The organism is Massilia timonae CCUG 45783 (assembly GCF_000315425.1).
GTDB lineage: Bacteria > Pseudomonadota > Gammaproteobacteria > Burkholderiales > Burkholderiaceae_D > Telluria > Telluria timonae.
On record NZ_JH992922.1, the window covers coordinates 2,254,980 to 2,309,356 of the forward strand.

Annotated in this window: 55 protein-coding genes (2 of these 55 cut by a window edge); 16 read left to right on the plus strand and 39 right to left on the minus strand. The window is 66.1% G+C overall.

Going from position 1 to position 54,377, the window contains the following annotated elements; all coding sequences use genetic code 11:
- From HMPREF9710_RS09490 to flgA, 7 genes are all read right to left on the minus strand, one after another.
- On the minus strand, positions 1-275 hold the start of the coding sequence (locus tag HMPREF9710_RS09490) for a DUF4214 domain-containing protein (RefSeq protein WP_005665843.1). The gene continues 757 nt to the left of window position 1, outside the view; 275 of the gene's 1,032 nt are visible here — the first part of the coding sequence; its start codon is at positions 273-275; the stop codon falls past the left edge of the window.
- 482 nt (positions 276-757) lie between these two features.
- Entirely contained in the window at positions 758-2,131 is a 1,374-nt protein-coding gene (locus HMPREF9710_RS09495; RefSeq protein ID WP_005665844.1) for a chloride channel protein, read from the minus strand.
- Between the two features lie 148 nt (positions 2,132-2,279).
- The gene (locus tag HMPREF9710_RS09500; RefSeq protein WP_005665846.1) at positions 2,280-2,717 is read right to left on the minus strand and encodes a hypothetical protein; all 438 of its coding nucleotides are present in this window, start codon (positions 2,715-2,717) and stop codon (positions 2,280-2,282) included.
- A gap of 126 nt (positions 2,718-2,843) precedes the next feature.
- Positions 2,844-4,025 carry a GGDEF domain-containing protein gene (locus tag HMPREF9710_RS28815; protein ID WP_005665847.1) on the minus strand — a complete coding sequence of 394 codons (1,182 nt, stop codon included), beginning with the start codon at positions 4,023-4,025 and terminating at the stop codon, positions 2,844-2,846.
- Between the two features lie 251 nt (positions 4,026-4,276).
- Complete coding sequence (locus HMPREF9710_RS09510) at positions 4,277-4,747, minus strand: flagella synthesis protein FlgN (RefSeq protein ID WP_005665848.1); 471 nt, start codon at positions 4,745-4,747, stop codon at positions 4,277-4,279.
- Positions 4,748-4,750: 3 nt separating this feature from the next.
- Positions 4,751-5,065, minus strand: a complete 315-nt coding sequence (flgM, locus tag HMPREF9710_RS09515; RefSeq protein ID WP_005665849.1) for a flagellar biosynthesis anti-sigma factor FlgM — start codon at positions 5,063-5,065, stop codon at positions 4,751-4,753.
- 117 nt (positions 5,066-5,182) lie between these two features.
- Positions 5,183-5,884 carry a flagellar basal body P-ring formation chaperone FlgA gene (gene flgA, locus HMPREF9710_RS09520; protein ID WP_005665850.1) on the minus strand — a complete coding sequence of 234 codons (702 nt, stop codon included), beginning with the start codon at positions 5,882-5,884 and terminating at the stop codon, positions 5,183-5,185.
- Positions 5,885-6,052: 168 nt separating this feature from the next.
- Between flgA and flgB the strand changes: the two genes are divergently transcribed.
- From flgB to flgL, 11 genes are all read left to right on the plus strand, one after another.
- The gene (gene flgB, locus HMPREF9710_RS09525) at positions 6,053-6,469 is read left to right on the plus strand and encodes a flagellar basal body rod protein FlgB (protein ID WP_005665851.1); all 417 of its coding nucleotides are present in this window, start codon (positions 6,053-6,055) and stop codon (positions 6,467-6,469) included.
- Between the two features lie 9 nt (positions 6,470-6,478).
- Positions 6,479-6,880, plus strand: coding sequence for a flagellar basal body rod protein FlgC (flgC, locus tag HMPREF9710_RS09530; protein WP_005665852.1), 402 nt, complete (start codon positions 6,479-6,481; stop codon positions 6,878-6,880).
- A gap of 14 nt (positions 6,881-6,894) precedes the next feature.
- Positions 6,895-7,611, plus strand: coding sequence for a flagellar hook assembly protein FlgD (locus HMPREF9710_RS09535; RefSeq protein WP_005665853.1), 717 nt, complete (start codon positions 6,895-6,897; stop codon positions 7,609-7,611).
- 39 nt (positions 7,612-7,650) lie between these two features.
- Positions 7,651-9,201, plus strand: a complete 1,551-nt coding sequence (locus tag HMPREF9710_RS09540) for a flagellar hook protein FlgE (protein WP_005665854.1) — start codon at positions 7,651-7,653, stop codon at positions 9,199-9,201.
- 64 nt (positions 9,202-9,265) lie between these two features.
- A complete protein-coding gene (gene flgF, locus HMPREF9710_RS09545; RefSeq protein ID WP_005665855.1) occupies positions 9,266-10,006 on the plus strand; it encodes a flagellar basal-body rod protein FlgF in 741 nt (246 codons plus the stop codon).
- A 64-nt stretch (positions 10,007-10,070) separates the two neighbouring features.
- Positions 10,071-10,853: a flagellar basal-body rod protein FlgG gene (gene flgG / locus HMPREF9710_RS09550; protein WP_005665857.1), complete on the plus strand. Its 783-nt coding sequence runs from the start codon at positions 10,071-10,073 to the stop codon at positions 10,851-10,853.
- A 10-nt stretch (positions 10,854-10,863) separates the two neighbouring features.
- Positions 10,864-11,517, plus strand: a complete 654-nt coding sequence (locus HMPREF9710_RS09555) for a flagellar basal body L-ring protein FlgH (RefSeq protein ID WP_005665858.1) — start codon at positions 10,864-10,866, stop codon at positions 11,515-11,517.
- Positions 11,518-11,532: 15 nt separating this feature from the next.
- The gene (locus HMPREF9710_RS09560; RefSeq protein WP_005665859.1) at positions 11,533-12,645 is read left to right on the plus strand and encodes a flagellar basal body P-ring protein FlgI; all 1,113 of its coding nucleotides are present in this window, start codon (positions 11,533-11,535) and stop codon (positions 12,643-12,645) included.
- A 15-nt stretch (positions 12,646-12,660) separates the two neighbouring features.
- A complete protein-coding gene (gene flgJ / locus HMPREF9710_RS09565) occupies positions 12,661-13,614 on the plus strand; it encodes a flagellar assembly peptidoglycan hydrolase FlgJ (protein WP_005665860.1) in 954 nt (317 codons plus the stop codon).
- Positions 13,615-13,704: 90 nt separating this feature from the next.
- A complete protein-coding gene (flgK, locus tag HMPREF9710_RS09570; protein ID WP_005665861.1) occupies positions 13,705-15,672 on the plus strand; it encodes a flagellar hook-associated protein FlgK in 1,968 nt (655 codons plus the stop codon).
- Positions 15,673-15,697: 25 nt separating this feature from the next.
- On the plus strand, positions 15,698-16,921 hold the full coding sequence (gene flgL / locus HMPREF9710_RS09575; protein ID WP_005665862.1) for a flagellar hook-associated protein FlgL: 1,224 nt from the start codon (positions 15,698-15,700) through the stop codon (positions 16,919-16,921).
- Positions 16,922-16,935: 14 nt separating this feature from the next.
- On the opposite strand, the gene HMPREF9710_RS09580 is transcribed toward flgL, so the two are convergent.
- Positions 16,936-18,963 carry an AsmA family protein gene (locus HMPREF9710_RS09580; protein WP_157225466.1) on the minus strand — a complete coding sequence of 676 codons (2,028 nt, stop codon included), beginning with the start codon at positions 18,961-18,963 and terminating at the stop codon, positions 16,936-16,938.
- A gap of 208 nt (positions 18,964-19,171) precedes the next feature.
- Between HMPREF9710_RS09580 and HMPREF9710_RS09585 the strand changes: the two genes are divergently transcribed.
- Entirely contained in the window at positions 19,172-20,134 is a 963-nt protein-coding gene (locus HMPREF9710_RS09585; RefSeq protein ID WP_005665864.1) for a bifunctional helix-turn-helix transcriptional regulator/GNAT family N-acetyltransferase, read from the plus strand.
- On the opposite strand, the gene HMPREF9710_RS09590 is transcribed toward HMPREF9710_RS09585, so the two are convergent.
- From HMPREF9710_RS09590 to fliF, 14 genes are all read right to left on the minus strand, one after another.
- Positions 20,131-21,042, minus strand: a complete 912-nt coding sequence (locus tag HMPREF9710_RS09590; protein WP_005665865.1) for an alpha/beta hydrolase — start codon at positions 21,040-21,042, stop codon at positions 20,131-20,133. The two genes, HMPREF9710_RS09585 and HMPREF9710_RS09590, sit on opposite strands and share 4 nt — an antisense overlap.
- Positions 21,043-21,093: 51 nt before the next feature.
- The gene (gene fliR / locus HMPREF9710_RS09595) at positions 21,094-21,939 is read right to left on the minus strand and encodes a flagellar biosynthetic protein FliR (protein WP_005665866.1); all 846 of its coding nucleotides are present in this window, start codon (positions 21,937-21,939) and stop codon (positions 21,094-21,096) included.
- Between the two features lie 7 nt (positions 21,940-21,946).
- Entirely contained in the window at positions 21,947-22,216 is a 270-nt protein-coding gene (gene fliQ, locus HMPREF9710_RS09600; RefSeq protein WP_005665867.1) for a flagellar biosynthesis protein FliQ, read from the minus strand.
- A gap of 10 nt (positions 22,217-22,226) precedes the next feature.
- Entirely contained in the window at positions 22,227-22,964 is a 738-nt protein-coding gene (gene fliP, locus HMPREF9710_RS09605) for a flagellar type III secretion system pore protein FliP (RefSeq protein ID WP_005665868.1), read from the minus strand.
- The gene (fliO, locus tag HMPREF9710_RS26530) at positions 22,954-23,751 is read right to left on the minus strand and encodes a flagellar biosynthetic protein FliO (RefSeq protein WP_229409759.1); all 798 of its coding nucleotides are present in this window, start codon (positions 23,749-23,751) and stop codon (positions 22,954-22,956) included. The genes fliP and fliO overlap by 11 nt, the downstream gene beginning before the upstream one ends.
- Before the next feature lie 83 nt (positions 23,752-23,834).
- Positions 23,835-24,278: a flagellar motor switch protein FliN gene (fliN, locus tag HMPREF9710_RS09620; RefSeq protein WP_005665870.1), complete on the minus strand. Its 444-nt coding sequence runs from the start codon at positions 24,276-24,278 to the stop codon at positions 23,835-23,837.
- 61 nt (positions 24,279-24,339) lie between these two features.
- Positions 24,340-25,323, minus strand: coding sequence for a flagellar motor switch protein FliM (gene fliM / locus HMPREF9710_RS09625; RefSeq protein WP_005665871.1), 984 nt, complete (start codon positions 25,321-25,323; stop codon positions 24,340-24,342).
- 23 nt (positions 25,324-25,346) lie between these two features.
- Positions 25,347-25,871 (minus strand): flagellar basal body-associated protein FliL, encoded by a 525-nt coding sequence (gene fliL / locus HMPREF9710_RS09630; RefSeq protein WP_005665872.1) that lies wholly within the window; start codon positions 25,869-25,871, stop codon positions 25,347-25,349.
- A gap of 199 nt (positions 25,872-26,070) precedes the next feature.
- Positions 26,071-27,345: a flagellar hook-length control protein FliK gene (locus tag HMPREF9710_RS26535; protein ID WP_005665873.1), complete on the minus strand. Its 1,275-nt coding sequence runs from the start codon at positions 27,343-27,345 to the stop codon at positions 26,071-26,073.
- Positions 27,346-27,352: 7 nt separating this feature from the next.
- Positions 27,353-27,796: a flagellar export protein FliJ gene (gene fliJ, locus HMPREF9710_RS09640; protein WP_005665874.1), complete on the minus strand. Its 444-nt coding sequence runs from the start codon at positions 27,794-27,796 to the stop codon at positions 27,353-27,355.
- Positions 27,797-27,832: 36 nt separating this feature from the next.
- Complete coding sequence (gene fliI / locus HMPREF9710_RS09645) at positions 27,833-29,257, minus strand: flagellar protein export ATPase FliI (RefSeq protein ID WP_005665876.1); 1,425 nt, start codon at positions 29,255-29,257, stop codon at positions 27,833-27,835.
- The gene (locus HMPREF9710_RS09650) at positions 29,257-29,997 is read right to left on the minus strand and encodes a flagellar assembly protein FliH (protein ID WP_005665877.1); all 741 of its coding nucleotides are present in this window, start codon (positions 29,995-29,997) and stop codon (positions 29,257-29,259) included. The genes fliI and HMPREF9710_RS09650 overlap by 1 nt, the downstream gene beginning before the upstream one ends.
- Positions 29,997-31,001 carry a flagellar motor switch protein FliG gene (fliG, locus tag HMPREF9710_RS09655; RefSeq protein ID WP_005665878.1) on the minus strand — a complete coding sequence of 335 codons (1,005 nt, stop codon included), beginning with the start codon at positions 30,999-31,001 and terminating at the stop codon, positions 29,997-29,999. The genes HMPREF9710_RS09650 and fliG overlap by 1 nt, the downstream gene beginning before the upstream one ends.
- Positions 30,994-32,694, minus strand: coding sequence for a flagellar basal-body MS-ring/collar protein FliF (gene fliF, locus HMPREF9710_RS09660; RefSeq protein ID WP_005665879.1), 1,701 nt, complete (start codon positions 32,692-32,694; stop codon positions 30,994-30,996). The genes fliG and fliF overlap by 8 nt, the downstream gene beginning before the upstream one ends.
- A gap of 189 nt (positions 32,695-32,883) precedes the next feature.
- Between fliF and fliE the strand changes: the two genes are divergently transcribed.
- The gene (gene fliE / locus HMPREF9710_RS09665) at positions 32,884-33,261 is read left to right on the plus strand and encodes a flagellar hook-basal body complex protein FliE (RefSeq protein WP_005665880.1); all 378 of its coding nucleotides are present in this window, start codon (positions 32,884-32,886) and stop codon (positions 33,259-33,261) included.
- Positions 33,262-33,377: 116 nt separating this feature from the next.
- On the opposite strand, the gene HMPREF9710_RS09670 is transcribed toward fliE, so the two are convergent.
- Positions 33,378-33,605 (minus strand): hypothetical protein, encoded by a 228-nt coding sequence (locus HMPREF9710_RS09670; RefSeq protein WP_005665881.1) that lies wholly within the window; start codon positions 33,603-33,605, stop codon positions 33,378-33,380.
- 62 nt (positions 33,606-33,667) lie between these two features.
- Positions 33,668-35,029: a hypothetical protein gene (locus HMPREF9710_RS09675; RefSeq protein ID WP_005665882.1), complete on the minus strand. Its 1,362-nt coding sequence runs from the start codon at positions 35,027-35,029 to the stop codon at positions 33,668-33,670.
- A 308-nt stretch (positions 35,030-35,337) separates the two neighbouring features.
- Here HMPREF9710_RS09675 and HMPREF9710_RS09680 point away from each other — a divergent pair, with 308 nt between their 5' ends.
- The gene (locus tag HMPREF9710_RS09680) at positions 35,338-36,849 is read left to right on the plus strand and encodes a sigma 54-interacting transcriptional regulator (protein WP_005665883.1); all 1,512 of its coding nucleotides are present in this window, start codon (positions 35,338-35,340) and stop codon (positions 36,847-36,849) included.
- On the opposite strand, the gene HMPREF9710_RS09685 is transcribed toward HMPREF9710_RS09680, so the two are convergent.
- From HMPREF9710_RS09685 to sugE, 3 genes are all read right to left on the minus strand, one after another.
- Positions 36,823-37,233 carry a hypothetical protein gene (locus tag HMPREF9710_RS09685; RefSeq protein WP_005665884.1) on the minus strand — a complete coding sequence of 137 codons (411 nt, stop codon included), beginning with the start codon at positions 37,231-37,233 and terminating at the stop codon, positions 36,823-36,825. The genes HMPREF9710_RS09680 and HMPREF9710_RS09685 overlap by 27 nt on opposite strands.
- Before the next feature lie 49 nt (positions 37,234-37,282).
- Positions 37,283-39,448: a serine/threonine-protein kinase gene (locus HMPREF9710_RS26540; protein ID WP_005665885.1), complete on the minus strand. Its 2,166-nt coding sequence runs from the start codon at positions 39,446-39,448 to the stop codon at positions 37,283-37,285.
- A gap of 311 nt (positions 39,449-39,759) precedes the next feature.
- Complete coding sequence (gene sugE / locus HMPREF9710_RS09695; RefSeq protein WP_005665887.1) at positions 39,760-40,080, minus strand: quaternary ammonium compound efflux SMR transporter SugE; 321 nt, start codon at positions 40,078-40,080, stop codon at positions 39,760-39,762.
- 106 nt (positions 40,081-40,186) lie between these two features.
- Between sugE and HMPREF9710_RS09700 the strand changes: the two genes are divergently transcribed.
- A complete protein-coding gene (locus tag HMPREF9710_RS09700; RefSeq protein ID WP_005665889.1) occupies positions 40,187-41,089 on the plus strand; it encodes a LysR family transcriptional regulator in 903 nt (300 codons plus the stop codon).
- Positions 41,090-41,126: 37 nt separating this feature from the next.
- On the opposite strand, the gene HMPREF9710_RS09705 is transcribed toward HMPREF9710_RS09700, so the two are convergent.
- The gene (locus tag HMPREF9710_RS09705; RefSeq protein ID WP_005665891.1) at positions 41,127-41,576 is read right to left on the minus strand and encodes an RrF2 family transcriptional regulator; all 450 of its coding nucleotides are present in this window, start codon (positions 41,574-41,576) and stop codon (positions 41,127-41,129) included.
- 159 nt (positions 41,577-41,735) lie between these two features.
- Here HMPREF9710_RS09705 and HMPREF9710_RS09710 point away from each other — a divergent pair, with 159 nt between their 5' ends.
- Positions 41,736-42,362 (plus strand): response regulator transcription factor, encoded by a 627-nt coding sequence (locus tag HMPREF9710_RS09710; RefSeq protein WP_005665893.1) that lies wholly within the window; start codon positions 41,736-41,738, stop codon positions 42,360-42,362.
- 57 nt (positions 42,363-42,419) lie between these two features.
- Here the strand turns inward: HMPREF9710_RS09710 and HMPREF9710_RS09715 are convergent, their stop codons facing one another.
- The 11 genes from HMPREF9710_RS09715 to HMPREF9710_RS09765 all read right to left on the minus strand — a co-directional run.
- On the minus strand, positions 42,420-43,967 hold the full coding sequence (locus tag HMPREF9710_RS09715; protein ID WP_005665895.1) for an HD domain-containing phosphohydrolase: 1,548 nt from the start codon (positions 43,965-43,967) through the stop codon (positions 42,420-42,422).
- An 82-nt stretch (positions 43,968-44,049) separates the two neighbouring features.
- Entirely contained in the window at positions 44,050-44,799 is a 750-nt protein-coding gene (locus tag HMPREF9710_RS09720) for a flagellar brake protein (RefSeq protein WP_005665897.1), read from the minus strand.
- Positions 44,792-45,151, minus strand: coding sequence for an EscU/YscU/HrcU family type III secretion system export apparatus switch protein (locus tag HMPREF9710_RS09725; protein WP_005665898.1), 360 nt, complete (start codon positions 45,149-45,151; stop codon positions 44,792-44,794). Before HMPREF9710_RS09725 ends, HMPREF9710_RS09720 begins: the two co-directional genes overlap by 8 nt.
- A complete protein-coding gene (gene fliK, locus HMPREF9710_RS09730; RefSeq protein ID WP_005665899.1) occupies positions 45,144-46,274 on the minus strand; it encodes a flagellar hook-length control protein FliK in 1,131 nt (376 codons plus the stop codon). Before fliK ends, HMPREF9710_RS09725 begins: the two co-directional genes overlap by 8 nt.
- Before the next feature lie 15 nt (positions 46,275-46,289).
- Complete coding sequence (locus tag HMPREF9710_RS09735) at positions 46,290-46,628, minus strand: flagellar protein FliT (protein WP_229409760.1); 339 nt, start codon at positions 46,626-46,628, stop codon at positions 46,290-46,292.
- Between the two features lie 5 nt (positions 46,629-46,633).
- The gene (fliS, locus tag HMPREF9710_RS09740) at positions 46,634-47,086 is read right to left on the minus strand and encodes a flagellar export chaperone FliS (protein ID WP_005665903.1); all 453 of its coding nucleotides are present in this window, start codon (positions 47,084-47,086) and stop codon (positions 46,634-46,636) included.
- 22 nt (positions 47,087-47,108) lie between these two features.
- Positions 47,109-49,748, minus strand: a complete 2,640-nt coding sequence (gene fliD / locus HMPREF9710_RS09745; RefSeq protein WP_005665905.1) for a flagellar filament capping protein FliD — start codon at positions 49,746-49,748, stop codon at positions 47,109-47,111.
- Positions 49,749-49,927: 179 nt separating this feature from the next.
- Positions 49,928-50,275: a flagellar protein FlaG gene (locus HMPREF9710_RS09750; protein ID WP_005665907.1), complete on the minus strand. Its 348-nt coding sequence runs from the start codon at positions 50,273-50,275 to the stop codon at positions 49,928-49,930.
- An 85-nt stretch (positions 50,276-50,360) separates the two neighbouring features.
- Positions 50,361-51,812: a flagellin N-terminal helical domain-containing protein gene (locus tag HMPREF9710_RS09755; protein ID WP_005665909.1), complete on the minus strand. Its 1,452-nt coding sequence runs from the start codon at positions 51,810-51,812 to the stop codon at positions 50,361-50,363.
- A 321-nt stretch (positions 51,813-52,133) separates the two neighbouring features.
- Positions 52,134-53,366 carry a flagellin lysine-N-methylase gene (fliB, locus tag HMPREF9710_RS09760; protein WP_005665911.1) on the minus strand — a complete coding sequence of 411 codons (1,233 nt, stop codon included), beginning with the start codon at positions 53,364-53,366 and terminating at the stop codon, positions 52,134-52,136.
- A gap of 62 nt (positions 53,367-53,428) precedes the next feature.
- Positions 53,429-54,377: the 3' portion of a sensor domain-containing diguanylate cyclase gene (locus HMPREF9710_RS09765; RefSeq protein WP_005665913.1), read on the minus strand. It continues 662 nt past the right edge of the window; the window shows 949 of its 1,611 coding nt (coding positions 663-1,611); its start codon lies beyond the right edge, outside the window; the stop codon is at positions 53,429-53,431.

Consider the following 54,377-nt stretch of genomic DNA (forward strand, 5'->3'; position numbering starts at 1 on the left):
GCGTCAACGCCGCCATTGCCCTGGAAGAAGATCGCAGGGACGTCACCGGTCACGGTGAGGGTGGTCTGCTGGGTAGGCGAGGTCTCGATGAACACGACATCGACGCCTGCTGCCGCGGTGATCGTGGCATTGTTGGCGGCGGTGACATTGTCAGCAACAACGGTGCCGCTTGCTGGCAGCAGGTCCAGAATGCTTGCAATGGTTTCATCGCTGAAGAATTGCGCCGAGGTAGCTTTCAGCTGGTTGCTGATCGCGGTGGCGTTGGTATCGTACATGTACTACTCCTAAGTAGGATCAAAATTCCCGGTATGACCGGACGCTCCAGGCGCACAAGCACTGCCTGTGGACCTTGCTTGCGCACCCTAGATATCGTGGACCCGTCGTGACAGGGGCGGCTCCCGATGCAATGCTGCAAACGGGAAATCGATACAAATCGAAGAGTTCGGCACGAGCTTCGCCGGCATTGCCATGGGCTAAGTTGAGAGCGTTATCAATACAGGCCAACAACCTCGGCCCCACCGATTCACGGAGTTTCCATGATGCAGTGCGCAATCGTCGGGGATTCTACATGGATCGTTCTTCAACAAAACTCTCCGATTGTTTCATGGTCATAAAATGTATTCAATTGTGCATGATGTATTTACGCAAAAATGAAACAAGATTATGAACAGATACATGTACTATACCAATAGTATTCCTTTTATGAAACATTTTCGGGCGAAATTGGTGCCGTGCCGCATCGACATTTTTTAGATCACTATCGATCATGCCGGCCGGCATCGCTGGCGTCAGCCGCGTCGTTCGTATCACGCTGCGGCCGCGGCGGCAACTGGATTGCCGCCAGCGCCCCATACAGCGGTGGGCCGAGCACGCGCGACACCGTGCTCGCCACGACCGCGCAAGCCATCAGGCTCAGCACCATGCCATGCCCGTCGACCATCTCCATGACGATGATGAAGGCCGTCAGCGGCGCCTGGGTCGCCGCAGCGAGGAAGCCGACCATTCCCAGCGCGATCAGCGCCGGAGCGTGCGGATAGCCGGTCAGCACGGCGATGTCATGGCCCAGGGCGGCGCCGATCGACAGCGATGGCGCGAAAATCCCGGCCGGCACCCCCGACCACGCGGTCAGCCAGGTGGCCACGAACTTGAACAGGGCGAATGCGACCGGCACGCTGGCTTCGTTCTCCAGCAAGCCGCGGGTCGCCTCGTTGCCGCTGCCATAGGTGGCGCCCCCGCTGACGATGCCGATGATGGCGACCACGAGGCCGCAGCCGAGGGCGAAACGCACCGGGTAGCGGGCGCGCCAGCGGCTGGGCAGGTCGGGAGAGGTTCCGCGCAGGCTGGCCAGCAGCAGCCGCGCGAACAGGCCGCCGGCGAAGCCGCACACCATGGCCGCCAGCAAGCCCGGCCACAGCAGGGCCAGGCCGATCGGTCCGGGGTGGATCACGCCGAAGTGGGGGCCGTTGCCGTGAACCGAGACGGCGATCAGGCCGGCCAGCACGATGCCGGCGACGATCAGGCCGCTGTTGCGCTGCTCGGGCGTGCGCGACAGCTCTTCGATCGCGAACATGATGCCCGCCAGCGGGGTATTGAAGGCGGCGGCGATGCCGGCCGCGCCGCCCGCCACTAATAAAGAGTGCGCGCTGATGCCGCTGCGCCGCGGCAGCCAGCGCCGGGCCGACAGCATCACGCCGGCTGCGATCTGCACCGACGGGCCTTCGCGCCCCAGCGACAAGCCGCCCAGCAGGCCGGCCGAGGTCAGGCCGATCTTGGCCAGGCTCAGCTTGAGCGACACGAGGAGGGGACGGCGTCCGCCCGACAGCGCGGGATCGAGCGCCGCCATCACTTGCGGGATGCCGGAGCCGCCGGCGCCGCGCACATAACGGCGCGTCACCCAGACGATGGCGGCGCAGCACAGCGGCGTCCAGAGCAGCGGCGCCCACCATGCCATTTCATTGAGTTGCTGGAATTGTCCGAAGGCGGATTCGGCGAGCCAGGTGAAGGCCACCACGACCAGTCCGGCGATGGCGGCCATGCTGACCACGACGATCCGGGTGCGCCAGAGGTGGGGAGAAACGAATTCACGCCGGAAGGCGGAGCGCACATCGTGCGAAGAGGGTTCGGGCGCCATGATGGCCGGGAATTTATCGGAGCCATCATTATAAACATTTGGACGAATGTATTGCTGTTCGGCGTGCAATCAGGACGCCGAAATATGCCGTGGTATCCGCCCCGCCACATTGGCGGGGCGACACGCTGCTGGAACTGAGCTTTGTAAACTACCGCGGGCCATCCCCCGGCGTCCCCGAACTCTCGGCGCCCTCGGCCAGCCGCTCGCTGATCTTGTCATCGCTGGCACGTCCCACATAATCCTGCGTCGCCCGGTCGTAGTGGGTGCCGGGCGAGCCGCCGGTCGCTGCGCCGCCGATCGCCGACTGGCCGTTCTGCCTGTCTTCGGACTTGCCCAGCACGCCGCCGGGAATCGGCCCGGATGCATTGCCATGGCTGCTCTGCGCCGCGCCGGCCGGGCCGACGTTGCTTTCGGGCGAAGCCTTGGCGAAGTTGCTCTGGATGCCGGATTGCTGGTTGCCCGAGCCGATGCTCGAGGTGCCGTTCGTATCGTCGGTCACGAAGCCCGCATAGGAATCGGCGCGGCCCTGGCGCAGGTCCTGGTCCGGATTGTCCTGCCGGGTGTCCTTCGGTTTTTTATCTTCCATGATGCCCTCCTTGGCACAGCTGACAAAATGACCAGATGGGACCGCGGGTCGTCGTTCCCAATAGGAGGGGAGAGCGCCGGCACGTAGGACTTTCCGTGCAAGCTGGTCGGTCGTGCGGGGCGGGTCTTAGCCGGCCTGGCGCGGGCGCATCGGCTGCAACTGCGGCGCCAGCGCGATCACCTTGTCGCGGCCGGCCGACTTGGCCGCGTACAGCGCGGCGTCGGCGCGCGCCAGGGTCGCCTTGAACGGCTCGTCGGCCTGGGTCGCGGTCACGCCGATGCTCAGGGTCAGCGGGGCTTGTCCGGCATGGCGCTCCAGGGTGGCGGCCAGCTCGCGCAGCTCGGCCTGCAGCTTTTCGCCCACGGTGCAGGCCTGGGCCAGGGTGGTTTCGGGCAGCAGCACCGCGAACTCGTCGCCGCCCAGGCGCGCCATGCAGTCGGCCGCGCGCAGCGAGGCGCGGGCGCGTTCGGCCACCAGCTGCAGGGCGACGTCGCCGGCTTCGTGGCCGCCGCTGTCGTTGATTTCCTTGAAATGGTCGAGGTCGATCAGCATCAGGGCCAGCGGCTGGCCGTTGCGCCGGCTGCGCGCCAGCTCGCGCTCGGCGATGTCGAAGAAGGCCTTGCGCGACCAGGCGCCGGTCAGGTGGTCGTGGTTGGCGATGTACTCGGCCTGCTGCAGGATATAGCGGTGCATGGTCAACAGGCCGCCCAGCGTCAGCGCCGGCAGCGCCAGCGCGGCGGCGGTCAGGATCGCCAGGCTGGCGCTGCTCGGCTGCAGCAGCGAGCCGGGTGGTTCGGCCGCCAGCAGCAGCCAGGCCATGCGCACGGCGTGGCCCGCCACGACCAGGCCGCACATGAGCAGCACGAAGCGCTGCACCTTGTTCAGGGCGGCGGGCGCCAGCACGCTGCGCGCGATGTCGGCGCAGACGGCGGCCTGGAACAGCGAGGCGACGGCGCTGCGCGCGGCGAAGGAATCGAAGCGGTAGTGAAAGAGCGCGATCAGCAGGCCGACCGCGCCCACCAGCAGCGCCAGCGGCGCGAGGCGCGCCGGCAGGCCGGCCAGCTGGCGGTAGCCGGCCGCCAGCGCGGCGCCGGCGCCGGCATAGGCCATGTTCGCCACTTCATAGGCCAGCAGCGGCGGCAGTTCGCGCCCGAAGGCGTACAGCAGATTGCCCACCAGGCCCAGCACGGCCGAGGCCAGCATGGCGCGCATGCCCCGCACGTTCTCCGATCCCGCGGCCAGCAGGGCCAGGAAGACGAGAAAGCAGAGCAGGGCGGCGATCAGGAAGATCTGCTGGGTGGCGAGCATGTGACAGGCCTGTGCGCTCGGAGCGTTCAGATAGCAGGGAAATTTCGGTCGTTAGCGGCAAAACGCCGTCGTTCCCGCGGAGGCGGGAACCCAAGGTCTTAGCGCAGCCACGGTAGGTTGAAGACTGCGGCAGCTCATGCATACTTGGGTTCCCGCCTTCGCGGGAACGACGTTTTGGTGTTCGTTGCCGATGGCGTGAGGCGGTATTATGCCCTTGAAAATTTGCCGGCGGGAATGTTTATGTCGGCTTTTCAGCCAACGACATACCGCTTCGACGCCCCCAGCCCCACGGTCTGGCCGCTGGCGCCGTAGATCGCGCCGGTCGGCGCATTGGTGGGGGTGCGCAGGGCGTTGAGCACGCCCTGGTTGTGCGCCAGTTGCTTGCTGATCAGCATGCCGTTGACGCGGTTGAGTTCTTTTGCTTCGCGGGCCACGTCCAGCATGCGTTCCCATTGTTCCCGCGCGCCGCCATCGTCGCTGGCGGCCAGCCATGGTCCCATGCCCGCTTCCGATCCCTCGCATCCGGCTGCCCGCAGCGCCGCGTGGCGCTGTTGCGACAGGTTCGACAGGCTGGCCAGCAGGGCGTTCTTCTGCGTGGTCAGGCTGGACAGTTCGTCGGCGTCGAGCGCGACCAGGGATTGCTGTTCCTGTTTCATCAATGCCACGAGGGCGTCGAGGTGCTGGTGTTCGGCTGCAATGGTCTGGGTCGGGCTCGGAGTCATGGTTTAGCGTTGTCTTGAATGGAGCAAGTCGCGTACGGTTTCTAGCAAGCCGTCCGCCACTTTCTCGGAGTTGACTTGGAACTGGCCATCGGCGATGGCCATCTTGATGCGTTCGACCTTCTTCGCGTCGAACACCTGCGCGCCGCCGCCCACCGCATTGGCCATGGCCTGGCCCTGCGAGGACAGCCGCACGCTGTCGGTCTGCGCCTGGGTCGTCGGCGCCGTCGTTGCGGCCTTGTCGGCGCCACGCGCGGTATTCGTCTGCGTGGTCGCCGGCTGGAGGCCGGGGTTGCCCTTGAGCGTATCGTTGATTTTCACAGCATCATCCTTCTCGGTTCGAAGCTACAAGCTCCGGGATCTGCTTGATGTAACGGCTGCGCCTTTACAAACTTTAGCGATCGAGCACGATTTCGATGCCGCGAAAATCACATTTCTTTACAGAACTATTTCCACCATCCCGCCGTTGCGCGCCAGGCCGCTGACGACGGTGCCGGACTGGGTGCGCACCTGCACCACCTGGCCGTCGCTGGCGTTGTTGATCGCCTTCGCCTCGCTCGTGACCGAGAAGTTCGAACCGCGCGATACCAGTCGTACCGCCTGGCCCTGCTTGATCACCTGCTGCGCGCGCAAGGTATCCGTGCGCAGCGCGGTGCCGGCCGGCAGCGAGATGGTCGGGGTGCGGCCGATCGCCTGCGCCATGTCGGTGATGATGCCGTTCGGCATGGCGGCGATGTCGGCCTTCACCAGCACCAGCTGGGACGCGTCCAGCGGCTGGCCCTGGGCCAGCGGCACGGCGGCGGCGACGTAGTCGGCCACCACGCTCACCTGCGCCTGCAGGTACAGCGACCAGGCCGGGGCGGTGCAGCGCACGCCCACCGTGGTCTTGCCCCAGGGGCGGGCGCCGGGTTGCAGGAAGGCTTCCGGCGCCGGGCAGGCTGGCAGGCTCAGGCGTGGGTCGACGCCGCCGACCTTCACCGTCACCTGGCCCGGCAGGCCGGCGCTCTGGGTCTTCAGGAACTGTTCGGCGACCGCGCGCAGGCCTTCCGGCTTCTGGCGTCCGGCGCCGGATGTCTGTTGCGCCTGCGCGCCGCCGAACACGAGGGCGAGCAGCGAAAAGGCGACAAGTTGCTGTTTCATCGGGATTCCAGTCGATGGGAGAATCGGAATGCTGCCATCTTAGGCCCAATGATTCCGTAGCGAAACATTGAATAGCGGGGGATTTTTACCTCCTTATCCGTCGATTGGTGTTGCAGCCTGGTCCGTATCATCGCTTCTGTCCTAACCAGCCCAAGACCCGGAGGCAGCATGATCGGCAATCTCGACAACTACCTGCGTTTCAATGAAACCGCACTGTCCCTGCGCTCGCAGCGCCAGGAACTGCTGGCGTCGAACATCGCCAACGCCGACACGCCCAACTACAAGGCCCGCGACATCGACTTCGCCAGCGCCCTGCAGAATGCGATGGCGGGCGGCAAGAACGCCGGCGCGATGAACACCACCAATAACAGCCACATCCCGCGCGGCGCCGCCACCGGCGACACCCTGGCCAACGGCACCCCGGTGCTGTACCGCGGCGTGGTGCAGGGCAGCGTCGACGGCAATACCGTCGACATGGACGTCGAGCGCAACCAGTTCGCCGACAACGCGCTGCGCTACGAGGCCGGGATCATGATGATCAACAGCCAGCTGAAGGGCCTGATGACGGCGCTGCAGAGCCAATAAGGACTGACGATGTCGCTATTTAATATCTTCAATGTGTCGGGCTCGGCGATGAGCGCCCAGGCCCAGCGCCTGAACACCACCGCCAGCAACCTGGCCAACGCCGACAGCGCCACCTCGCCCACCGGCGAAGCCTACCGCGCCAAGGCGGTCGTGTTCGAGTCGGTGCCGACCGCCTCGGGCGCCACCGGCGTGCGCGTGCGCGAAGTGGTCGAAGACCCGTCGCCGCTCAAGCAGGTCTACGATCCCAAGCATCCGATGGCCGACGACAAGGGCTATGTAGCGATGCCTAATGTAAATGTGGTCGACGAGATGGTGAACATGCTGTCGGCCTCGCGCTCCTACCAGACCAACGTCGAAACCATGAACGCAGCCAAGACCATGCTGCTCAAGACCCTGACCATCGGCCAATAACCTTCCTATCTACCATGACCAGCCCGATCAGCTCCCAGAGCCCGACTTCGAATATCGCCGACCTGCAGGCGGCAATGAACGCCAAGGCCAAGACCGAGACCGACAGCGTCCAGGCCGACACCGACAAGTTCATGACCATGCTGGTCACCCAGCTCAAGAACCAGGATCCGCTCAGCCCGATGGACAACGCGCAGATGACCAGCCAGCTGGCCCAGCTGCAGACCGTGACCGGCGTGAACAAGCTCAACACGACCCTGGAGTCGCTCAAGGCCAGCTACCAGTCGACCGAGTCGCTGCAGGCCACCCAGCTGATCGGCAACGGCGTGCTGGTCGAGGGCGAAGACATCCTGCTGCACAAGAGCCAGGCGATCCTGGGCGTGGAGCTGGCAACCCCGGCCGACAAGGTGCAGGTCGTGGTCGTCGATTCCAAGACCGGCAAGGACGTGGCGTCGCTGGAACTGGGCGAGCAGGATGCCGGCATCGTGCCGATCGCCTGGGATGGCGTGCCGGACGCCACCAAGGTCGACGCCGACGGCAAGCCGATCGTGCTGCCCGACGGCGCCTACACCTTCCGCGTGATCGCCAGCCGCGGCGGTGAAGTCCTCAAGGATGCCAAGACCCTGTCCTTCGACAGCGTCGCCAGCGTCACCACCGGTGGCAAGGATGGCGTCAAGTTGAACCTGCCGGGCAAGGGCGCTGTCACCCTGGCCGATATCAAACAAGTCATGTAAGCCGAGCCGCTTACTCTACCCTTATTCAGGAGTACTACCATGTCTTTCCAACAAGGCTTGAGCGGCTTGAATGCTGCAGCTAAATCGCTCGACGTTATCGGCAACAATATCGCCAACGCCAGCACCGTCGGTTTCAAAGGGTCGACCACCCAGTTCGCCGACGTCTATGCGAGTGCGCTCAACGGCGCGGGCGGCACCCAGGCCGGTATCGGCGTCAAGGTCGCAGCCATTGCCCAGCAATTCACCCAAGGTAATATCGAAACCACGAACAATCCGCTCGACATCGCCATCAACGGTTCCGGTTTCTTCCGCGTCGAGCAGGCCGGCGTGGTGCAATATTCGCGCAACGGCCAGTTTTCGCTCGACAAGCAGGGCTATATCGTCAACCCCCAGGGCGCCAAGCTGACCGGTTACGGTCTCGGCGCCAACGGCCAGCTGGCCGCCGGCGCGCCGGTGCCGCTGCGCATCGACACCTCGGACCAGCCGCCGAAGGTCTCCACCAAGGGCCTGATCCAGCTGCAGCTCGACTCGCGCTCGACCGCGCCGGCCAACTCGCCGTTCGACCCGAGCGACCCGACCACCTACAACAAGCAGGTGCCGATGGCCGTGTATGACACGCTGGGCAATTCGCACACGCTGTCGACCTATTACGTGCGCGACAAGGACAATCCGGAGGTCTGGAATGTCTACGCGTCGAAGGACGGCACCGAACTGAACGCATTGGCAGCCGTCGGCGTGACCCAGACCGACGAAGCATCGGTCGAGGCAAACGCGACGTGGACCACCGCCAACAACGCGGTGCCGAAAGACGCGACCGCCGTTGCTGGCGCGGCGGCCGGGTATGCGCGCGCCGCCGCAGCAGCGATCGCGGCTAAGGCAGGTGAACTCGATGTGAAGTATGCGGCGTCGGGCAATGCCGCCGAGGTCAGCGCAGCCGCGCTCGCCGCAGCCGCGGTGCCGGGCGCGACCCCGGCCGACATCGATGCCGCGATCGCCAAGGAACTCAAGATGGAAGGGCAGAAAGTCGGCTCCCTGGTATTCAATACCAACGGCTCGCTGAACATGGCCGAAAGCGGCAACTCGGACGGCAAGAACGGCAAGTTCGACTTCGTCATCCCGGTGGTGCCGTCGACCGGCGCCGAGTCGGTGCTGAATGTGCAGATCGATTTCGCCGGCACCACCCAGTACGGCACCGCCACCAGCGAAAAACGCATCGAGCAGGATGGCTACAAGCCGGGCGCGCTGCAGCGTTTCACCACCGGCGCCGACGGCACCATCCTGGGCCAGTACAGCAACGGCCAGACCAAGGCGCTGGGCCAGGTCGTGCTGGCCAACTTCACCAACCCGAACGGGCTGGAACCGCTGGGCAATAATGCCTGGGCCGAATCGGCCAACTCGGGCGTGCCGCTGATCGGCATCGCCGGCACCGGGGGGATGGGCGTGCTGCAGTCGAACGCCACCGAAGCGTCGAGCGTCGACCTGACCGCCGAACTGGTCAACATGATCACCGCGCAGCGCGTGTACCAGGCCAACTCGCAGACCATCAAGACGCAGGATTCGGTGATGCAGACGCTGGTCAACCTGCGTTAACGACTGGATATGCCGGCGGTGGGTAAACCACCGTCGCACCACCGCAACAAACAAAGGACCGACCATGGACCGCCTGATCTACACCGCCGCCTCCGGCGCCAAGCACATCCTCGAACAGCAGGCCACGACCTCGAACAACCTGGCCAACGTCAGCACCACGGGCTTCCGTGCCCAGCTCGACGTGTTCCGTTCGGCGCCGGTGCAGGGTCCGGGCCTGCCGACGCGCGCCTTCGTGGTCGACTCGACCGCCGGCAACGACTTTTCGTCGGGCGCGTTGCAGGTCACGGGCCGCGACCTGGACGTGGCGGTGAAGGGGCAGGGCTGGCTGGCGGTGCAGATGCCGGACGGCACCGAGGCGTATACCCGCAACGGTTCGCTGCAGATGAGCCCGAACGGCGTGCTGACCACGGCGTCGGGCCAGACCATCGCCGGCGAGGGCGGTCCGATCACGATTCCGCCCGACGCCACCGTGACGGTCGGCGGCGACGGCACCGTCTCGACCATCTCCAACGTCGATTCGCCGGCCGCGCCGGCCGTGCTGGGCCGCCTGAAGCTGGTCAATCCGCTTGACGCCGACCTGGTGCGCGGCGACGACGGCCTGTTCCGCCTGAAGGATGGCGGCAACGCCCAGCTCGACCCCAATGTGCGGGTGGCGGGCGGCGCGCTCGAGGGCAGCAACGTCAATCCGGTCGATTGCATGGTCGACATGATCTCCCTGGCAAGGTCGTTCGACACGCAAATGAGCCTGTTGAAGAACGCCGAGAATAACGCCGCAAAAGCGACCCAGATCCTCGCTTTGAATTGATAGTTGCCCCGGCATAATTCTATTGTGCGTGGCGGTGTTCGCCTGCCACCAATAGGAGAATGCCATGATTCGTTCGCTGTACATCGCCAAGACCGGTCTGGAAGCCCAGCAGACCAACCTGGACGTCATTTCGAACAACCTCGCCAACGTCAGCACCAACGGCTTCAAGAAGTCGCGCGCCGTGTTCGAGGACCTGCTGTACCAGAACGTACGCCAGCCAGGCGCCCAGTCGTCGCAGCAGACCAACCTGCCATCGGGCCTGCAGATCGGCACCGGTGTGCGCACCGTCGCCACCGAGCGCATCCACACCCAGGGCAACCCCCAGCTGACCGGCAATGACAAGGACGTCATGGTCAACGGTCCCGGCTACTTCCCGGTCCTGATGCCGGACGGCACCCAGGCGTATACCCGCGACGGCTCCTTCCAGAAAGACCAGAACGGCCAGCTCGTCACCTCGAGCGGCTTCGTGGTCCAGCCCGCCATCACCGTGCCGGCCAATGCCGAATCGATCAGCGTCGGCCGCGACGGCACCGTGTCGGTCAAGATCGCCGGCGAAACCGCGATGACCCAGATCGGCGCCCTGCAACTGGCGACCTTCATCAATCCCGCCGGCCTCGAGTCGCGCGGCGAGAACCTGTACGTCGAAACCACCTCGTCGGGCGCACCGAACCTGAACGTGCCAGGCACCAATGGCGCAGGCAACCTGATGCAAGGGTATGTCGAAGCGTCGAACGTCAACGTGGTCGAAGAAATGGTCGCCATGATCCAGACCCAGCGCGCCTACGAGATCAACAGCAAGGCGATCACGACTTCCGACCAGATGCTCCAGAAACTGTCGCAGCTCTAATCCAGTCCTCATGAAAACCCTGTCTCTGTCCTTCCTCGCCGCGGTGGCGCTGCTTGCCGGTTGCAACACCGCGCCGACCACCATCGTGCAAGGCCCGACCAGCGCCCGTCCGATGCTGGTCGACACCACCCCAGCCACCGACGGCGCCATCTTCAACGTCAACAGCTACCGCCCGATGTTCGAAGACCGCCGCGCGCGCCACATCGGCGACCTGCTGACCGTGAACATCAGCGAGCGCACCAGCGCCACCAAGACCGGCGCCAGCTCGGGCAACAAGACCGGCAGCGCCAGCTTCACCGCGCCTGGCCTGCTGGCCGGCACCATCGGCGCCGGCGTCGACCTCGAGTCGGGCACCAAGTATGCCGACGGCGACAACCAGAGCGCCTCGAACAATTTCAGCGGCACCATCGGCGTGACCGTCACCGAAGTGCTGCCCAACGGTAACCTGATCGTGGCCGGCGAAAAGCAGGTCGCGATGAACAAGGGCACCGAGTTCATCCGTTTCTCGGGCATGGTCAGCCCGGACACGATCCAGGCCGGCAATACGGTCTCGTCGGCGGTGATCGCCGATGCGCGGGTCGAATACCGCACCAACAGCCGTCTCGACCGCGCCGAGGTGACCTCGATGCTGTCGCGCTTCTTCCTGTCGATGCTGCCGTTCTAATTTAAAGAGTCATTCATGCGTAAGATCACCGTCTTCATGCTGCTCGCCGCCGCGCTTGCGGGGACTGCTCCAGTGGCCCAGGCCGAGCGCCTGAAGGACCTGGCGACCATCGCCGGCGTGCGCCAGAACCAGTTGTCGGGCTACGGCATCGTCGTGGGCCTGGACGGCACCGGCGACCAGACCACGCAAACCCCGTTCACCGTGCAGTCGATCAAGGCGATGCTGCAGCAGAAGGGCATCAACCTGCCGGCCGGCGTCCAGCTGCAACTGAAGAACGTGGCGGCGGTGATGGTCACCACCTCGCTGCCGGCCTTCGCCCAGCCGGGCCAGACGCTGGACATCACCGTGTCGTCGATCGGCAACGCGAAAAGCCTGCGCGGCGGCACCTTGCTGATGGCGCCGCTGCACGGCGCCGACGGCCAGGTGTACGCGATGGCCCAGGGCAGCCTGGTGGTCGGCGGCGTCGGCGCGCAAGCCCCGGGCGGCGGCGCCCAGGTGCAGGTCAACCACCTGTCGGTGGGCCGCATCTCGGGCGGCGCGACCGTCGAGCGCGCGGTGGCGTCGAACCTCGGCGCGGACAACCAGATCCGCCTGGAACTGAAAGAGACCGACTTCGCCACCGCGGCGCGCGTGGTCGAAGCCGTCAACGACCAGTTCGGTCCCGGCGTGGCGACCGCCCTCGACGGCCGCGTGGTGCGCGTGCGCACCCCGTCGTCGAGCGACCAGCGCGTGGCCTTCCTGGGCCAGCTGGAACAGATCGACGTCAAGCAGCCGCTGGCCTCGGCCAAGGTGATCATGAATGCGCGCACCGGTTCGGTGGTGATGAACCAGGCCGTGATGCTGGAAAACTGCGCGATCTCGCACGGCAACCTGTCGGTGACGATCGGCGCCGACACGCAGGTGAGCCAGCCGAATCCGGGCACCCTGGGCGCCACCGTCGTGACCCAGAATCCGAGCGTCGAGATCAGGAAGGAACCGGGCCAGGTGCTCAACGTCAAGGGCGGCGCTTCGCTGGCCGAAGTGGTGAAGGCGATGAATTCGATCGGCGCCACCCCGCAAGACCTGCTGGCCATCCTGCAGGCGCTGAAGGCGTCCGGTTCGCTGCGCGCCGAACTTGAAATCATCTAATTCATTGAGCCACGCATGATCGCCTCGCGCCTCTCCAACGACCAGACCGCCAAGCTCGCGCTCGACACCAACAGCCTCAACGGCTTGCGGCAGAGCGCGAAGGATGGCTCGCCGGCCGCCCTCAAGGAAGCGGCGACCCAGTTCGAGGCGATGTTCATCAATATGATGATGAAGAGCATGCGCGACGCCACGCCGCAGGAAGGTCTGATGGACAACCAGCAGACCAAGACCTTCACCACCATGCTCGACCAGCAGATGAGCCAGAACCTGGCCAAGCGCGGCGTCGGCCTGGCCGACGTGCTGGTGCGCCAGCTGAGCTCGCAGCAGATGGGCCAGCAGGCGCTGGCGATCGGCGCCGACGGCGTGAGCGCCGGCGCAAGCACCGGCATGGGCACGCGCGGCCTGCCGGGCGCGATGAATGGCGCCGCCATGTACCAGAACAGCGCCGGCACGGAAGGCGCCGGCAAGGCGCCGGCGCTGCCGGCCACGCTCGAGAATGGCCGCACCCAGGCGCCGCACGTGCGCGCCTTCCAGGAAAAGCTGCACGAGCACGCCCACGCGGCCGAGCAGAGCACCGGCATCCCGGCCAAGTTCATGCTGGGCCAGGCCGCGCTCGAGACGGGCTGGGGCAAGCGCATGATCAAGAATGCCGACGGCACCAGCAGCAACAACCTGTTCGGCATCAAGGCCGGTCCGAGCTGGAAGGGCAAGGTCGCCACCGCCGTGACGACCGAGTACGTGAACGGCAAGCCGCAGACGAAAGTGGAGAAATTCCGCGCCTACGATTCGCCCGCCGATTCGTTCCGCGACTACGCCAGGCTGATCGCCAACAATCCGCGTTACGAAAAAGTCATCGCCAGCGGCGGCGACGCCGAAGCCTTCGCCAAGGGCCTGCAGCGCGCCGGCTATGCGACCGACCCGAATTACGCGGCCAAGCTGACCCGGTTGATCAAGAACTCGCTGGCCTGAAGCGCTGGCCCAGAAAAATGTCGTTACAAATGACCGTCAAGTTTTTCCAAAAGCTGCCGTAGACGGACTTGTTAAAGAGAGAAAAAAGTCATGAGTAGCCTTCTCGCCATCGGTAAGACCGGCCTGTACGCAGCCCAGGCGGCCCTGTCCACCACCGGCCACAACATCACCAACGCCAACGTGGCCGGCTACAGCCGCCAGGTGGTGGTGCAGGCCACCTCGGCCGCCCTGAACACCGGCGTCGGCTTCATGGGCACCGGCACCCAGATCGCGCAGATCAAGCGCTACAGCGACGACTTTTTGAACACGCAGGTGCGCAACGCCCAGGCCAGCAGCAGCGGCCTGGAATCGTATTATTCGCAGATCAAGCAGATCGACAACCTGCTGGCCGACACCACGTCGGGCCTGACCCCGGCGATGCAGGGATTCTTCAAGGGCGTGCAGGACATGGCCGCAAACCGCGCCTCGGTGCCGTCGCGCCAGGCCATGCTGTCGAACGCCGAATCGCTGGCCACGCGCCTGAACGGCCTGGATGCGCGCCTGGGCGAGATCCGCGAGGGCGTCAATTCCGAGATCGAGTCGAGCGTCACCGCGATCAACACCTACGCCCAGCAGATCGCCAAGCTCAACGAGCAGATCGGCAACTATGCCTCGTCGCCCCAGCGTCCGCCGAACGACTTGCTGGACCAGCGCGACCAGCTGGTGCTCGAACTGAACAAATACGTCAAGGCCTCCGTGCTGCCGGGCGATAACAACAGCCTGACGGTTTCGATCGGCAATGGCCAGCCGCTGGTGGTGGGCCAGGATTCCTTCCAGCTGGCGACGATGCAGTCGCCGACCGACCTGACGCGCCTGGAAGTGGGCTACCAGGTCGGCAACAAGGTGTCGGTGCTGCCCGACGGCGCGCTACCGGGCGGCAAGCTGGGCGGCGTGCTCGATTTCCGCAGCAACACGCTGGACAAGGCCCAGAGCCAGCTCGGCAAGATCGCGATCGGCCTGGCCTTCGAGTTCAACCGCCAGCACGAGCTGGGCCTGGACCAGAACGGCGAGCCGGGCAAGGCCTTCTTCAACGAAGCGCCGGCCTACGTCGGCAAGAGCGTCAACAGCTCGCGGCTGAGCACGTCGGAACTGACGGCCAAGGTCGTCGATCCGTCCAAGCTGACCGACAACGACTACGAGGTCAAGTTCTCCGAAGGCCGCTACCACGTGGTCAGCCTGCCGGACCGCACCTCGGTCGGGTCGGTCGAGCCCGATGCCGACGGCAACGCCACCTTCGAGGTCGGCGGCGTGGAGATGAGCTTCTCGAAGAGCGCGCGCGAGGGCGACACCTTCCTGGTGCGCCCGACCATCAACGGCGCGGCCGACTTCAAGGTGCTGGCCACCGACGTGTCGCAGATCGCGGCCGCGGCGCCGGTCCTGAGCAAGGAACCCTTGACCAACACCGGCAGCGGCAAGATCAGCGAAGTCAAGGTCGAAAAAGAATTCCTGGACACGCCGCCCACGCTGCCGATCACGCTCACGTTCAATGCTGGCGCCGGCGACGAGCCCGGCACGCTGACGGGTTTTCCCGATGGCGAGCCTGTCTACAGGGTGGACGACAAGGGCGAGAAGACGCTGATCGAGGGCGACGTCCAGTTCGAAAATGGCGCCACCTACAGCTTCGGCGGCATCACCGTGACCATGACCGGCGCCCCGGGCGGCGGGGACAAGTTCGAGATTGCCGACAACAGCAGCGGCGTCGGCGACACCCGCAACATCGCGGCGCTGGGCGAGCTGCAGACCAAGAACATCTTCAACGGCGGCACCGCGACCATCCAGTCGTCGTACGCCCAGATGGTGAGCGAAGTCGGCAACAAGACGCGCGAAGTCCAGATCAATGCCTCGGCCAGCAATGCCCTGCTGGCGCAGGCGCAGGGCGCCCAGGCCGACGTCGCCGGCGTCAACCTGGACGAGGAAGCCACCAACCTGATCAAGTACCAGCAGGCCTACCAGGCGGCCAGCAAGGTGATGCAGATCGCCGGCACGATCTTCGATTCGCTGCTGTCGATCGGCCGCTAACGCCTGACCCCGAGCAAAGACCATCATGCGCATCAGTACCCTGAACCTGTACAACACTTCGACCAACCAGCTCAACAACCTGCAGTCGGCGCTGGCGCGCACGCAGATGCAGCTGTCGACCGACCGCCGCCTGTTGACCCCGGCCGACGATCCAGTGGCGTCGGCGCGCGCGCTGGAGGTGACTCAATCGCAGAACGTCAACGCCCAGTTCGCCACCAACCGCAGCAGCGCCAAATCGTCGATGGGCTTCGTGGAATCGGCGCTGCAGAACGCCGGCGACCTGCTGCAGGAAATGCAGCGGCTGACGGTGGATGGCGGCAATGGCGCCATGCTGCAGAGCGACCGCGAGAAGCTGGCCACCGAACTCGAGGGCCGCCTGGCCGACCTGCTGGGCGTGGCCAATACCGCCGACGGCGCCGGCGGCTACCTGTTCTCGGGCTTCAAGACCACCACCCAGCCGTTCACGGCGACGCCGACCGGCGCCGCCTACCAGGGCGACTCGGGCGTGCGCCAGCTGCAGGTGAGCGAGTCGCGCAAGGTCCCGCTGTCGGCTTCGGGCAGCGCCGTGTTCGAGTCGATCCCGACCGGCAACGGCACGTTCCAGACCAAGGCCGATACCGACAATACCGGCGCCGCCATCATCTCGTCGGGTTCGGTGGTCGACCGCAAGGGACTGGACGGCAGCAAGTACGAGATCGTGTTCGACGTGAGCGCGGACACGCCGCCGGTGACCACCTACTCGGTGTACCGGACCGATCCGAGCAGCGACGAGCCCCTCCAGGAAGGCGTTCCCTACAAGGAAGGCCAGCAGATCGCCTTCGGCGGCATGGCGATGGACATCAAGGGCGTGCCGGCAGCCGGCGACAAGTTCAGCGTCGAGCCGAGCCAGAAGCAGTCGGTGTTCACCACCGTGACCGACCTGATCAAGACGCTGCGCATGCCGGGCGACGGCGCGGCAGGCAAGGCGGCGCTGACCAACCAGCTCAACTCGGCGCTCGACAACCTCAAGAACGCCCACGACAACGTGCTGACCGTGCAGGCCTCGGTCGGCGCCCACATGAACGAACTCGACTACCTGGACAGCGCCGGTTCCGACCTCGACATCCAGTATGCGACCACGCTGGACGACCTGCAGGGCCTGGACACGGTCAAGGCGATTTCGGACTTCTCCCAGCAACAGCTGACGCTGCAGGCGGCGCAGATGTCGTTCAAGACGATGTCGGGGCTGTCGCTGTTCAACGTCCTTTGATTAACGCCCGGTGATCAGCGCGCCGCCACCGGCTTCGGCGGCGTCTTCGCATTCACTTTCGGCGGCTTGGTCGCCTCCCTGATCTCGGCGCCGCAGTTGGTGTCCGGCGCCTTGTCGACGTTAATCAGCGGCAGCAGGGCGGCCAGCGGATTCACGGTGGCCAGCGCCACGGCGGCCCCGGCCTTCAGCGCCAGCGGACCCGCCTGCGGTCCGACCTTCGGCTCGGTGAAGGTGCCGCGCGCATACAGCGGCGTGCGCAGCGACAGCACGCGCGCGCCCTTGGTTTTCGGCCGCACGTCCAGGTCCAGGCGTTCGCTGGCCAGGTCGACGTAACCCGACATGTTCACCACCGCATCCTCGCTGTCGAGCACGAAGCGGTCGATGTTGGCGCGGCCATTGCGCACCGTGGTCTGGGCCGCCACGCAATTGAGCATCATCTGCTTGTCGCCGAAGATCTTGACGAAGATGGCGTTGGCCACGTTCAGGCCGGCCAGTTCGAGCATGAACTGGCTGACCGTGCCCTCGGTGACGACGGCATTGATTTCGCCGTGCGAGGTGCCCAGCATGGCCGCCACCGTATTGCCCTTGCCGGCCAGCACGCCGTCGCCATTGACCTCGCCGAAGCTGGCCTGCATCGACTGCAGCTTGGGGAACAATTCGCGGATCTTGAGGCCGCGCGCCGCCAGGCGGGCCCCGGCGTCCAGCGTCTTGCCGCTACCGTCGAGGCGGATGTTGGAGGTGATGCGCCCGCCCGCCATGCCGAAGCTGAGCGGGGTGAGGGTGAGCACCTTGTTCTTCATGCGGATGGTGGTCTCGAGGTCTTCCAGCGGAATGTCATGGGTGCGCACGATGCGCTTGCCGGAGAATTTGACGTCGGCATCCAGCGCTCCCCACTTCTCGGTATTGAACCCTTCCACCGGCAAGGCCTTGCCGGGCGGCGGCGCCTTGATGCGGCCCGCTTCCTTGGTGCCGGCGCCGGTGTCGGCGCCGACGGTCGGCCCCAGGTCGGCCAGGCGCAGTTGCTTGGAGGTCAGGGCGCCGCTCAGGAACGGGCGCGGCTTGCGCTGGGCATAGGTCAGGGTGCCGGCGAGGTCGCTGGCGCCGACCTTGCCGGTGAAGTCTTTATACGTGAAGCTCCAGAAGTCGCCGTCCTTCTTGCCCAGCAGTTCGCCGCGGGTCGAGTAGGGCGGGGTTTCCGGCAGCAGCACGCCGGTCAGGCCGTACAGGTCGGCCATGCTGGCGCCGGCCAGCTCCATCTTGAGGGCGAAGCCGGACGGCGAGCGCGGATCGCGCACCACGCCGCGCAGGCCGAGCTTGTTCTGGCCGGCGCTGGCCTCGGCCTCGATCGGGAAGGTAATGTCTTCGCCGGTCAGCGACAGCACCGCGCCGGCCTTGCCGCCGCCCGTGATCTTCGCCTTGTTGTAGGTGCCCGACAGGGTGAAGGCCAGGCCGTACGGCGGCACGCCCGCGGCCGGCGCAGGCTGCTGGCCGTCGATCGTGCGCGCGTCCGCGCGCAGGTCGATGCGGAGCGGCTCGTCCGCATAGCGCAGCTTGCCGCTGTTGAAGGACAGGCGCTGGATGTCGACATTCCACTGTGACGGGCCGTTGTCCTTGAAGGTCCAGGAGTTGCGGCCATCCTCGAGCCGCTGCACGGCGATGTCGGGGGCCGCCAGGCGCAGGTCGGTGATGACGACGTCCTTGCGCAGCAGCGGCAGCACGTGCAGGCCCACCTCGACGCGCTGCGCCCCGGCCATTTGCGGGCCGACCGTGCTCCAGGTCGGGTTGCTCATGGTGACGTCGTTGGCGCTGATGTACGGGCGCGGCACGTAGCGTCGCCAGCCGCGTTCGCTGTCCAGTCCGCGCTGGAACTTGACGTCCAGGTCGCCCCGGATCGCGAATTCACGGCCCGTGGTTTCCGATACCTTGCGGTTGATATACGGCCGCAGCATATTCCAGTCGAACAGCAGGAAGAAGAGGATCACGATGACCGTGATTCCAAGCAGGATCCAACCGACGATCTTGAGAGGTCTAGATGTTTTCATGTCGATAGCGGCCACATGCATGGCTTGGTGGAGGCGCTACGCCCTAGGATGTTCAGGCTACCCCTGCCGTGCGCTTTTGTTTGTTGGCTAAGTAGCATTACGGGCCAAAAGGTGGCGTTTCAGGCATGCGGCATCGAAGGGGGAGAAGCGTTGACGATCTGGTTGGCATGAATATACACTGTTATATATCGCGTTATGGAGATTGCCGATGTCGGATTTATTGAAAGAGCTGGGCCCGACCTTCCTGGGCAGCCGCCTGAAGCGCCTGGGCGAACGGATGCAGGCGGGGGCCGCCAGGGTCGCATCGGATGCGGGCTTGCCGGTGCAGCCGGCCCACATGCCGCTGCTGGCCGCGCTCGACGGCCAGGCGCTGACCATCGGGCAACTGGTCCAGGTGGTCGGCGTCAGCCAGCCCGGCATCACGCGCGGCATCGGCCAGTTGGCCGACCTGGGCCTGGTCGAGTCGCAACAGGACAGGGACGGCGATGGGCGCCAGCGCACCATTTCGCTGACTTCCGAGGGCAATGCCGTGCTGGCGCGCGCCAAGCTGTATGTGTGGCCGCAGATCGGCGAGGCGGTCAAGACCTTGTTCGGCGGCCGGCCTGAAGAGTTCATGGAGCAGATCGCCGCCATCGAGGCGGCGCTGGCGGAGCATTCCATCGATGCGCTGGCCGCGCGCTCGACGCCGCAACTTCTCACGATCCACGAGTTCAGCGACGAGCTGGCAAGTCACTTCCACGACATCAACGCCGAATGGATCAACGCCATGTTCAAGCTCGAGGCGACCGACCGCGAGGTGCTGGAAAATCCGCGCGCGAAGATCGTCGACCCGGGCGGCGCGATCCTGTTCGTGGAAGCGCGCGGACTGGGCATCGTCGGCACCTGCGCGCTGCAAAAGACCGGCGCGCGCAGTTTCGAGCTGACCAAGATGGGCGTGCGCGAAAGCGCGCGCGGCCTGAAGGCCGGCGAATTCCTGCTCGAGGCGATGATCGCCCGCGCCATGGGGCTCGGGGCCGAACCGCTCTACCTGCTCAGCAACGCCCGGTGCGCCGCCGCCATCCACCTGTACGAGAAGCTGGGTTTTGAACACGACGCCGGCATCATGGCGGACTACGGCGCGCGTTATGCGCGCTGCGACGTGGCGATGCGCTACCGCGCGCCGGCGCGCTAAGCGAGGAAAAACTCCAGCCCGCGCGCCATGGCCGGGAACATCGCCGAGCCATGGTTTTCATGCGCCAGCAGGTGGAACCGGACCCGTGCCAGCGTCCGGTCTGCCTGCAGCCGGTCGGCGAGCTCGCGCGCCTCGTCGACCATGCGCCGCCTGGCCGCGACCGCCTGGCGGCCTTCCAGCGCGGCGCCGTTCGCCGCCGGCTGTTCCAGCTCGCCCACGGCCAGCATCAGGGAGGGTTTCGACGGCAGGGACGCAAGGCGTTTGGCGAATCCCTCCATGCCCGCCAGCACCGCGCGTTCGCCATACCAGATCGACGGGCTGGCCGCGAGATAGGTCTGGAACATGGCGGGGCGGGTGAACAGCGCGTGCAGCGTGCACAGGCCGCCGTACGAATGCCCGTACAGCGCCTGGCGCGCCGGGTCGAGCGGCGCCAGCGTCGCCACCAGCGGTTTCAGTTCTTTTCCGATAAAGTCGAGGAACAGGTCGGCGCCGCCTTCGGTCGCCGGTCCCGCCTTGCCGGTCGGCGGCGTGTAATCGCGGCCGCGCGCGCTGCTGTAGGGCTGGTCGCCGGCATAGCCGATGCCGACGATTACCGGTGGCGTCTGGCCGGTGACGCGGCTGCGCACGCCGGCGCTGCGCGCCATGAGCGTCAGGGTCGGGAAGGTGGCGTTGCCGTCCAGCGCATACAGCACCGGATGCCCCGCGGCGGGCGCCGCGCCGGGCGGCACGGCGACGAAGATGCGGTAGTGCTGGCCGGTGATGGCGGATGTCAGGTCATGTTGCCGGGCCAGCGGCAGGGTGGCGGTCTGCCACCCTTCGGCGGCGCGCGCCAGCGGCGCGGCGAGGCCGGCCAGGGTGGTAACGGCGGCGGCGCCGAGCAGGCGGCGGCGAAGCAGGGAATCGGGCATATGCAACAAGATGAATGAGAATTATTCTCATTCTAACCTTGTTTCCTGTGATCAGCCAGGCGCCGGCACCACCGGCGCCGGTTGCGCCGGCGCCGCTCCCGCCGCTCCCGGCTGTGGATTGCCGGCGCGCGGCAGCGACCGGGTGGTTTCGATGCCCTGGTTGAACAGGTTGACGATCGGCGCGCTGAGGTAGGGCAGGGCCAGGCTCAGGGTCAGGAAGCCCACGCCCAGCGTGATCGGGAAACCGATGCCGAAGATGTTCAGCTGTGGCGCGGCGCGCGTCAGGATGCCGAGGGCGACCTGCGTGATCAGGAGGGCGGCGATGATCGGCATCGCGATCTGCAGGCCGGCCGAGAAGATGCGTCCGCCCCAGCGCGCCAGTTCCAGCGCCGCGTTGGACGAAAACGGCGTCTCGGTGATCGGCATGGTGACGAAGCTTTCGGCCAGCGCCTCGAGCAGCACCAGGTGGCCGTTCACGGCCAGGAAGGCCATGGTCGCGACCAGGGCCATGAACTGGCTGATGGCCGACGAACGTCCGCGCGTGCTGGGATCGAAGAACATGGCGAAGCCCAGGCCCATCGTCTGGCTGGCCACCTCGCCAGCGTACTCGACGGCGGCGAACACGAGGCGCATGGCGAAGCCCATCGCCAGCCCGATGATCATTTCCTTGACCAGGATGAGCAGGCCCGCCCATGACGTGGGATCGGCTGCCGGCACCGCCGGCACCAGCGGCGCGATCACCAGCGCCAGGAACACGCCGAGCAGGACCTTGACGCGCAGCGGTACGCCGGCGTTGCCGAACAGCGGCGCGGCGGCGATCAGCCCCAGGATGCGCGACAGCGGCCACAGCAGGGCGGCGATCCAGGCGTTGATCTCGACCGAGGTCAGCGTCAGCACGCGGGCCTTACCCGATCAAGCCCGGAATCCCGGTGAACACCTGGCGCATGTAGTCGAGCATCACCGACAGCATCCACGGCCCGGCCACCACCAGGGCGACGAACACGCCGACCAGCTTCGGGATGAAGGACAGGGTCGCTTCGTTGATCTGGGTCGCGGCCTGGAAGATGCTGATGATCAGGCCGATGATCAGCGCCACCAGCAGCAGCGGGGCCGAGATCATCAGCGTCACTTCCATGGCCGTGCGGCCCATCGTCATCACGCTTTCGGGTGTCATGGCCGCCTCCTCAGTAGAAACTCTGGGACAGCGAGCCCAGCAGTAACTGCCAGCCGTCGACCAGCACGAACAGCATCAGCTTGAACGGCAGGGCGATGACGGCGGGCGACATCATCATCATGCCCATCGCCATCAGCACCGACGCCACCACCATGTCGATGATCAGGAAGGGGATGAAGATCGCGAAGCCGATCTGGAACGCCGTCTTCAGTTCGCTGGTGACGAAGGCCGGAATCAGGACCCGCAGCGGAATGTCTTCGGGCCCCTGCAGCGCTTCGGAACGCGAGATCTTGACGAACAGCGCCAGGTCGGACTGGCGCGTCTGCTTGACCATGAACTCCTTGAGCGGCACCGCACCGCGGTTCATGGCATCGGTCATCTGGATCTCGTTGCGCTGCAGCGGCAGATAGGCCTCGCTGTAGATGCGGTCGAACGTCGGTCCCATCACGAAGAAGGTCAGGAACAGCGCCAGCCCCACCATCACCTGGTTCGGCGGCGCGGTCTGGGTGCCCAGCGCCTGGCGCAGCAGCGACAGCACGATGATGATGCGGGTGAACGCCGTCATCATCAGCAGCGCGGCCGGCAGGAAGGTGAGTGAGGTCAGCAGCAGCAGGGTCTGGACCGGCAGCGAGTACGACGTGCCGCCGCCCGGCGCCGGGCTGCTCTGGAATGCCGGGATGCCGGGCTGGGCCGCCGCGATCAGCGGCAGGGCCAGTGCGCCGGCCAACAAAAGGTGTTTAGCTCGCATTGCGTTTGTCGATCGTCTTCTTGAGCCAGTCCGAGAAGTGATTGGCCGGGAGTGCGCCGTGGGCGGCGGTCGGGGCCAGTTCGCCTTCCTGGCGCGGCATGGTGTGCAGGGCGTTGACGCGGCCCGGCGCGGCGCCGACCACGATCCACTGGTCGCCGACTTCGACCACCATGATGCGTTCGCGACCGCCCAGGTTCAGGGCGCCGACCACGCGCAGGTTGGCGCTGCCGCCGCCCATCTTGGGACCGAAGCGTTTCATCATCCAGGCCAGGCCGGCCAGCAGGCCGAGCACCAGCGTCAAGGCCATGATGGTCTTGAGCAGGCCGCCCGCGCCGGGGCTGGCGGTGGACGAGGTGGGCATCGGGGCGGGCATCGACACACGCGGGGCTTCGCTCAGCGGCGCGGGGGACGTGGGCGACACGGGCGCAGTGGCGACCGGCGGGGTGGTATCGGTGGTCGCGGCGGCATCGCCCGGCAGCGGGGCGGTCGGCGGGGCTGTCGCGGTGGGCGTGGTCGCCGGGGCCGGCACGGCCGGCGCAGGTGGACGGCCGGTGGTAGTTTCGCCGGGACGGCGCGGGGTTTCGGCGTCCTCGTGGGCGGCCGGGGCCGGCGCGGTCGAGGTGCCGGCCATGCTGGCCGGCGTCGCCGGCTTCGAGGTGGTGTCGGTGGTTTGCTGGGCGAAGGCCAGGCAGGGGGCGAGCAATAACGAGGCGGTGAAGGCTCGTAGGGTGGGCGGCTTCGCCGCCCACGCGTCCAGCCAGCGCACGCACAGCCCCTTGTGTGGCAAGAAGACGTTCGTTGAACGCGTGGACGGCAAAGCCGTCCACCCCACGGCAGGGAAGTGATCAGAGGCAGGGGCGCGCGGCAGGGTCATTTATTCAGTTTGCGAATCCGTTCAGATGGCGTGATGATATCAGTGAGTCGGATCCCGAACTTGTCATTCACGACCACCACCTCGCCCTGGGCGATCAGGCAGCCGTTGACCAGCACGTCCATCGGCTCGCCGGCCAGGCCGTCCAGCTCGACCACCGAGCCCTGCGCCAGTTGCAGCAGGTTCTTGATGGCGATCTTGGTGCGGCCCAGTTCCACCGTCAATTGCACCGGGATGTCGAGAATGAAGTCGATGTCGTTCGGCGTCTCGTTGCGCGCGCCCTTGTTCGAGAAATCCTTGAACACGGCGGCAGCCGCGGCCGGGGCGGTCGCCTGCTGCTGTTGCTGGCGCTCGAGCGCCGCGGCTTCGGCCGCGGCCTGCTCGGCGATCGCCGCGCCCCAATCGTCGTCGATGTGGTCCTGGTCTTCCTGGTTGTCCGACATGGTGTTCTCCTGTATTGCTTCTTGCTTCGGCCGGCGCCCTGCGCCTGGCCAATCATATCGATTACTTGCTGAAGGTGTCGCTATTGGCGAGCAGCTTCTCGACCTTCAGCGCATATTGCCCGTTGTGCACGCCGTAACTGCAATCCATCACCGGCACGCCGTCGACCGTGGCCTGCAGCATGTCGGGCACCACGATCGGGATCACGTCGCCGATCTTCATGTTCAGGATCTCGTCGAAGTTCGCCTTGCCGTTGCCCAGCACCGCGACCAGCTCGACCTCGGCGACCTGGATCTGTTGCGTCAGCAGGCGCACCCAGCGCTTGTCGACTTCCAGCGCCTCGCCCTGGATGCTCGAGGTCAGCGCGTCGCGGATCGGCTCGATCATCGAGTAGGGCATGCAGAAGTGGATCTGGCCCGACACCGAGCCCAGCTCGACCGTGAAGGTGCAGGACACCACGACTTCGTTCGGGGTCGCGATGTTGGCGAACTGCGTGTTCATCTCGGAACGGATGTACTCGAACTCGATCGGATACACCGGCTCCCACGACTTGCCGTAGGCCTCGAACACGATGTCGAGGATGCGCATGATGATGCGCTGCTCGGTCTGGGTAAAGTCGCGGCCCTCGACGCGGGTGTGGAAGCGCCCGTCGCCGCCGAACAGGTTGTCCACCAACAGGAACACCAGGCCCGGATCGAACACCATCAGGGCGGTGCCGCGCAGCGGCTTCATGTGGATCAGGTTCAGGTTGGTCGGGACCACCAGGTTGCGGATGAACTCGCTGTACTTGGAGACCCGCACCGAGCCGACCGAGACCTCGGCACTGCGGCGCAGGAAGTTGAACAGGCCGACCCGCAGATACCTGGCGAAACGCTCGTTGATGATCTCGAGCGTCGGCATGCGGCCGCGCACGATGCGCTCCTGCGTTGCCAGGTTATAGGTGCGTACCCCCGAGGTGTCTTCAGGCGTCGCAATGTCGTCCTGATCGCCGTTGACCCCTTTTAAGAGGGCATCGACTTCTTCCTGTGAGAGGAAATTATCGGCCATGTTTCTTCGTGTTTACTGAATGCTTACTGGATGATAAACGAAGTGAATAATACGTCGGACACTTCCTGTTCGTCGCCATGTTTCTCGAACGGCTCGGTGATCGCCGCCTGGATGTCGGACGCCAGTTGCTGCTTGCCCTCTACCGTATTGATTTCGGACGCTTTTTTGCTCGACAACAGGAGCAGCACGCGGTTGCGCACGATCGCCATATTGTCTTTTACCATGGTCGCCTGTTCGGCGCCGTCGACCTGCAGGGTGAACTGTACCTGCAAATACTGCTCGCCGTTCTCGGGCTGCAGATTGACGGTGAAGGCCTCGATCGGCACGTATTCCGGCTTGGATTCCGGATCTTTCTTTTTCTTCTTCCTGGTTTCCTTGGCCGGGGCTTCTTCTTCGCCATGGGCGGCCGAGGACTGGCTGAAATACCAGCCGCCGCCGGCGCCCGCGCCAAGCACGAGGATCGCGGCGAGGATCATGATGATGAGCTTTTTCTTCGAGCCGGCCGGCGCCGCTGCTGCAGCCGCGTCCGCTTTCGGATCAGCCTTCATTTTCGGATTCGCTTTCAAAATAGGTCTTCAGTGCTGGTTAATGGGTACAACATTATGGCATTGTCGCGGAAAGATGCACCCGGGCAAGCCTAGAAAAGAGGGAGGAAGAGGCAGTAAATCCGGAATTGTTGCAGGCGCGCGATGACGGAATGGAAAAGGGCGGCCGTCGGGCCGCCCCTTGCGCGCCGTCCCGGCCGGATTACGCGAACAGGTCGACCATTCCGCGCTCGCCCAGGCCCACGGTGCGGGTGCGTGGCGCGACTTCGTTCACTGCGGGCTCGCCCTCGTTGCCGGCGCCAGCGCCGGCCAGGTTGCCATTGGCGCCCGTGCCGCCGGACGCACGGCGTTGGTCATCCTGCTGCTGCTGGCGTGCGCCGGCGTCGACCGTCGCGTTATTCAGGGCGATGCCGCTCTCGCTCATCATCTCGCGCAGGCGCGGGAGGGCGTTTTCCAGGGCCTGGCGCACTTCCAGCTGCTCGGCCGAGAAGGCCACGCTGGCCTGGTCGTTGCTCACGTTGAGCACGATCTGGACCGGGCCCAGGTCGGGCGGGTTCAGGGTCAGGGTGGCGGCCTGCTCCTTGCCGACCATGTAGACGATGCGCTGGCTGACCTGGTTGTCCCAGGCCTGGCTGCCCACCCGGGCCGGGATGCGGTCGCCCGGCACGGCGGCCGGGTTGCCGACCGCGTCCGCCATCTTGGCGGCCTGGGCCTGCAGCTGGGCCAGCGGGGCCGGGGCTTCCTCGACCGCCGTTGCCAGTTGCTGCTGGCTTTCGCGCAGCTGGGTCTGGAACTGGGCGGCATCCTGCTGACCTTCCGGCAGGGCGCCGGCCTGGACCTGGGGCGCGTTCGGGTCGACCGGGGCACGCTGCACGCCGGCGGCCAGCGAGACGCCTTTGCCGAGCTCGTCGGTGACGGCGGCGCCGGCCGCGGCGTCACCGGCCGCGCTGCCGGCCGCGCCGGTCATGTGCTCCAGCGCGCTTTCCAGCGCCTTCGATTGCAGGTCGCCGGCAGCGGCCGCGTCGAGCGGCACGGCAGCGGCGTCGGCGCTTGCGGGCCTGGTCAGGCTGGCCATGAAGGCCAGCATGTCGGTGACCGGCGTCGTGGCCGCGGCGGCGGCTTCGGCCGCGCCGGATTCTTCCGCGCCCTCGGCGGACGCGGTCTTCGCTTCGCCTTCGTGGCTGGCCGGCTTGACGCCGGACTTGGTCTGTTCGCGCACCGGCTCGCGGTTGGTGGGCTTGTCGGCGGCATTCGGTTTCGATTGCTGCTGCGCGGCCGGCTTCGGCTGCTGGGCAGCCGGGGTCGGCGCCTGCGGCTGCGGCGCCTGCTGGCGCGCCGCCAGTTCGCGCGACAGGGTGGCGCCGAAGGCGCCATTGTTGCGTGCGCTGTCGGCCAGCCGGTCCTGACTCGCACTGCGTGGCGCGCTGGCATTGGCGCCCGTGGTCTGGAACAGGAGATTCGTGGTCTGCGTCGTCATGATTCGCTCAGCGTTGTTTGTAGCGGGCGCCACGCGCCGCGTGGTCGTCCATCAGTTTCTGGTCGCGCTTGTTCTGCACCTTGAGCGCTTCGCTCGCGGCGCGTTCGTTCAGCGTGCGATACGACAAGCGCTTGCGTTCGCTTTCCTGCAAAGTCTTGCGCTCGGATTCCGCCTTGAATTGGGCATGCTTCAACACGTCGCGCTGGCCATTCAAGGCATTGTCCAACTTGCCAATAAAGGCAACGAAGTTGTGGTACGCGAAAGGCGTGATGCCGGCCACCTGGGCGGCATCGAGCTTGCGCGCATATTCGTCGCGGTAGCCGACCAGCATTTCCAGCTTCTGTTCGGCTTCCTCGACCAGTTTGTTGGCCGCGCCCAGGCGCTTGGCGGCAGCATCGGAATCCTTCTGCGCCAGGTCGATCAGTGTTTCAAGTGCGGATAATTGGGCCATGGTGCAGCGATTTTAACGCTGGACAATTCTCGCCGATCAGTTGAATAGCGAGGAAAGTTGCCCCAAGCTCTGGGGAAGCGTGGCGTTGTCGTGGATTTCCTGGCACAGGAATTCTTCGATGGCCCCATGCTTCGCGATGGCCTGGTCGAGCACCGGATCGCTGCCGGCGGCATAGGCGCCGACATTGATCAGGTCGCGCGAGCGTTGATAGCGCGAATACAATTGTTTGAGCTTGCGCGCCGCCAGCTGGTGTTCGTGCGTCGTGATCGAGTGCATCGCGCGCGAAATCGACTGCTCGATGTCGATCGCCGGATAATGCCCGGCCTCGGCCAGGTGGCGGTTGAGCACGATGTGGCCGTCGAGAATACCGCGCGCCGCATCGGCGATCGGATCCTGCTGGTCATCGCCCTCGGACAGCACGGTATAGAAAGCCGTGATCGAGCCGCCGCCTTCCAGGCCGTTTCCGGCCCGTTCCACCAGCACCGGCAGCTTGGCGAACACCGATGGGGGATAACCCTTGGTGGCCGGCGGCTCGCCGATCGCCAGCGCGATCTCGCGCTGCGCCATCGCGTAGCGGGTCAGCGAATCCATGATCAGCATCACGTTCTTGCCCTGGTCGCGGAAATGTTCGGCGATCGCCGTGGCGTAGGCCGCCCCCTGCAGGCGCAGCAGCGGCGGCGAGTCGGCCGGGGCCGCCACGACGGCCGAGCGGGCGCGGCCTTCGGGGCCGAGGATCTGGTCGATGAATTCCTTGACCTCGCGGCCACGTTCGCCGATGAGTCCGACCACGATGACGTCGGCTTCGGTATAGCGCGCGATCATCCCCAGCAGCACCGATTTGCCGACGCCGGTGCCCGCGAACAGGCCCAGGCGCTGGCCACGGCCCACGGTCAGCATCGCATTGATGGCGCGCACGCCGACGTCGAGCGTGTCCTTGATCGGCGCGCGGTCGAGCGGATTGACCGGCCGCGCATTGAGCGGGCCCACCTCGCTCGTGCCGAGCGGGCCGAGGCCGTCGAGCGGACGGCCGGCGCCATCGACCACGCGGCCCAGCAGCTGCATGCCGACCGGCAGGTGGCGCGCGCGGTCTTGCGGACGCCGGCGCCCGTGCGGCACGGTGCCCGGCGGCGGCAGCACGCTCTCGACCGGGAAGACGCGCGAACCGGGCACCACGCCTTCGGTATCGCTTTGCGGCATCAGGAACAGGCGTTCGCCCTCGAAGCCGACCACTTCGGCCTCGATGAAGCCGCTGGCGGTGGGGATCGTGGCGGCGGCGCCGACCGCGAGGCGCAGGCCGACGCATTCCATCACCAGCCCGGCCACGCGCGTGACGCGGCCCGACACTTGCAGCGGATCGGCGAAGCTGACCAGGGTATCGCAGTCGCGCAGATAGGATTTCCAGCGTCCGGTGTGCGGGTCGCCGCTGCCCGTGCCTTCCTGGTGGTGCTGGTGGTCGTCCATCAGTCGCCCAGCCATTCGACGTTGGCGCCCAGCGCGTGGGTCAGGCGGTTCCAGCGGGCCGCGGCTTGGGCGTCGATCTGGTTAGTAGCGGTCTCGACCTTGCAGCCGCCGCGCGCGATGGAACCGTTCTCGACGATGCGCCAGCCGCCCTTGCTCAATTCCTCGGCCATGCCATGGCGCACCAGTTCGGCATCCAGCGGGTTCAGGGTGAGCACGGCCGGCTGTTGCAGCACGGGCAACTGGTCGATGGCGTCGCGCACCACCGACAGGATCAGTTCGGGACGCACGTCGAAACCGGTGCGCACCATACCGCGCGCCAGGCGCAGGGCCAGTTCCAATACGTCGCGCGCGATGGTCTCGTCGGCCTGGGCGATGGCGTCGCCGAAGCTGGCGGCCACCTGGCGCAACTGCGCCAGCTCGGCCGCGGCTTCGCGCTGGCCGGCCTCAGCGCCTTCGGCGTAACCTTGTGCGCGGCCCTCGTGATGGCCCTGGGCGCGGCCTTCTTCCAGCCCTTGCGCGAAGCCTTCCTGGCGCGCCGCTTCGCGCATCGCTTCCAGTTCTTCGACGCTGGGCAGGGAAAATCCCGGCGGCAGGGCGGGCGTGGCGTCAGCAGAAGGGGAGGCGCTGGACGCGGCCGCGGCCTCGGCCGCGCGGCGTGCGAGCGTGCTGGGACGATCGTCGCCGAACGACGCCATTTCCCAGCGCTGGTAGGCGCTCTGCTGTTCTTTCGGTATTGCCATCAGACGAACGAATCCTCACCTTTTCCGCCCAGCACGATCTGGCCTTCGTCCGCCAGGCGGCGCACGATCTGCAGGATCTGCTTCTGCTGCGATTCTACTTCGGACAGGCGCACCGGACCCTTCGATTCCAGGTCTTCGCGCATCATTTCGCTGGCACGCTGCGACATATTCTTGAAGATCTTCTCGCGCAAGTCCTGCGAGGCGCCCTTGAGCGCGATGATCAGCATCTCGGACTGCACTTCACGCAACAGCAACTGGATGCCGCGGTCGTCGATGTCGATGATGTTGTCGAACACGAACATCTCGTCCATGATCTTCTGCGCCATGTCGTTGTCGTAGTTCTTGATATTGTCCATCACGGCTTGCTCTTGCTCGCCGCTCATGAAGTTCAGGATCTCGGCCGCGGTACGCACGCCGCCCAGCGAGGACTTCTTGATGTGTTCATTACCCGACAACAGCTTGGTCAGCACGTCGTTCAGCTCGCGCAGGGCGGCCGGCTGCACGCCGTCCAGCGTGGCGATGCGCAGCACGACGTCGTTGCGCAGTCGTTCGGTAAAGTTTGCCAGAATTTCGCAGGCCTGGTCGCGTTCGAGGTGGACCAGGATGGTGGCGATGATCTGCGGGTGCTCGTTGCGGATCAGCTCGGCCACCGAGACCGAGTCCATCCACTTCAGGCTCTCGATGCCCGAGGCGTCCTTGCCGCCGAGAATGCGGTTCAGCAAGACTGCCGCCTTGTCGTCGCCCAGCGCCTTGGTCAGCACCTGGCGGATGTACTCGTCCGAATCGAGGCCGACGGTCGAGTGCAGATTGGTCTCTTCGACGAACTCTTCGAGCACCGTGACCACCTGGCCATGCTGCACCGCCTTCATCTGCGCCATCGCCGCGCCCAGCTTGAGCACTTCGCGCGGGCCGAGGAACTTCATCACCTCGGCCGCTTCGGCTTCACCCAGGGCCAGCATCAGGATTGCCGCCTTGTTCGTGCCGTCCTTGTCTTTATCACTCATTTGAACCCAACCATGCCTTGATGACGTTTGCGACGATGCGCGGATCTTCGTTTGCCAGGTCTTTCGCCAACTTCAGGTTGGCGCGGTAACCCATGTCCCGGCGAATCTTCTCTTCTTCCTCGAGGTCTTCCTCGTCTTCCTCGGCTTCCTCTTCGCCTTCCCCGCCTTTGGCCTTCTCGTCTTCCTTCGGCTCTTCCGGGATGGCGGTGGCTTCGTCGAACTTCTTGATCGCCGGACGCAGCAGCGGTCGCAGGAAGCGGTAGTACAGGAAGGCGATCACGGCGAACACGAAAGCGTAGCGGGCCAGGTCCTTGAACAGCGGCATATTCGCCGGGTCACGCCACCAGTCCGGTTCTACCACCGGATCGGCCGGCTTGTCCACACCGTCGAACGGTGCGTTGGTCACGTTCAGGGTGTCGCCGCGGGCCTGGCTGTAACCCATCGCCTGCTTGACCAGCTCGTTGATCTGGGCCACTTCGTTGGCCGCGAGCGGACGCACGGTGACCTTGCCGGTGGCCGGGTCGACGATGCGGCGGTAGTTCACCACCACGCCGACCGTCAGGCGCTTGATGCCGCCCATCGGACGCTGTTCGTAGCGGATGGTCTTGTCCAGCTCGTAATTCATGGTGGCGTTCTTGGTGCTCGGACCCGTCGCGGCAGGCGCTTCGGCCGGCGGCTCGCCGTCGATCGGCGCGGTGTTCACGCCCGGCGGCTGGTTCGACAGCGCGCCCGGGATGCCCGACGGGCCGGCGCCGGCGCCTTGCGTTTCCGAGGTCTGCTGGCTGCGGATGGCCTGCGGCTCGGGCGGCGAGTTCGGCTTGTACATCTCGGCCGCGGTATCGACCTGGGCGAAGTCCACCTCGGCGGTCGCTTCGGCGCGCACATTGCCCTCGCCGACCAGCGGCTTGATGATCGATTCGACCTGCTTGATGATGTTCTGCTGGACCTGGTCGACGTATTTCAGCTGGGTCGGGTCCAGGGTCTTGCCGCCCGCGCCCTTGTTGGCCTGCTCGGACAGCAGGGTGCCGTTCTGGTCGACCACGGTCACGTTGCCGATGGTCAGTTCAGGCACGCTGGACGCGACCAGGTGCGAGATGGCGCTGACCTGGCCCTGGTCCAGGGCGCGGCCCGGCTGGAGGTTGAGCAGCACCGAGGCGGTCGGCTTTTGCTGGTCGCGCACGAACACGGACGGCTTCGGCAGCGCCAGGTGGACGCGCGCGGCGCTCACCGAGCCCAGCGACTGGATCGAACGCGCCAGCTCGCCTTCGAGCGAGCGCTGGTAATTGACCTGTTCCAGGAACTGGGACACGCCCAGCTTCTGGTTTTCCATCAGCTCGAAGCCGACATTGCCGCCCTTCGGCAGGCCTTGCGCGGCCAGCTTCAGGCGCAGGTCGTGGATCTGCTCGCTAGGGACCAGGATCGCGCTGCCGCCTTCGGAAAACTTGTACTGCACCCCCATCTGGTCGAGCGATGCGGTGATGGCGCCACCGTCGCGGTCGCTGTAATTGGAGAACAGCACGCGATACTCGGGCGCCTGGCTCCACATCCAGACAGCGATCATCAGCGCCAGAATCAGCGCGATGCCGCCGCCGATGGCGACGCGCTTGCCCATGGTCGTCTGGAAAAACGACGGGGGCGCAGCCGGGGGCTGGCCCTGGGTGGTGTCGAGAAGGTCTTCCGCAGTTGCTGCCATGTTCGATGGATTCAGGTGAATGGGTGGGGACAGGCAGCATTATGGAGCCCTGGGGCAACATTCAAACCCCGAAATAGGGGGCGTTTACCGCTTTAACTCATACGTGAAATGGGCGCCCGCACTGCTATTCTGCTTTCCTGAGTGCATTTGTAGATGATTCTACAAGGCAATAACATGCAGGAGGGTAACATGAGTATTGGCGGTATCGGCGGCATCGACAGCAGCCGCATCCAGGCCATGATGGAGCAGCTCAAGGCGGCGGCCACCAAGCCGGAATCGGCGGGGCCGGTTGCCCCTGGTGGGCTCGGCAATGCCAGCGCGGTGGGCGGCAAGTCCGCGGTCAAGCTCGACTTCGCGGAAGCCTTGCACAATTCCCTGCAGGGCGTGAGCAACCGCTCGGCCGAGGCGCAGGCGCTGAGCCGGCGCTTCACCATGGGCGACGACACGGTCAGCCTGTCGGACACCATGGTCGCGATGCAGAAATCGAGCATCGCCTTCCAGGCGACGGTGCAGGTGCGTAACAAGCTGGTGTCGGCCTATCACGACATCATGAACATGCAGGTGTGATGCCGGCGGCGGGAGGTCGAGCCAGGCCAGGCATGGCCGACCGTCCCGTGGTGCCGGAGGCGCCGGGAGACTTCTGCGAGCAGAAATCCCCGGGCGTCCTCCGGCAGCGCTGCTTTCTAGATCTGCTCGACGTTCCCGCCGGTGGGAACGCCCTGGCCGGACTTGTAGGCCCCCAGTTCCACGTCCCCGACGGGCACCCGGTTGGTGGTCGCATAAGCCACCTGGGCCGCCTGGGTGAAGGCGCCGCTCTCGACGTGCGACACGTGCGGCTGGGTCTGGCGCCGGTAGTAGGTGATTGCCGGCAGCCTGCCGGAACTGGTTTTCTGGGTCATGTAAAGAGGCATGTCATCTCCATAATGCCTGAAGAGCGAAGGGGTTGAGGGAAGCGCCGTGGCCGATGGCGTGCTCAGGCGCTTTTACCCATGGTGATCGGCACCACGGCGATGACCTTGGGCGAGTTGGTGTTGTCGGTGATGGTGATCGAGGTCTTGTCGGCGGACATCGTCACATCCTGGCTGAAGCTGCTGGCGCCTTGCGACATATTGGCCTGGGCGCTCCAGCAGAAGCCGCCGATGGAAATGCTGCTCGCGCTGTTCTGCGACATCTTCGAGAACAGCGCCTGGATGCTCTGGGTGTCCGACGTCAGGGTCACCGAGGGCTTGAGCACCACCAGCAGCTTGCCGGCGCGCAGGTTCAGGATGCCATCGGGGCCGAACAGCTGCTTGTTGGCCAGGGCCGAGGTCGGCGAAACCTGGTCGTAGAAGTCGGCCACGATGCTCGAATCGAACCAGGCCCCGGGGACGATCGAAAACAGCTGGGCAGCCTGCGCGGTATAGGTCATGGTCATGCCCTGGACCAGGCTCGTGTAATCCTGGGCGTCGCTCGATTGCGAATACGAGGTCGAGGCCGAACCGCCCCAGAAGAATGCGTCGTAGGTGCCGGACGCCGAGACGTCCAGGAAGCTGCTGACCACCAGGTTGCTGCTGTTGGAATCGTCGAGCTTGATGGTCATCGAGATCTGCGGCGGCGCGCTGCTGGCCAGCGTCTGGAGTGCGCTCACGTACCAGTCGTTGAGGCCGGGTGTGATGACGTATGCCGGCTGCAGATTGCCGGATGGATCGGCGATGCCGTTGCCCGCTGCGGGGCTCAGCACCACCTTGGCCTGGGCGCCGGAAATGGTCTGGTAGTCCGGGCCGCCGACCTGCTCCAGGGCCTGGTTGTACAGGGTAACCTGGGCGGAGACCGCGTTCTGGGCGCTGGTGATCACCTGGTTCCAGCCGTTCTGCTGATACCACTGGGTATAGGTGGACTGGGCCGACGGCGGCAGGCTGGACTGGGCCGTGTTGAAGGCGACCCAGGCGGTCATGCAATTGGTGGTCGTCGTCGACAGCGCCTTCTGGGCAGCGATGACCTTGGCCCCATAGCCGTCGGCGATCTGCTGCAGCGCCGGATTCCCGCCCTTGAGGGCGATGGCGAACAGGAAGGCCTTGTACTGGTCGTAGAAATTCATCGACGACGCCGTGTACGACGGCGACCATGCCGGCATGACGTTGGCCCAGTTCTCCAGCCCGTTTACCACGGTGCTGCCCGGCACCGGCGGGGTGCCGGCGGCAGCCGGCAGGCCGGTCACGTCCATGTACTGCCAGTCGGCGTTGGTGAGCCCGCCGGTAGGCATCAAGGTTTTCGGGTCGAGGCCGGCCCCGGCGCTCGACGAGTTCAGTCCCTGGACGAATTTTTGCCACATGATGCTTGCTTGATTGACAGCCATGATCGTTCTCCAGAAAGTTGCGAGGACTTCGTGTGTTCCCCAGTGGTTGGAATGGACCGGCGTCAAGCTGCCGGCCGGTGCGGCCGCCAGCGCGGTCCGCAGGCCATCTATCGCAAGGGGTGTGCCAGCGCCGCACGCAAGGCTGTCGCGCGCATGAAGAGGCGATTTCATGCGCGGCGCATGCGAACAGGGCGTTATGTGGCTGGTTTACCGCTTTCGGCATTGTCAAGGGAGTGTAAAATCGACTTCCTGTTTCCACGACATATACATCGCCAGGGACCCGGACATGGCCGCTGTGAGGACCGCGCATGCATGACCTCAATGACGCCCGTACGCTGACCGCGCCGTTGATGCACGCGGACGGCGCCGCCAGCCGTTTGCTGACCCTGACCATCCTCTGGCATCCGGACGCCGCCCGCATCGGCGAGCAGTGCATCGCCAGCGCGCCCGGCGGCGTGCTGGAACTGAGCCGCTACGCGCCGCTGTTCAGCCGTCCCGGCGCCGCAGGCCTGCCGCTCGGGCATGGCGCCATCTCGCGCGAGCCGCTGCGCATCGTGCGCGTCGACGACGGCGTCTCGCTGCAGGCGCCGCTGAGCCGCATGACCACCGAATTGAATGGCCGCGAGATCGGCGCCGGCGTGGCGCTGGACCACGCCGACCTCGAACGCGGCCAGGTGATCGCGCTGGGACGGACCGTGCTGCTGTGCCTGCACTGGAGTACGGTGCTGCCGAAAGCGAACGAGGTGCGCGGCCTGCACGGCGTCGGCAGCGCCGCCGTCATGCTGCGCGACCAGATCCGCATGGTGGCCCGCAGCGATCTGCCGGTGCTGTTGCTGGGGGAAACCGGGACCGGCAAGGAAGTGGTGGCGCGCGCCATTCATGCGCTCGGCGCACGCGCCGACGCCAGGCTGGTGACGGTCAATATGGCGGCCCTGAACGAGTCGCTGGCCGCGGCTGAACTGTTCGGCGCGGTCAAGGGCGCCTACACCGGCGCCCAGGGCGAGCGCAAGGGGCTGTTCGGCGAGGCCAACGGGGCGACCCTGTTCCTCGATGAAGTCGGCAACGCCCCCGCCTGCGTCCAGCCGATGCTGCTGCGGGTGCTGGAGGGCGGCGACTATCGGCCGCTGGGATCGGCGCAAGAGCTGCGCTCGACCGCGCGCATCCTGGCGGCGACCGACCAGCGCCTGGACGGCTCGCACTTCAACCAGGCCTTGTTGCGCCGCCTGGAAGGCGTGATCATCCAGTTGGCGCCGCTGCGCAGCCGGCGCGAGGACATCGGCGTGCTGATCCGGCAGCTGTATCCGGCCGACGATGGGCGCGTGGACCTGCCGTGTTCACTGGTGGCCGAACTGGCGTGCTACGACTGGCCGGGCAATGTGCGCCAGCTGGCGCGCGTCCTGCAGCGCGCCGCGCTGATGGTCAGGAGCGGCGTCACGCCGCGCTTCGACCAGCTGGTGCAAGAGCCGCCCGCGGCCGATGCCGGCAAGCTCGCGGGGGCGCGCGCGGCGCGCCGCAAGCCCTCCGCGCTGAGCGACGATGAACTGGTCGCGGCGCTGTCGCGCCACGGCTGGATCCTGCGCAGCACCGCCGAGTCGCTCGGCATCTCCCGCCCCAGCCTGTACAAGCTGCTCGACCGGCACCCGTTGATCCGGCGCGCCGAAGGCATCGAGGCCGGGGAGATCGGCCGTGCCTGGGCAGGGGCGCAGGGCGACGTCGAGCGCTGCGCCGCGGCCCTCAAGACACTGGCCGCGCCGCTGCGCCGCCAGCTCAACAAACTGGGGCTGCTGGAGCGTTCAGGCGCGAATCGAACCGACCTGTAGCTCCGGATCGGGCACGAAATAGAACGAGGTGGTGCTGTCCGCGTGGGCCACGGTAAACGCGATGCTGAATCCCCACAGCCCGGTCGACGTGCCGACCTTGAGCTTCATCGTCTGGCTCAGGTCGATCAACGCGCCTTCCTCGAACGGCGCGCCCTTGGTCTGGTCGGACTGGGAGCCGGACAGCAACACCGATTGCACCACTGCGCCGCCGCTGTCGTCGGCCTCGGGCTGGATGGAGAAGGCGATGCTGTCGCTGGTGTACACCTTGCAGGTGTCGATGTCGTCGGCGCCATCGAATTTCCAGCGGATCTGCCGGTCCGCCTTGCTGTAGTAGACCTGGAAGGTGTGGTCGGTGGTCGGAACTGGCTGACTGATTTCGCTCATGGTATCGCCTTTCTGGTGGAAGAAACGGACAGGATGGGGCAAGGAGAGTTCAGGGATGGCGGTAGCGCAGGTCGCGCCGCAGTGCCAGCAGGTCGGGTTCGGCGTCGATGAAGGCGGCGGGATATCCCAGCCGCCGGGCGCTGGCGATCGATTCCAGCGCCAGCTCGCGCTCGCCCAGCAATTCACGCACCAGGCCGGCGCGGAACTGCACGTCGGCGCTGTCGGGCGCGAGCTCTGTGGCGCGCGCCGCCAGCTGCATGCCCGCGTCCCGGTCGCCGCTGCGGGCGGCGTACAACCCCATCCGCGAGACCAGGGTCGCATCGTGCGGCGCGCGCTGCAGGATGGGCGCGAGCAGGCGGCGCGCTTCGCCGTAGGCCTGGCGGGCCTCGGCCTCGCGTCCCGGAATCCAGAGCAGGGTGTCGGCCAGGTTGGCCCAGTTGAGGTATTCGCCCGGCGCCCCGCGCACCGGCGACACCGCATGCTCGAAGGCGGCGGCGGCGCCGACGTAGTCGCCGCGCAGGAACAGCGCGTTGCCGAGGTTGGCGTACAGGGTGGCGCTCGGGCGCACCTGCAATCCCTGCTGCAGCACGCGCAGGGCCTCGTCGGCGCGGCCCTGGCGCAGGAGGGCGGCATTCAGGTTGGCATAGCCGGCGACCGCGTCGGGCTGCACGGCGATGCTGCGGCGGAAGGCCTGCTCGGCGCCGGCATGATCGCCGCGCTCGTAGAGCAGGCTGCCCAATTCGTCGAAGAACACGCGCTCGCGCGGAAAGCGGGCCTGGGCCAGCCGCAGCGTCTCGAACGCCTGCGCGTCGCGCCCCGCGTGGCGCAGCAGTTGGGCCTTGCCGTACCAGGCGAAGAAATCGGCCGGGTCGAGCTGCAGCGCGCGCTCGAAGGCCTGTCCGGCGCGTTCGTGCTGTCTCTGGCTGGCGAGCACCCAGCCGCGGGCGATGTGCGCCAGCGCCAGCTGATCGTTCAGCTTCATGGCTTGCTGGGCGCTGGCGTCGGCCTTGCGCAGCCAGACCTCGTCCTGGGTGTCGCCGCGGTAGCGCAGCGTCTGCACCAGGGCCATGCCGGCCGCCGCCGCCGCGTGGCCGCCGTCGCCTGCCAGCAGCGCGCTGAAGTGACGCTCGGCCGCCTCCAGGCTGCCGGGACGGTCGAAATGTTTCAGGGCCGCCAGCCCCCGCTGCATCGCGAGCGCCGGCGAATCGACCGGTGCGGGCGCCGCCGGATGGACCGGCGCGCGCGCCGCGGATTCGGTCCCGAGCCGCCATATGCCGCCGGCCAGCACGAGCGCCAACAGCACCGCCGCCGGCCCCTGCCAGCGGCGGCGCGGCGACGGCGGCGGATGCGGCGCGTCCAGGGGCGCGATCCCGGCCAGCCGCTGCACCACCTGCGCCATGCCGGGCAGCCGCTGCGCCGGCTGCTGCGCCGTCATGTCCCGGATCAGGGCCACCAGCGGCGCATCGATGGTCTCGGGATAGTGCCAGCTGGCCGAGCTCGACTGCATATGCGCGGCCGCCAGCGCCAGGCCGCTGAGGTGGCTGTGCGGGCGGGTTCTGGCCAGCAGTTCGTACAGCAGCACGCCGACGGCGTAGATATCGCACAGGGCATCGGCGCGGTGTCCGAGCAGGCGTTCCGGCGCCATGTAGGCGATGGTCCCGACCGGCCCGGTCGATTCGACCGCGCCGGTGGCCAGCTGGTCGCAGCGCGAGGCCAGGCCGAAGTCGAGGATCCGCACCTTCCCGGATGGCTCGACCATCAGGTTGGAGGGCTTCAGGTCGCCGTGCACCAGGCCTGCCGCGTGGGCATCCTGCATGGCGGCGGCGATCTGGCCGATCCAGTCGAGCGCCGTGGCGCGGGCGATGCGGCTTTTCTGGGCCAGCTGCCCGATGGTGCGGCCCTGCACCAGTTCCATCACGATCGACGCGCCGGACGCATCTTCTTCGATGGCATACACGGTGACGAAAGACGGGTGGTGCAGCGACGCCGCCATGCGCGCTTCATGCAGCGGGTCGGCGTGGGCGGCCGCATGGGCGGCGCGTTCGATGCGCTTGATCGCCACGCTGCGCTGCAGCTTGTTGTCCCAGGCCTCGTACACCTCGCCATAGCCCCCGGCGCCGAGGCGCGCGCCCAGTTCGTAATGGCTGGGAAGCGCCGTGCTTGCCGGTAGCGCTTCCGCCGGCATTTCGCTGAAAGAGCAGAGCTTTGCGATCATGGAAAGTCGCGCATGGTTATCGGGTGGGGCGCCGGCGCACCTTATGCCAGGCGCCTGTCATGGCCATTACAGCGATCTTGCGCGGTCAGCGGCAGGATGTTTTCCGCTACATGACTACCTGAAATTTCAGAACATCAAGATCAAGGTGCATAGTACGTAAAACCGGCTCCAGGGAAAATTTTGTCGGATTGACCGTTGATTTTTATCAAAAGCTGGCGATCCCAGTGCTCCCACAGCGTGCCGCCAGCGCCAGTTCCTGTGCTGGCGTAATACCGCCGGGTGCCATTGTGGTCAGGGATCGCCGGGCGTTTTCAGGCCGGCGTCGCCAGCTTCAGTCCGATGATGCCGGCCGCGATCAGGCTGATGCAGGCGATGCGCGCCAGGTTGGCCGACTCGCCGAACAGGACGATGCCCACCAGGGCGGTGCCGACCGCGCCGATGCCGGTCCAGATCGCATAGGCCGTTCCCAGCGGCAGCGTCTTCATCGCCTGCGACAGCAGGCCGAAACTGATCGCCATCGCCACCACGGTGCCGACCGTGGGCCACAGGCGGGTGAATCCTTCCGTGTACTTCAGGCCGACCGCCCAGCACACCTCGAACAACCCTGCCAGAAACAATACCAACCACACCATGATGCTCTCCTCGACTGGACGCGGCAGACGTTGCCGCTGATAAAAAGCGCATCTTATGTGAATCAGGGTGATGGAAAAAGTCAGCAGCTGTCAGTATGATTGATAGATGGCTTTCGATCTCGACCATTTGCGCATCCTGCTCGCCGCTGTCGATGGCGGCTCGTTCTCGGCCGCCGCGCGCGCGCTTGGGCGCGTCCCTTCGGCCATCAGCATGTCCATCGCCAACCTGGAAGCCGAACTCGGCCTGGAACTGTTCGACCGCAGCGGCCGCGAGCCGCGTCCCACCGACCACGCGCTGGCCTTGCTGCCGCAGGCGCGGCTGCTGGTCGAGCAATTGCGGCTGCTGAACCAGCACGCGCTGTCGCTGAGCCAGGACCTCGAGCCTTCGTTGACCCTGGTGCTGGTGCCCGAGCTGATGGCCGCCGCGCCCTGGCACGATGCGCTGCGGGTCCTGTCCGACGAGTTTCCCTTGCTGGAAGTGAATGTGCTGAGCGCCGCGCAAGCCGATGCCCTGGCGATGTTGCAGGATGGCCGCGCCGACCTGGCGCTGGTGTTCGAGCGCTACGGCATGGATCCGCGCGAAGGTTTCCAGGAAGTGGCCCAGGAAACCCTGGTGGCGGTGCTGGCGCCTGACCACCCCTTGCTGGCGCGCGTGCCGGCCGGCGCGATCCGCGACCAGCACCTGCTGGGCGAGCGCCAGATCGTGATGGCCGGCCGCCATGCCGACCAGGTCGACAAGCGCATCGCCATGTCGCGCCTGCAGTGGAAGACCGACAATCCGGTCGCCGCGCTGAGCCTGGTAACCGCGGGGCTGGGCTGGGCCTGGCTGCCCGCCGGCTTCGTGCGTGCGCCGCTGGCGGATGGCCAGCTGTTGCAAATCCCTTCCGCCAATTTCACCAACATCATGAAGTTGTTCGTCGACGTGGTGTGGGCGAACAGCCGTCCCCAGGGCCTGGCGGCACGCCGCTTCGTGACCCTGCTGAACGAGCGCCGCACGCATTCGTCCTGACGCGGTAGATGGAGGAAGCGCGGTCGACGCTGAAGGTTCAGGCGGCCTTGCGCCGGTGCACCGTGACCGGCATGTCGCGCGGACGCGGCTCGGGCAGCAGGGAAGCGAGGGTGTGACGGTCGAGTTCGGCCAGATAGGCGGCGGTGGCATTGCCCAGCACGCTCTTCAGGCCGCAAGCCTTGACCAGGCCGCACGGCGTGCCGTTGGGGTCGAAGCACTCGGCCATGTAGAAGTCGCTCTCGCTCATGCGTACGATGGCGCCGATATTGATGTCCTTCGGTTCGTGCGCCAGGCGAAAACCGCCGTTGCGGCCACGAATGGTTTCGATCGTGCCATTGCGTGCGAGCTCGTTCACCACCTTCATCAGGTGGTTTTTAGAGATGCTGTGCAGGTCTGCGATCTCCTGGATCGTCACCAGGCGGCCGGGATTGCTGCCCAGGTGCAGCAGCGTGCGCAACGTGTAATCGGTGAAGGAGGTCAGACGCATGATCGCCCAAGTATAACGCATTCGCATGCCAGCCTATCGAAGCGCCGCCCGGCGCCTGCCGGCGCATTTTTTACATGGTTTAACTTGCCGGACTTAACTTGTCGTTCCAATATGAACGAACGGGTAGCGTGCCCGACGCAGCCACATCAGGAGTACACCATGCCGACCATCCCATCCGCCGTTCATATCATCCACACCGATCCGGTGATGACCGCCGGCCTGCACGCCATCCTGGCCGGCCGCCAGGAATGGCGCGTCAGCACCCACCCGAGCCAGCCGGAGGCGCGGCAGGTGGCGCGGATGCTGGTCGCCGACTACGACACCGGCCTCGCGCTGGCGCGCCGGCCCGAGCACGCGGGCCTGCGCCGGCCCAGTGTCCTGATCGTCACCCAGCTCGACAAGGAATGGGAGGTGCGCCTCGCGATGGACGCGGGCGTGCAGGGCTATGTGCTGCAGTCGTGCAGCCAGGACGAGCTGCTCGAGGCGGTCGCGTCGCTGGTCCAGGGCCAGCGCTACCTGAGCGAATCGGTGACGCGCAGCGTGGCCGCTAGCCTCAGCCGCGAAACCCTGACCGGCCGCGAGACCGACGTGCTGCAATTGCTGGCCGAGGGCTGCTGCAACAAGTCGATTGCGCGCAGGCTGGGCATCGGCGTCGGCACCGTCAAGACCCATGTGAAGGGCGTGATGAGCAAGCTCGACGCCACCGCACGCACCCATGCGGTGGTGGTGGCCACGCAGCGCGGCCTGATCCGTCCGGGCAGCGGCATCCGCAGCGCCTGTAACTGATCGATCGGAATGCGGCCCCCGATGGTCCTGGGGCAAGCAAAGGAACACGACGGGCTCTCAGATGAGTCCGAGAGTCAGGGCCTTGAGAGTGGCGGCGGCGCGGGTCGAGCAATCGAGCTTGCGGAAGATGCTCTCGACGTGGGTGCGCACGGTGCTGGGGCTGATGCGCATGGCGCGCGCGGCCTCCTTGTTGCTCTCCCCGAGGCTGATGCGCTGCAAGACCTCGGCCTCGCGCGCCGACAGCGTGGCGCGCACCGGCGCGCCGGCGCTGCCGTGCGCGCCACCTGCGGCCCCCGCGCCCGCCGTTCCCGTTCCATGTGCCGGCGTGGGGCGGACGCCCGCCGCCGCGGCCAGCACGGCGTCGACCGTGGCGCGGTCGAAGCGGCCGCCCGTCACCTGGGCCTCGAGCAGGGCGATAGCCGCCGCCGGCTCGTGGGCTGCGCGCCATGGCCGTGGCGAGCGCAGCGCCGCCCAGGCGGCGGCCACGCCCAGCAGGCGCTGCGGCGCGCCGAGGGCGCTCGCGTCCAGGCTGCGAAAGTAGCCGCTGCCGTCCAGCCGCTCGTAGACGTGCGAGGCCAGTTGCGCGTCCGGCCCCAGGCCGTCGATGCGGCTGCCGGCGCGCGCGGTCCAGTAGGGCACCAGGCGCACCGCTTCCCAGTCGGCGGCGCTCAACCTGCCGCTGCGTTCCCACACCGTGTTGGTCACCGCCGCGCGCCCGATCCCGTGCAGCAGGGCGGCGCGCGCAACAAGGCGCTGCTGCGCCTCGGGCAGGCCCGCCAGCTGCGCCGCCTCCTGCGCCAGCAGCGCGACGCGGCGCGAATAGCCAGCCAGCCAGGGCAGTTTCAGTTCGATCATGTCGGCCACCAGGGTGAGCGGCGCCGACACCGGAAGAAAATCCGGCTGCGGCGATGGCGCTTCGGTGGACTCCAGCTCGTCGAGCCAGGCGCGCGCGTGCGGCGCCACGAGCGCCACCAGGCGCGCCGGGTACTTGACGTCGCCCAGCTGCGCGATCATGTCCAGCGCGCGCTCGACGCCATGCACGCGCGCCAGGATCTCGAGGTCGCCGCCCAGCGCCGCGTGGTACACCACGTTCGGCACTTCGTCGCCGCGCAGGCGGAGCGGAACGCCGCTGCCGTCATAGTGCTCCCACACGTGGCGCAAGCCGCTTTCGACCGCGGCCGGCAAGCCCAACATGGCGGCGATGTCGCCCGCGACTTCGCAGTGGACTTCGGCCAGCCCGGTGGTGTCGGAGAGGCGCGCCGCCTGCCGGGCATCGAGGGTGCGGCTCATCAGCGCGTGGCGCGCGCCGACGTCGTCGCCCAGCATCGCGGCGAAGCCGGCCGCGTTGGCGGTGCAGCCCGACCAGCGCAGCAGCGCCACCATGCGCGCGTGCTCGCAGGCCGCGGCGTTGGCGCCGGCCGCCGCCGCCACGCGCGCGGCCAGGCGCGCGGCGCGCTCCGACCCGTCGATCGGCTGGCCCATGCTCAGGTCGCCGACGATGGCGAGCAGTCCCATGGCCTGGGACAGGGTTGCGGTGTCGTGGCCGTGCAGGGCAGCCGCGGGAAGCGACAGGGAGGGGGCGGATGCGCGCGCGGCCGGGTCCATCGATCGTCGTTTAATGGGGGGCATGTCCGATGCGGCGCCGGCGCCTGTTACACGGCGCCGGCGCCGCAGGCCGCCTGAAGGTTCAGGCCAGGCCGGCGAGCTTCGCGTTGCGTTCGCGTTCGAGCTTGGTGATGTAGCGCTGCACCGCGGCCAGGCCGCCGCGCGAGATGTCGACGAACTGGCAGCCCAGGCGGCGGCTGGTCTTGTGGTTCAGCAGGGTGAGGTCGAGCGAGTTGCGGATCTCGAGCGAGGTCGCGATCGGCCCGATCTCGGGCAGCTCGATGCGGCAGCCCTCGATCACGCGGCCGACGCTGGCGCTTAGCTGGAGCTTGTTGTCGAGCAGGGCGACGCCGCCGACGCTGATGTCGTGCAGCGGGAACACGCCCATGCCGCCGCCGGCGTCCATCGGCACCGGCACCAGCGCGCGCACCGGATTGCTGACCGGGGTCGGCATGCGGTAGTACTCGCGCCGCTGCAGGCGGATCAGGGTGGGCGGGATATCGGCGCGCAGCGCGGGCTCGCCGCGCCAGGTGGTGGGGCCCAGGCCGTCGGCGCCGAACAGGATGCGGATCTTGTCGAGCGTGGTTTCGCATTTCACGCGGCCGGCGGCCACGATGCGCTCGTTCTGGGCGCGCTCCACCGAGCGGTCCAGCACCACGGTGCCGCTGTCCTCGTCGACCGCCAGGATCGAGGTGACGCAGACGTCGGCCTCGCCCTTGATCAGCATGCGAATCAGCTGGTTCTTTTCTCCGATCTGGCGCAGCAGGGCCACGATCTCGCGGCGGGATCCGACTTCGTAGTCGTGCCAGTCTTCCAGTTCTGCTTCAATCATCGCTTGCATCTGTCCTTGCCGCTAATTCCGTTGGGAGGTGGGGCGTCGGATCGGGCGCGGGAGGCAACAGCCCACCATGTTGTCGAGCCGACTCTATATGATATAGCCATGCCAACAGTTCCGCAATTGCCCGATACAGGGCGGGCGGAATCTCGCGGTCGAGATCGACCTGCATCAGCAGCGACACCAGCTCCTTCGATTCGTGCACGAACACGCCGGCATCCTGGGCGCGCCGGATGATCTGCTCGGCGACCATGCCGGAACCCTTGGCCACCACGGTTGGCGCGCGCTCGCCTGCCCCATAGGCCAGCGCCACGGCGTTCTGGCGCCGCTTGTCGGCCGATTCAGGCATCGCCCGCATCCTTCGCATCCGGCTTGCCGGCGCGCGCGCGCGCATCGAAGCCGGCCAGCGGCGTGCCCACCGCATCGAGGGCGCTCGCCAGTTCCGGCATGTGCTCGCGCAGCAGGCCGGCGGTGGCGTCGTCGGCCGCCGCGAACTGCACCTGCAGGCTTCCGTTCACCATGCGCAGCTGCGCCTCGAGTTCGCCCAGCTGCGGAAAGCGCAGGCGCAGGCGCGAGTGCCAGATGGCCTGCTCGCCGCCGCCATCGCCATGGGCCTCGCGCTGCACGTCCCATTCCATCGGCTGGCCCGGCCACAGCTGGCCCTTCCAGGCCAGGTGCGATTGCTCCTGGGCCGCCAGCTGCATGCTGATGAATTGCGCAGTCGCGGGATCCTGCGCATTTGGGCGTGCGCCGCCCTGCGCAGCCTGCTGCTGCGGCTCGTTCGCCAGTTCGGACAGGGGCAGGGCGCCACGCGCCCATTCGGCCACGTGCGATTCGTAGAACAGGCCGCTCTTGCCGAACGCCTGCTGCAGGCCGGCGGCAAGCAGGGCCGGATCGGTGCCGGGGCCGGGCGCCAGCGGCGCGCGGCCGACGATGCTCGAGAGCTGGCTGTCGGCCTTCTGGGCCGCGGCCAGCACGCCGGCCAGGGCCTGGGCGGTGGGACTCAAGGTGGTGTTCTTCGCCTCGGTGCCGCCGGCGAACGCTTGCGCGCCGAGCGCGGCGCCGGATGCCAGCAGGGCGCCGGCGCGGCCGACGGCGGCGCCTTCGCGGTACGACAGCGGCGCATGCGCGCCGTCGGCGTCTTCTTGCGGCGCGGGGCCGGCTTCGGCAAAGGCGGTCGTTGTTTGCGATCCGACCTGGAAGGTGGGGCGCGGATGCAGGCCGACCAGGGTCATCGGCACGTCGGCGCCGACCTGGGCGCCGGGAGGCAGCTGCATGCGGGCCTGGGTGTCGGCGAACTTGACGACGAAGGTGCCATCCAGCAGCCGGGCCTGGACCGCGCCGTGGATGGCCTTGCCCAGCAGCGGCGCGATCTCGCGCGCGAACGCCTGCTGGCGCGGATCGGCGGCCTGCTCGGCCGGCCGGGCCGCAGTGACAGGCGTGACGCTGCCGACGAGTTCACGCGGCAGCATCCAGCCCTCCCATCATCAGACGCCGTAGGCGCGCACGACGCGGCGTTCGGTCGAGGTGCTCTTCATCAGCGACGACAGGTGCGCCATCCATGGCGTGGTGAGGTCGCGGATCTGGCGGTCGGTGTCGAGCATGCGGCGGATCGCGTTGACCTTGCGCAGGCGCTCCTGGCCGCCCAGCGGCGCGCCGCCTTCATTCGCTTTCAACCGATTCGCATGGCGCGCGCATTCCTGCTCCAGTTCGGCCAGGCGGTCCCACTCGTTGGCGCTGGCCGCATCGAGCATGCGCTCGGTGATGCCGACCATGGTTTCATAGGTGGTCACGACTTCCTGTCCGCTCATCGTCATCGTCGTCATCTCTCTCAGGCGCTCATCAGGGTAGGGGCTTTCTGGATCGCGGGCGGCATCGGCTCGGCCGCGGCCTGCTGCTCGCCGATCTGGACCCAGGCTTCGCGCAGGTTCGCCATCAGGCCGTGAATCTCTTCGACGATGGCGGCGTCGTTCTTGATGTTCGCTTCCAGCAGGCGGCGGCTCATGTAGTCGTACAGGGCGTCGAGATTGGCGGCGATTTCGCCGCCGGCCTTCTTGTCGAGCGAGGCGCGCAGGCCGTTGTCGATGATCGTGATGGCCTTCGAGATCGAGGCGCCCTTGGTGGCGATGTTCGACGACTTGATGCCGTTGATCGCGCTGAGCAGGGCGACGATCACGCCGTCGTACAGCATGACCACCAGCTTGTGCGGCGAGGCCGAAGCGACGCCGGTTTCCAGGCCGACCGTGGCATAAGCGCCGACGCCGCGTTTAGGGGTTCCAAACATGTGATTCTCCAGTGATGCTCAATTAACCCCAGTTGGCCGACAGGGTCGCCAGCTGCTGGGTAAGATAGTTAGAGGTCGACTGCATCGAGGCCAGCATGGCGTCGAGCGCGACGAACTGCGCGCGGTAGCGCTTTTCCATGCTTTCCAGGCGCGTCTCGAAGCGCGAACGCTGTTCGGCAACCGACTTGATCGAGGCGTTCAGGCCGTCGGTCTTGCTCTTGAGCAGACTGTCCTTGCCGACGAAGCCGGTCGCCAGGTTGTTGAGCTGGTAGGCGAAGCCCTGCGAAAAGGTGACCGAGCCGCGGTCGCCCACCAGGCCGCCGGTGATCGACACCTGGATGCCTTCGGCAGACGAGCCGGGCGCTGCGGTCAGCGATTGACCATTGCCGGTGGCGGCGACGCCGCCGATGGTGCCTTCGACGTCCTTGCCCTTGGTCGGGGTCGCGCCGCCGAAGATGCTGTCGACCGGGCTGCCGCTGACGCCGGCGATCGAGATATTCGACACATCGCCGTACTTGCTCGACGACAGCGTCAGGCGGCCATCGTCGCCGACCGAGGCCTCGACCGTGTCGCCGGCGCCGGCGAAGGTGGAGTTGCCGTTGATCGCGGAGCGGATCAGCGCGGCCAGGTCGTCGTTGCTGTAGGTGCCGGCCTGGAGCTTGATTTCCTGCGTCTTGCTTTCGGTGACCGGGTCGGTCTGGTTCAGCGTGACGCGCCAGACGGTGTTCGGGGCGATCGTGGTCGAGCCGGTGAGGGCGGCGCTGCTGACCAGGTTGCCCTGGGTCGCCAGGCTGGTGATGCTGATCGCATACGTGCCCGGCTTGGTGGCTGCGCTCGACTTGTCGAACTTGATTATGTTGTCGGTGGTCGAGCCCATTGCCGCGAACAGGCCGCCGAAGTCGGCCGCGTTCTCGGTGATCGCTTTGTTGAGCTTGGTCGAATCCACCTTCAGGCTGCCGTCCTGCTGGAAACCGATGCCAATCTGCGTCAGCGAGTTCAGCTTGCCGCCGGTGCCTTCCATCACGGCGCTGATCTGGCGCCGCAACTGGCTCTGGATCGAACGCACGCTGGCGTCGCCCTGCAGGATCCCGCCCGTGCCGGTTTCGGCGTTGTAGCTGGTAAGGCCGGTAATCGTCTTGTTCAGGTCGTTGTATGCCTTGACGAAGTCGTTCACCGCAGTGGTGATCGCCGCCGTATCCTTGGACACGGTGAGCGTCGTGCTGCCGAGCGAGGTGACGTCCAGCGTTACACCCTGGATCGCATCCGTGACAGTGGTGCTGTCGCTCTTGATCTCGATGCCGTTCATGTTCAGCTTCGTGCTCTGGGCGCCGGCCGTCTGCGTCAGGTTCTGCACGCCCGCCGGGTCGTAGCCGAGCATGGCGGCAATGGCTGGATCGCCCGCATCGCCGTCCTCGCCGGCGACGCTGATCTTCATCGTCGTTGCCTCGCCGGTCTTGTTCGAGGTCAGCACAAGGTGGTAGGGCTTGGCGCTGCCATCCGACACGATGGTCGCCGTGACACCCATGTCGGCCTTGTTGATGGCGTCGCGGATGCCCTGCAGCGACTGGTCGCCCGCTTCCAGGGTGATGGTCTTGCTGTTGATGGCGCCGTTGAGCGAGAAAGCGGAGTCCAAATGGGAGCCGACGCTGCCCGCGGTAAAGCCGGCGGCAGCCGGGTTGGTGCCGCCGACCACGATCTGGTTGCCGTCGTTCGAGCGCAGGGTGACGCCGGCCGTCGCACTGAAAGTCGAACCCGCATTGGCATCGGCAGGGTCCTTGCCGATGCCGCCGCGCACGGTCCCGGTCACGGTCTCCGTGATGTCGATGGTCGAGCCGTCGGACGCGGTGAACTGCAGCGTGCCGTCTTCGGCGCTGCCGCTGACGGTGATGTTGGCGGCCGCCAGCGCATTGCGGGTGCCGGCGCTGGCCAGGGCGGTATCGAGGTCGGTCGCGGTCAGTGGCGCACTGCTGCTGTTCAGGCTGGCCAGCTGCACGCCGGCGACCGACAGCGCATAGCTGGCGCCGTTGTCCATGCTGACCTGGCCGAAGTTGTCGAACAGGCCGCTCTGGGTGGTGGTGGTGCCGGCGGTGGCGACGACGCCGGTCTTGTCGCTCTGTGCATTGATGGCCTCGGCCAGGGCGCGCGCGCTGCGCGTGGTCGGACCGGTGCTGATCGCGATCCCGTTCAGGCTCAGGGAGCCGTTGCCGATGCCGCCGCCTGCGGCGCCTGCGCCCAGCGCAGCGCCGGTGGCGCCGAACGTGCCGCCGGTGACGGTGCCGAACTGGAAGGTCAGGGTGGTCGGGGTGCCGGAACCGATGGTGGCGGTGGTGGTGGCAAAACCGCTGGTCTTCAGGCTCTGGGCCTGGGCCAATTGGGTCACGTTGACCTTGTAGCGGCCCGGCACGGCGCCGTTGCCGGCGGTGCCGGAAAGGATGTCCTTGTTGGCGGAGGAAGCGCTCAATCCCTGGAAGGTGGCCGGCTGGTTCAGCGACGTCAACGCGCCCTGGAACACGCCGACGGCAGCGCTGACCTGATTGAGGGCCGCCGCGCGGGCCTGGAATGCCGCCGTCTTCTTGTCATAGTTGGCAAGAGGCGCGGACTCGGCCTGCATCAGCTGGCTGACGATGGTGTTGATGTCTAGCGAGGTTGAACTGACGGCCACTTGTTTCTCCCGTGAAAGCGATATCGTATGTGATTATCGACAGAAACAAAGCGGACTTAAGAGCGGTAAATGCGGCTTTATTTTGATTTTGCTGAACAGCATCCGGTAACCGGCGCGGTATGCCGATGAAAAAAGCGCCACATCCTCGCGGATGTGGCGCTTCATGGCGGCGCTGGCGGTCAGGCGGTTTGCCGGATCAGCAATCCCTGCATCTTGTCGATCGACTTGGCCATTTCCAGGGCTTCTTCGGTGGGGATCTGGCGAACCACCTCCTTGGTGCTCTGGTCGATGAGCTTGACGACGACTTGCTTGCTATCCTCGTCGATCTCGAATTCCAGGCTTTGGGCCGAAGGCGGCATGGCCTCGTTGAGCTTCTTGACGGCGGCCGACACTTCTTCCTTGCCCGGTGCGGAGGCTGGCGCGTCGGGGGCCTGCTGGCGCCCCACGACCGCAGCTTGCCCGGCCACCGCGGCTGGACGTTCATCCAGCTTCGGTGCGGGCGACGAACCCATTGATTGGATCTGCATGTCGATTCCCCTAGTAAAAATTCCCCGGCTGAATTTCTTCAGCCGAGGAACCGCTTACTTCGCGTTGTCGTTACTGCCTGGGCGATCAGCCACGCAGCAGCGACAGGACGCCGTTCGGCAGCGAGTTGGCCTGGGCCAGCATCGAGGTGCCAGCCTGCTGCAGAATCTGACCACGGGTCATGTTCGCGGTTTCGGCAGCGAAGTCGGTGTCGACGATGCGGCTGCGCGATGCCGACAGGTTTTCGGTCGACGAACCCAGGTTCGAGATCGCCGATTCGAAACGCGACTGCAGTGCGCCGTATTCAGCGCGCTTGCTGTTGACCGAGGCTAGCGCTGCGTCAGCAGTCTTGATCGCCAGCTGGGCGCCGTCAAAGGTACTGATGTCGAGGTCAGCCACCGATTTCAGAGCCGATGCACCACTGGTAGTGCCGGCAGCCAGACCCCAGCCACTTGCATCCGTCACCGAGAAGCTCTTTTCCGAGTCCATGGTGATGGTTCCCTTGGCGGTAGCAGCGCCGCCGGCAGCTGCCATGGTTGCCGCGCCAACAGAGGTGCCATCGGTTTTGTAAGTGTCCAGGGTTGCGGTCTGGCCAACGGTGGTGTTGGTCAGCTGGATGTCATTGCCTTCCGCATGGGTCAGCTTGACGCCACCGGATTCGTCGTACGACGCGGTAACGCCGGTTTTGGCCGATTGCGCATTGAAGGCACTGATGGCTGCGGCATAGCCGTTCGCGTCCTGCTTGCCGACCGAGAACGAAATGGTGACCGCGTCGGTGGTGTTGTCGCCTTTCAGCGTGAACGTGTACGACTTGTCTGCCGTGGTAGCCTTGAGCAGTGCTTCGGTCTTTGCGGTGGCGGTCACGCCGGTGTCGCCGCTCAGCTTGTTGATACCTGCTGCAGTGGTCTTGGCCGTTTCGCCAGCACCGACGGTGTGGGTCTTGGAACCTTCCGAGCCATTGATCACCAAGGCGCCGCCGGTCAGGGCAGTGGTGCCAGCCGCTTTTGCATTGTTCTCCAGGCGGTTGTTGCCGTAGGTCGTAGTGTTGAAGTTCGCGCCCGTCATCGAGATCAGCTGGCCTGCGTTGGCGCCGACCTGGAAGTTCGCGGTACCCATCGAACCGTCCATCAGCTTCTGGCCGTTGAATTCGGTGGTGTTGGCGATACGGTTCAGTTCCGAGGTCAGTTGGGTGACTTCGGTCTGCAGGGCCTTGCGGTCGCTGGCCGAGTTCGACGAGTTCGACGATTGCACTGCCAGCTCGCGGATACGCTGCAGGATGTCGCCCGAGCTTGCCAGGGCGCCTTCTGCGGTTTGGGCCATCGACACGCCATCGTTGGCGTTGCGGGTGGCTTGGGTCATGCCCTTGATCTGCGACTGCATGCGATCGGAGATCGCGAGGCCGGCGGCGTCGTCCTTGGCGCTATTGATGCGCAGACCCGACGACAGGCGCTGGATCGAGGTGTTCAGGGAAGCTTGCGAGGACGACAGGTTACGCTGCGAGTTGAGGGATGCAACGTTGGTATTGATGACGGATGCCATGGTGTCTACTCCAGAGACGTGGTCTTTCAGGGTGCAGCGACCTTGCTGCTGTGTACTTTGGTCCGTCGCGCTGTTCCGCGACGTTCAAACCGCTGTTGTTGCTGGTAACGGTGCCCTATGGAAAAAGTTTAGGGCCACGTTTGAAAAAATTGAGAGTTTTCAAGCACATCGGCCAAGCATGGCGTCTCTTGGCGGCAATTGAATGAGGAACTTTAGGGATAAAAAAGTTTTTTTTGCAGGCTAAATTTGTTTCCGCAACTGGCCGGGCAGGGCCGAGCTCAGCTGATTTGTTGTCGCGCTTGCAGTGACCGATGGTCCGGATCAGGTCCGGAGTAATGTATATAGCTTGCTCATTTCCGCCCATCCGCTTTCGAACAAGGAATCCTTGACGCGATTGGAGTAGGCGGGATCATGCTGGAACCGGCGACACTGCATCTGCGCCGTCGCCGCCAAGGTGGCTAACGGTGGCACGTCGCCTGCCGTATTGCACTGCACGGCCAGCAGCGTGCGAAGCAGGCCAAAGCGCGCGATCAGGCGCAAGTAGCTTTCATAGGGATTGTTGCCGTTGAATGGAACAAGCTGGCTAAACATCTCATTCACAACATAATTCTCAAGAAACCATGGGGCCTCCAACAGCGCTTCATCCAGGCGTTCCAGACCATGCCGGTAGGCCGTGACCAACCGCTCAGCGCTGACCTGGCCATACACATCAGCTCCAAATTTGGACGCGATCTGTTCGATCATGCTCTTTTGGAAAGGCGATACGGTATCGAATCCTTTGGCAGCCCACAGTGTGGCAAAAACCATTGCTTGGGCTTCGTGATTTGGCTGGATGCTATTCAGCGTTGCTAATAGCTCGCCGTTTTCGATCAAGTGCACAAAATCGTTGATCAAGGCAGGGATAGTGGCCTGCTCGTTTCTGATGCAGAGATGGGTCAAGGCATCGCAGAACGTGCCAAGTATCGCAAGGCGCTGCCACAAGGCGAGTTCGCGCGTACGCATCAGGTTCAGGCAGAAAATCCGGGTTTCGACCATCAACTCGGGTGTCACACCGGCGCATTGGCTTACCTCGAGGAGCGCGGAGCCACGCAGATGGACCGGTGTCTCAACGAATTCGAATGCATCCTCAGCCAGCAATGCCAGACGCGCTGCCTCGGGGCACGACAAGGTAATCGTCTGCTCAACCTGGCCGTGGAGCCTGCGGTTAGTTCGAGGATAGGAATGGCATACATTGGGCAAATAGGATTCGCCCAGGTTCGACTGCACCGAGCACATGCCATCAGCGAGCGCAGGACACTGCTTGAGTTCACCAACCGGTCTGATGACAGCATAGCCGCCGTTCGATGTCATTTCATCCAGGCGCACGGTATTGGCGACCATGTTTTCGAGTGCGGGGACTGATTCCTTACGGTAGGCCTTGTACGTTTTCTTGTCTACCTGAACAATCCAGCCAGAACAGCACGTATCTTCGCAGCTCGGTCCAATGCAGCGGAAGCGCTCCACGAAGCGCGGCATGAGGGCGGACAGGGTCTGGGTGCGATGCAGGATGGGCATGGTCTGGACAGTCGATCTGGTTGGACATAACACCGCGTAGTGTATGCCAAGCAAGTCTTCCCTCAATCCGCGATCACCACCCGATTCTTCCCGCTATTCTTGGCTTGGTACATCGCCTTGTCGGCGCGCGCCATCAGCGACGCCTGCTCTTCGTTGGGCACCCGGAGCGCCACCCCGCACGAGAACGTGATGAGCATCTTCTCGTTATCGTGCAAGAAAAAGTGCTTGGTCAGCTCGCGCTGCACTCGCACCATCGCCGCCGCCGCCGCCTCGACCGTGGTCTCCGGCAGCAGGATCAGGAATTCCTCGCCGCCGAAGCGGGCGATCACGTCCATCGAGCGCAGCGTCTCGCGCACCACCTTCACCAGGTGCTTGAGCGCGGCGTCGCCCGCCATGTGGCCATAGGTGTCGTTCAGGCGCTTGAAGTTGTCGAGGTCGAGCAGGGCCACGCACAGCGGCGTCTTGCGCCGGTCGGCGCGCGCGCTCTCGCGTTCGAACACATCGTCCAGGCCGCGGCGGTTGAGGCTGCCGGTCAGCTGGTCTTCGCGCACCAGTTCGCTCATATGCTGGAGCTCGGCTTCCAGCTCGCGAATGCGCTGCTCGGCCTCCTGCACCTCTTTATGCGCGCTGACCATGCGGTCGCGCGAGGCCAGCGCCTCGTCCTGGGCACTGCGCATCTCGCGCAGCACTTCGTCGAGCACGCCGTTGATCTCGTTCACGTCGGTGGCCTTGCCGATGCGTTCCGAGAAGCCGCCCAGCCTGGCGTGGTAGTCGCTGGTGGCGGCGGCGGCCGAGCCGAGGCGGTCGATGAAGGTCATCATCATGTTCTTCATCGCCCCGCGCACGTCGTCGATGCCGTGCTTGAGGTGGCCCTGCTTGATGATCACGTCCTTCAGGCCGCGGGTGGCGTCTTCCAGCGCGCGCGTGTCGAGCGGGCCCTTGATCAGGTCCTGCACCACCAGCACCTGGCCGCGCATATAGTTGTCGTCGTCGAGCAGGCCTTCGATATTG

What these genes read in the sequence shown, in the direction of transcription:
- HMPREF9710_RS09495 (WP_005665844.1), bottom strand. Translation starts at nt 2,131, where the DNA reads ATGGCGCCCGAACCCTCTTCGCACGATGTGCGCTCCGCCTTCCGGCGT.
- HMPREF9710_RS09500 (WP_005665846.1), bottom strand. Translation starts at nt 2,717, where the DNA reads ATGGAAGATAAAAAACCGAAGGACACCCGGCAGGACAATCCGGACCAG.
- HMPREF9710_RS28815 (WP_005665847.1), bottom strand. Translation starts at nt 4,025, where the DNA reads ATGCTCGCCACCCAGCAGATCTTCCTGATCGCCGCCCTGCTCTGCTTT.
- HMPREF9710_RS09510 (WP_005665848.1), bottom strand. Translation starts at nt 4,747, where the DNA reads ATGACTCCGAGCCCGACCCAGACCATTGCAGCCGAACACCAGCACCTC.
- flgA (WP_005665850.1), bottom strand. Translation starts at nt 5,884, where the DNA reads ATGAAACAGCAACTTGTCGCCTTTTCGCTGCTCGCCCTCGTGTTCGGC.
- flgB (WP_005665851.1), top strand. Translation starts at nt 6,053, where the DNA reads ATGATCGGCAATCTCGACAACTACCTGCGTTTCAATGAAACCGCACTG.
- flgC (WP_005665852.1), top strand. Translation starts at nt 6,479, where the DNA reads ATGTCGCTATTTAATATCTTCAATGTGTCGGGCTCGGCGATGAGCGCC.
- HMPREF9710_RS09535 (WP_005665853.1), top strand. Translation starts at nt 6,895, where the DNA reads ATGACCAGCCCGATCAGCTCCCAGAGCCCGACTTCGAATATCGCCGAC.
- HMPREF9710_RS09540 (WP_005665854.1), top strand. Translation starts at nt 7,651, where the DNA reads ATGTCTTTCCAACAAGGCTTGAGCGGCTTGAATGCTGCAGCTAAATCG.
- flgF (WP_005665855.1), top strand. Translation starts at nt 9,266, where the DNA reads ATGGACCGCCTGATCTACACCGCCGCCTCCGGCGCCAAGCACATCCTC.
- flgG (WP_005665857.1), top strand. Translation starts at nt 10,071, where the DNA reads ATGATTCGTTCGCTGTACATCGCCAAGACCGGTCTGGAAGCCCAGCAG.
- HMPREF9710_RS09555 (WP_005665858.1), top strand. Translation starts at nt 10,864, where the DNA reads ATGAAAACCCTGTCTCTGTCCTTCCTCGCCGCGGTGGCGCTGCTTGCC.
- HMPREF9710_RS09560 (WP_005665859.1), top strand. Translation starts at nt 11,533, where the DNA reads ATGCGTAAGATCACCGTCTTCATGCTGCTCGCCGCCGCGCTTGCGGGG.
- flgJ (WP_005665860.1), top strand. Translation starts at nt 12,661, where the DNA reads ATGATCGCCTCGCGCCTCTCCAACGACCAGACCGCCAAGCTCGCGCTC.
- flgK (WP_005665861.1), top strand. Translation starts at nt 13,705, where the DNA reads ATGAGTAGCCTTCTCGCCATCGGTAAGACCGGCCTGTACGCAGCCCAG.
- flgL (WP_005665862.1), top strand. Translation starts at nt 15,698, where the DNA reads ATGCGCATCAGTACCCTGAACCTGTACAACACTTCGACCAACCAGCTC.
- HMPREF9710_RS09580 (WP_157225466.1), bottom strand. Translation starts at nt 18,963, where the DNA reads ATGAAAACATCTAGACCTCTCAAGATCGTCGGTTGGATCCTGCTTGGA.
- HMPREF9710_RS09585 (WP_005665864.1), top strand. Translation starts at nt 19,172, where the DNA reads ATGTCGGATTTATTGAAAGAGCTGGGCCCGACCTTCCTGGGCAGCCGC.
- HMPREF9710_RS09590 (WP_005665865.1), bottom strand. Translation starts at nt 21,042, where the DNA reads ATGCCCGATTCCCTGCTTCGCCGCCGCCTGCTCGGCGCCGCCGCCGTT.
- fliQ (WP_005665867.1), bottom strand. Translation starts at nt 22,216, where the DNA reads ATGACACCCGAAAGCGTGATGACGATGGGCCGCACGGCCATGGAAGTG.
- fliP (WP_005665868.1), bottom strand. Translation starts at nt 22,964, where the DNA reads ATGCGAGCTAAACACCTTTTGTTGGCCGGCGCACTGGCCCTGCCGCTG.
- fliN (WP_005665870.1), bottom strand. Translation starts at nt 24,278, where the DNA reads ATGTCGGACAACCAGGAAGACCAGGACCACATCGACGACGATTGGGGC.
- fliM (WP_005665871.1), bottom strand. Translation starts at nt 25,323, where the DNA reads ATGGCCGATAATTTCCTCTCACAGGAAGAAGTCGATGCCCTCTTAAAA.
- fliL (WP_005665872.1), bottom strand. Translation starts at nt 25,871, where the DNA reads ATGAAGGCTGATCCGAAAGCGGACGCGGCTGCAGCAGCGGCGCCGGCC.
- HMPREF9710_RS26535 (WP_005665873.1), bottom strand. Translation starts at nt 27,345, where the DNA reads ATGACGACGCAGACCACGAATCTCCTGTTCCAGACCACGGGCGCCAAT.
- fliJ (WP_005665874.1), bottom strand. Translation starts at nt 27,796, where the DNA reads ATGGCCCAATTATCCGCACTTGAAACACTGATCGACCTGGCGCAGAAG.
- fliI (WP_005665876.1), bottom strand. Translation starts at nt 29,257, where the DNA reads ATGGACGACCACCAGCACCACCAGGAAGGCACGGGCAGCGGCGACCCG.
- HMPREF9710_RS09650 (WP_005665877.1), bottom strand. Translation starts at nt 29,997, where the DNA reads ATGGCAATACCGAAAGAACAGCAGAGCGCCTACCAGCGCTGGGAAATG.
- fliG (WP_005665878.1), bottom strand. Translation starts at nt 31,001, where the DNA reads ATGAGTGATAAAGACAAGGACGGCACGAACAAGGCGGCAATCCTGATG.
- fliF (WP_005665879.1), bottom strand. Translation starts at nt 32,694, where the DNA reads ATGGCAGCAACTGCGGAAGACCTTCTCGACACCACCCAGGGCCAGCCC.
- fliE (WP_005665880.1), top strand. Translation starts at nt 32,884, where the DNA reads ATGAGTATTGGCGGTATCGGCGGCATCGACAGCAGCCGCATCCAGGCC.
- HMPREF9710_RS09670 (WP_005665881.1), bottom strand. Translation starts at nt 33,605, where the DNA reads ATGCCTCTTTACATGACCCAGAAAACCAGTTCCGGCAGGCTGCCGGCA.
- HMPREF9710_RS09675 (WP_005665882.1), bottom strand. Translation starts at nt 35,029, where the DNA reads ATGGCTGTCAATCAAGCAAGCATCATGTGGCAAAAATTCGTCCAGGGA.
- HMPREF9710_RS09680 (WP_005665883.1), top strand. Translation starts at nt 35,338, where the DNA reads ATGCATGACCTCAATGACGCCCGTACGCTGACCGCGCCGTTGATGCAC.
- HMPREF9710_RS09685 (WP_005665884.1), bottom strand. Translation starts at nt 37,233, where the DNA reads ATGAGCGAAATCAGTCAGCCAGTTCCGACCACCGACCACACCTTCCAG.
- HMPREF9710_RS26540 (WP_005665885.1), bottom strand. Translation starts at nt 39,448, where the DNA reads ATGATCGCAAAGCTCTGCTCTTTCAGCGAAATGCCGGCGGAAGCGCTA.
- sugE (WP_005665887.1), bottom strand. Translation starts at nt 40,080, where the DNA reads ATGGTGTGGTTGGTATTGTTTCTGGCAGGGTTGTTCGAGGTGTGCTGG.
- HMPREF9710_RS09700 (WP_005665889.1), top strand. Translation starts at nt 40,187, where the DNA reads ATGGCTTTCGATCTCGACCATTTGCGCATCCTGCTCGCCGCTGTCGAT.
- HMPREF9710_RS09705 (WP_005665891.1), bottom strand. Translation starts at nt 41,576, where the DNA reads ATGCGTCTGACCTCCTTCACCGATTACACGTTGCGCACGCTGCTGCAC.
- HMPREF9710_RS09710 (WP_005665893.1), top strand. Translation starts at nt 41,736, where the DNA reads ATGCCGACCATCCCATCCGCCGTTCATATCATCCACACCGATCCGGTG.
- HMPREF9710_RS09715 (WP_005665895.1), bottom strand. Translation starts at nt 43,967, where the DNA reads ATGGACCCGGCCGCGCGCGCATCCGCCCCCTCCCTGTCGCTTCCCGCG.
- HMPREF9710_RS09720 (WP_005665897.1), bottom strand. Translation starts at nt 44,799, where the DNA reads ATGATTGAAGCAGAACTGGAAGACTGGCACGACTACGAAGTCGGATCC.
- HMPREF9710_RS09725 (WP_005665898.1), bottom strand. Translation starts at nt 45,151, where the DNA reads ATGCCTGAATCGGCCGACAAGCGGCGCCAGAACGCCGTGGCGCTGGCC.
- fliK (WP_005665899.1), bottom strand. Translation starts at nt 46,274, where the DNA reads ATGCTGCCGCGTGAACTCGTCGGCAGCGTCACGCCTGTCACTGCGGCC.
- HMPREF9710_RS09735 (WP_229409760.1), bottom strand. Translation starts at nt 46,628, where the DNA reads ATGACGACGATGACGATGAGCGGACAGGAAGTCGTGACCACCTATGAA.
- fliS (WP_005665903.1), bottom strand. Translation starts at nt 47,086, where the DNA reads ATGTTTGGAACCCCTAAACGCGGCGTCGGCGCTTATGCCACGGTCGGC.
- HMPREF9710_RS09750 (WP_005665907.1), bottom strand. Translation starts at nt 50,275, where the DNA reads ATGCAGATCCAATCAATGGGTTCGTCGCCCGCACCGAAGCTGGATGAA.
- HMPREF9710_RS09755 (WP_005665909.1), bottom strand. Translation starts at nt 51,812, where the DNA reads ATGGCATCCGTCATCAATACCAACGTTGCATCCCTCAACTCGCAGCGT.
- fliB (WP_005665911.1), bottom strand. Translation starts at nt 53,366, where the DNA reads ATGCCCATCCTGCATCGCACCCAGACCCTGTCCGCCCTCATGCCGCGC.